Origin of the sequence: Streptomyces sp. NPDC079141, from assembly GCF_040686775.1 — a bacterium.
Taxonomy (GTDB): Bacteria; Actinomycetota; Actinomycetes; order Streptomycetales; family Streptomycetaceae; genus Streptomyces.
Window position 1 is genome coordinate 113,510 of sequence record NZ_JBFBLP010000020.1, and the last position, 45,123, is coordinate 158,632.

Sequence of the window (45,123 nt, forward strand, 5' to 3'; positions counted from 1 at the left end):
TGGCCTCCATGAGGTTCGCGGTGCCCTTCGCGGCCTCCTTCAGCTTCTCCAGCGCCTTGCAGGGGCGCGGGTGGTTGAAGGGCGGCTGGTAGCGCGTGTCGCGCCAGTCCTGCATGGCCGCGATCACCCGGGCCTCGACCGCCGGGTCGACCGTCTGGATGGCCGTGTCGAGATCGGCCGTCAGGGGGTTGGGCTCGGTCGTCTCGAAGATGTTGACGCCGACGATCTTCTCCTGGCCGGACTCGATACGAGCACGGCGCTCGGCGTGGGACGCCACGAGCTGAGACTTCAGGTAGCCGGACTCCACGGCGGCCATCGCGCCGCCCATCTCCTGGATCCGCTCGATCTCCGCGAGCGACTCCTCGATGAGCGCCTCGACCTTGGACTCGATCACCTTCGAGCCCTCGAAGATGTCCTCGTACTCCAGCAGGTCGCTCTCATGGGCGAGCACCTGCTGGATGCGCAGCGACCACTGCTGGTCCCAGGGGCGGGGCAGGCCCAGCGCCTCGTTCCAGGCGGGGAGCTGGACGGCACGCGCGCGTGCGTCCTTGGAGAGGGTGACGGCCAGCATCTCCAGCACGATCCGCTGGACGTTGTTCTCCGGCTGCGCCTCGGTCAGGCCGAGCGAGTTGACCTGGACGCCGTAGCGGAAGCGGCGCTGCTTGGGGTCCTGGATGCCGTAGCGCTCACGGGTGACCTTGTCCCAGATGCGGCCGAAGGCGCGCATCTTGCACATCTCCTCGACGAAGCGGACGCCCGCGTTCACGAAGAAGGAGATCCGGGCGACGACGTCACCCATGCGCTCCTCGGGCACCTGGCCGCTGTCGCGCACGGCGTCGAGGACCGCGATCGCGGTGGACATCGCGTACGCGATCTCCTGGACCGGCGTGGCGCCCGCCTCCTGCAGGTGGTAGCTGCAGATGTTGATCGGGTTCCACTTCGGGATGTGGGAGACCGTGTACGCGATCATGTCCGTCGTCAGACGGAGCGAGGGCCCGGGCGGGAACACGTGCGTGCCCCGGGACAGGTACTCCTTGACGATGTCGTTCTGGGTCGTGCCCTGGAGCTTGGTGATGTCCGCACCCTGCTCCTCCGCGACGACCTGGTAGAGCGCCAGCAGCCACATGGCGGTGGCGTTGATGGTCATCGAGGTGTTCATCTGCTCCAGGGGGATGTCCTGGAACAGCCGGCGCATGTCACCGAGGTGCGAGACGGGCACCCCGACCCGGCCGACCTCGCCGCGGGCGAGGACGTGGTCGGGGTCGTAGCCGGTCTGCGTCGGCAGGTCGAAGGCGACGGACAGACCCGTCTGACCCTTGGCCAGGTTGCGCCGGTACAGCTCGTTGGACGCCTCGGCGGTGGAGTGACCGGCGTAGGTCCGCATGAGCCACGGCCGGTCCTTCTGACGCTCAGTCATCTAGGGGACCTCAGATGTTCCGGAAGCGGTTGATGGCGTCGATGTGCTGGGCGCGCAGCTCCTCGTTGCGCACACCCAGGCCCTCCTCGGGGGCCAGGCACAGCACGCCGACCTTGCCCTGGTGGAGGTTGCGGTGCACGTCGTAGGCGGCCTGGCCGGTCTCCTCCAGGGAGTACACCTTCGACAGCGTCGGGTGGATCTTGCCCTTCGCGACCAGCCGGTTGGCCTCCCAGGCCTCGCGGTAGTTGGCGAAGTGCGAGCCGATGATCCGCTTCAGGGACATCCACAGGTAGCGGTTGTCGTACTCGTGGTTGTAGCCCGACGTCGAGGCGCAGGTGACGATGGTGCCGCCCTTGCGCGTGACGTAGACCGAGGCGCCGAAGGTCTCGCGGCCGGGGTGCTCGAAGACGATGTCGACGTCCTCGCCGCCGGTGAGCTCGCGGATGCGCTTGCCGAAGCGCTTCCACTCGCGCGGGTCCTGCTCGTGCTCGTTCTTCCAGAACTTGTAGTCCTCGGCGGTGCGGTCGATGATCGCCTCGGCGCCCATCGAACGGCAGATGTCCGCCTTCTGGTCGCTGGAGACGACACAGATCGGGTTGGCGCCGCCGGCCAGCGCGAACTGCGTGGCGTAGGAGCCGAGTCCGCCGCTGGCGCCCCAGATCAGGACGTTGTCGCCCTGCTTCATGCCGGCGCCGTTGCGGGAGACCAGCTGCCGGTACGCGGTGGAGTTGACCAGGCCCGGGGCGGCGGCCTCCTCCCAGCTGAGGTGGTCCGGCTTGGGCATCAGCTGGTTGGACTTGACCAGCGCGACCTCCGCGAGGCCGCCGAAGTTGGTCTCGAAGCCCCAGATGCGCTGCTCGGGGTCGAGCATGGTGTCGTTGTGGCCGTCGCTGGACTCCAGCTCGACCGACAGACAGTGCGCGACGACCTCGTCGCCGGGCCGCCAGGCGTTGACGCCCGGGCCGGTGCGCAGGACGACGCCCGCGAGGTCGGAGCCGATGATGTGGTACGGCAGGTCGTGGCGCCTGGTGAGCTCGCTGAGCTTGCCGTAGCGCTCCAGGAACCCGAAGGTCGGCAGCGGCTCGAAGATCGAGGTCCACACCGAGTTGTAGTTGACCGAGGAGGCCATGACGGCCACCAGAGCCTCGCCCGGGCCCAGTTCGGGCAGCGGCACCTCGTCCAGGTGCAGCGACTTGCGGGGGTCCTTGTCGCGGGTGGTGAGACCCGCGAACATCTCGGTCTCGTCCTTGTGCACGGTCATCGCGCGGTACGACTCGGGGAGCGGCAGGGCTGCGAAGTCGTCCGGCGTCGAGTCCGGCGACTGGATCGCGTCCAGGATGTCCTTCACGGTCACGGTGTTGCCTCCGGCGAATGGCGTCCTGAGGGAGGGACGCTGAGGGTTACGTCGGTGCTGCTGAGGGTTTTGTGGGTGCCGTCGGTTCGGCGGGTGATGCTTTCGGCAGCGCTTTGTGGCGCGGGAGGTTGCCTGTGACGCAGGCGCCCGGGCGCGCAGTCCGGAGAGGTCTGCGGGGACAGCCGGCGTACGAAAGGTCTCTGCACGCCGGCCGCCCGGACAACATCAACGTATGACACCGCGTGTCACCTGACAAGGCACTGAGTGCCAGAGATTGCTCTCAGGTGAAATCTTTACGTAACAAATGAGCGATGATCGATCGAACGGGGACTGAAAGGTGCCTGAAAACCTGCCCTGACATGCCAAAACGGCCACCCCGAGGGGTGGCCGTGCTCACAGTGGCGAAGGCGGCTCAGCGGTCCTTGAGTGCCTCCTCGATGGTCCGCATCACCTCGTCCAGCGGAGCATCGGTGCGGGCGACCGTCACCAGCACCTCGCCCTGCGTGGACACCGTCGCGGCGGCCGGCTTGGGCGTGCTGGTGCGGCCCGCGCCTATGCCCGTGCCGAACGTCTTGCGCACGATGGCGAAGGCGTGGTCCAGCTGGGACTCCACATCGCCCTGGCCGCCCGCCCGCAGCCAGCGACGCAGCACATGGTTGTGGGCGGTGACCACGGCGGACGCGGCGACCTCCGCCAGCAGCGGGTCGTCGTTGGCGTCGTCGTCGTGCGCGTGTTCGTCGAAGTGACCGAGGAGATAACGGGTGAAGAGGCGTTCGTAGCGGGCCACCGACGCGATCTCGGCCTCGCGGAGGGTGGGCACCTCGCGCGTGAGCTTGTAGCGGGCGACCGAGATCTCCGGGCGGGCCGCGTACATCCGCATGACTTCCTTGATGCCGCGGCACACCGTGTCGAGCGGGTGCTCGTGGGCGGGGGCGGCGTTGAGCACCGCCTCGGCGCGGATCAGGGTGTCGTCGTGGTCGGGGAAGATCGCCTCTTCCTTGGACCGGAAGTGGCGGAAGAAGGTGCGGCGGGCGACCCCGGCCTGGGCCGCGATCTCGTCGACGGTGGTCGCCTCGTACCCCTTGGTCGCGAACAGCTCCATCGCAGCGGCCGCCAGTTCTCGGCGCATCTTGAGCCGCTGGGCCGCCGCGCGACTGCCTGCGGCACTTTCCGGCGCGTCGGGCGTGGCTGGTGTACGTGAGGACTTGGCGGGCTGGGACATGACCCGAACGTACTGCATGTGCCCAGGTTGGCGCTCATGCCCGGGGTACCCCCCGCCCCGTGCGGGCAGGGGGCCTGCGGGTCCGGCGGGTGGGGGAGAGCCGGCGGGGTCGAGCAGTCCGCCCCAGTCCTCGCCGGCTCTGAACCAGTCGCCGGGCCGGTCAGCGGCGGGCATATTCGCGGAAGCCGCGGCCCGTCTTGCGGCCGAGGCAGCCCGCGGCCACCAGGTGCTCCAGGAGCGGGGCCGGCGCCAGGCCCGGGTCGCGGAACTCGCGGTGCAGGACCTTCTCGATGGCCAGCGAGACATCCAGGCCGACGACGTCCAGGAGCTCGAACGGGCCCATCGGGTAGCCGCCGCCCAGCTTCATCGCCGCGTCGATGTCGTCGAGCGAGGCGTAGTGCTCCTGCACCATCTTGATCGCGTTGTTGAGGTACGGGAACAGCAGCGCGTTCACGATGAACCCGGCCCGGTCACCGCAGTCGACCGCGTGCTTGCGGATCTTCCCGCAGACCTCGCGGACGGTCGCGTGGACGTCCTCGGCCGTCAGCACCGTACGGACGACCTCGACCAGCTTCATGGCCGGGGCCGGGTTGAAGAAGTGCATGCCGATCACGTCCTGCGGACGCGAGGTGGCGCGGGCACAGGCGACGACGGGCAGCGAGGAGGTCGTGGTGGCCAGCACCGCGCCCGGCTTGCAGACCTTGTCCAGCGCCGCGAACAGCTGCTGCTTGATCTCCAGGTCCTCGGCGACGGCCTCGACCGCCAGGTCGACCTCGGCGAAGGCGTCGTAGGAGCCCGCCGGAGTGATGAGGTCCAGGGTCTGCGCGGCGGCCTCGGCGGTCATCCGGCCCTTGTCGACGGAGCGCGCGAGCGACTTGCCGATCCTGGCCTTCGCCGCCTGCGCCTTCTCCTCGCTGCGGGCGGCGAGGACGACCTCGTAGCCCGCCTTGGCGAAGACCTCGGCGATGCCGGAGGCCATGGTGCCCGAGCCCGCGACACCGACGGAGCGGACGGGACGCCCGGGGACCGCCGGGCCACCGGAGAGCGGCGTCAGGGCGTCCGGCACGACCGTCGCGCTGCCCGGGGCCTCGTACGAGTAGAAGCCGCGCCCCGACTTACGGCCCGTCAGGCCCGCCTCGCTGAGCTGCTTGAGGATCGGGGCCGGGGCGTGCAGCCGGTCGCGGGACTCGGCGTACATGGCGTCCAGGACCGTGCGCGCGGTGTCGATGCCGATGAGGTCGAGCAGGGCGAGGGGGCCCATGGGCAGCCCGCAGCCGAGCCGCATGGCGGCGTCGATGTCCTCGCGGGAGGCGTACTTGGCCTCGTACATCGCGGCGGCCTGGTTGAGGTAGCCGAACAGCAGGCCGTCGGCGACGAATCCGGGCCGGTCGCCGACCGCGACGGGCTCCTTGCCGAGGTCGAGGGCGAGGTTGGTGACGGCGGTGACGGCCGCGGGCGCGGTCAGCACGGAGGAGACGACCTCGACCAGCCGCATCGCCGGGGCCGGGTTGAAGAAGTGCAGTCCGAGCACGCGCTCGGGGCGGGCCGAGTCGGCCGCGAGCCGGGTGACGGAGAGCGCGTTGGTGCCGGTGGCCAGGACGGTCTCCGGCCGCACGATCCCGTCCAGCTCACGGAAGATCTGGTGCTTGATCTCGTACGACTCCGGCGCCACCTCGATCACCAGGTCGGCGTCGGCCGCGGCGTGCAGGTCGGTGGAGATGCTCACGCGGGCGAGGAGGTCCGCGCGCTGCTCCTCGGTCAGCCGGCCGCGCTCCACGGCGCGGGCGGTCGAGGTCTCCAGGGCGGCGACGGCCTGGGCGGCCGCGGCCTCGCTGATGTCGATGCCGATGACCTCACGGCCGGCCTTGGCGAGGACTTCGGCGATGCCGGTGCCCATGGTGCCGAGGCCGACGACGGCGATCGTCTTGAGCGGGGACAGAGGGGTGTCGGACAGGGGAGTGGCCATCGCGGGACTCCTGGAATGAGGGTGACGACTGGGAATGCGCCCGGGTGCGCCGAAGGGCGCACCGGGTGCCTGAGAGATGCGGGTGTTGCCGGGCTGCGAGCGCACACGCCCGGTGCCGTGGTCACGGGCGTGCACACGCCCGCGAGCGGCGGTATCCGACCGGCCCTGTCCCAAGCCGGGTCGTACTGCGGTACCTGACGTACCGAACCGACTGCGCTTGCGGCGGCTGCGTCACCAGGCCTCCGCAAGGAGTTCCGCGAGTGGGTAACTCGCTCGAATGAGCTTAACCGGTGGGTAACGAGCGCGCCAGCCCTCGTGTTTGTGATGTACGTCCCGGGACGCCGACGGGCCGCCTAGGCTGCGTGTCATGGACGAAGAGTTGCGATCGCTCACGGAGCGCTTACGGCAGGAGTCGGGGGCGCCGAAGGCCTGCGACCGTCTGGCGGCGAGCGAGGACCTCGACGAGCTGGCCGGAGTGCTCACCGCCCCCGGACAGCCGCTGTGGGCCCGGGAGCTGGCCGCGTTCCGGCTCGGCCTCGCGGGCGACAACCGGGCCTTCGAATCCCTGGTCCTGCTGCTCAACCACCGTGACCCGCAGCGCTGCGCCTCCGCCGCGTACGCCCTGGCCCGGCTGGACGACCCGCGCACGGCCCGCGCTGCGGCGGCCCTCGCCACCAACGAACTGCGCGTCGCCTACGCCCTGCACCCCGTCCGGCTCCTGGTGGAACTGCGCGCGCCCGAGGCCGTACCCGCCCTGATCACCACCCTGGAACGGCGACTGCGCCCGCACGACCCCTACCGCCGGGTGGCGCTCGCCTGCGTCGAGGGGCTCGGCGCTCTCGGCGACACCCGCGCCCGCACCGTCCTGCGCGAGGCCCTCGCCCACCCGGCGCTGGCCGAGGCCGCGGTCCACGCGCTGGCGCGGATCCCGGGGCAGCGGTGAGCCGTCACCGGGCGGGCAGCTCCCGCGCGTACCGCACCTCGGGAACCGGAACCCCGTCCACCTCGAACGGCTCCTCGGCGCCGTCCGGACGGAAACCCGCCCGCTCGTAGAAGCGGCGGGCGCGGACGTTGCCCTTCAGGACCCACAGCAGCATGCGCCGGTGCCCGGCGGCCGTGCAGCGGCGTACCGACTCCTCCAGCAGGGCGCGGCCGGCGCCGTCGCCGTAGTGCCCGGGGTCGACGTAGATCGCGTAGAGCTCGGCGTCCTCGGTGCGGGTGTCGCCGTCGCGGTACGGCCCGTGGCAGGCCCAGCCGACGGTGGTGCCGGACCGCTCGGCGATCAGGTTCACCAATGTGCCGTCGCCCTGAGAGAAGCGGGTGCGGCGCCGCTCGGCGTCGTCGGCGACGCTGAGGGCGTCGAGGTACGGCTGCGGCATCAGCCCCCGGTACGCGGTCCGCCAGCCGCCGATGCGGATCTCGGCGACGCGGTCGCAGTCGGCGTACACCATGTCCCGTACGCGGATGTCCGTCACTCGGCCACCACCGCGAACGCCTCGATCTCCATCAGGAACTCGGGCCGGACCAGGGCCGCCACCTGCACCGCCGAAGCGGCCGGCAGGCGGTCGTCCGGTATGTGCTCGGCGCGGGCCGCGCGGATCGCGGGCAGGTGTGCCATGTCCGTGACGAAGAAGGTGAGTTTGACGACCTCGTCGAAGGTCGCTCCCGCGGCGGCCAGACAGCGCCGGAGGTTCTCGAAGACCTGGCGGGCCTGCGCCGCCGGATCGCCCTCGCCCACGAGCCTGCCGTCCTCGTCCAGGGCGAGCTGGCCGGAGACGGCGACGAAACGGCCGCTGCCCAGCACGACGTGGGAGTACTGGGCAGCGGGGGCGAGCCCGTCGGGGGCGGCGATCCTGGTCAGCTCACTCATGTGCCCATGGTGGACCATGAGTCCGACAGTCCGCCCCCGACTTTGTGCTCAGCCGCGGAAGCCGAGCAGGCCGTGCAGCGTGGAGCCCCGCGCGGCGGACGACGTCGTGGCCGGCGGCTTCGGGTCGGGCAGCGCGTCGCACACCGCGTCGACCTCGCCGCCGCTGCGCGGCACCGTGCCGTCGGTGAGATACGCCGCAAGGTGCTTGTCCAGGCAGCTGTTGCCGCTCAGTGTGACGCCGTGGTTCCCGCCGCCCTGCTCCACCACCAGGCTGGAGCCGTACAGCAGCTGATGCACCGTCACGGCGCCGTGGTACGGGGTGGCCGCGTCACCGGTCGCCTGGAACAGCAGCACCGGCGGCAGCTTGCCGTTGGCCACGTTCACCGGCTCCAGGGACTCGGTCGGCCAGAACGCGCACGGCGCGTTGTACCAGGCGTTGTTCCAGGTCATGAACGGCGCCTTCTCGTACACCGCCCAGTTGTCCTCGCGCCACTCGTCCCAGTCGCTCGGCCAGGCGGCGTCACGGCACTGCACCGACGTGTAGATGCTGTAGCCGTTGTCGCCGGCGGCGTCGACGGCGGCGAAGTTCTCGTACGCCTCGACCAGCGGGTCGGCGTCCTTGTCGTTCACGTACGCCGCGAACGCCTCGGCGAGATAGGGCCAGTAGCCGTTGTAGTAGCCGCCGGGCAGGAAGGTGTCCTCCAGCTCGGAGGCGCCCACCTTGCCGCCGGCCGGCGTCTTGGCCAGCGCGGCGCGCATCGCGTACCACTTGGCCTCGATCTTCGCCGGGTCGGTGCCCAGCTTGTAGGTGCCGTTGTACTTGGCGACCCAGGCCATGAACGCCAGATGACGGTCGTTGAAGGCGTAGTCCTGCGCGAGGTTGTCGTCGTACCAGACGCCGGTCGGGTCGACGACCGAGTCCAGGACCAGCCGCCGCACCCGCTCCGGGAAGAGCTTGGCGTAGACCGCGCCGAGATAGGTGCCGTACGAGTAACCGAAGTAATTGATCTGTTCGGCGCCGACCGCGTGACGGATCCGGTCCATGTCCTGCACGGCGCTGATCGTGTTGATGTAGGGCAGCAGATGCGCGTACTTCTCGCCGCAGGCCTTGGCGAAGGACTCGGCGCGGACCAGGTTGGCCTGCTCGATCTCCGGTGTGCTCGGCACGGAGTCGGGGCGCACCGGGTTGAAGTGGCCGGGCTTGCAGTCGAGGGCGGGCTTGCTCTTGCCGACGCCGCGCGGGTCGAAGCCGATGACGTCGTACTGCGCCGCGACCTCCTTGGGCAGCGTGGACGCGACGAATCCGGCCAGCGTCAGACCGCTGCCGCCGGGACCGCCGGGGTTGACCAGCAGCGGGCCCTGGTACTTCTTCGCGGTGTGCGGGACGCGGGAGAGGGCGAGGGTGATCTGCTGCCCGTGCGGGTTCGCATGGTCGAGCGGGACCTTGAGGGACGCGCACTGAAGCGTCGGATAGGTGGTGGTGCCGCAGCTCTTCCAGTTGAGCTTCGGAGTCGACTGCGGCGCGCTCGCCTCGGCGGGCACGGCCGTGAACGACCCGGCCACGACGACGGCGGCACCGCACAGCACGGCTGCGCGTTTTCTCATGGAGTCCTCCCAGGACGGAGGGTTTCGGACCGCGAAGGTCACGGTCCACGCCGCATCGTCCCGGAAAGTACGCCCGGAAGAACGTGTTCTGACAATACTTGACCCGATTGGGCCGTCCGATGCGCTCGAACGCTCTCAGATCAACGTGAGTTGGGTCGGTTCGGACATCACCGGCTGCGAGGGCTCGGGATTCCGGATCCGGCGCGGCATCCCCGCGCGCGTGGGGCCGATGCCGTACTCCTCGGCCAGTTCGTGGACCTGACGGGTGATCCGGCGCTGGTACCACTTCGGGGCGTAGGCGCTGTCGGCGTAGAGCCGCTCGTAGCGTCGTACCAGATACGGGTGGTGCTGTTCGAGCCAGGCCATGAACCACTCGCGGGCGCCGGGGCGCAGATGCAGTACGAGCGGGGTGACGGAGGTGGCGCCCGCGGCCGCGATCGCCCTGACGGTGGCCCGCAGTTGGGCCGGCTCGTCGCTCAGGAACGGGATCACCGGGGCCATCAGCACCCCGCACCCGATGCCGTGCTCGCCCAGCACCCGGACGACCTCCAGGCGGCGCTCGGGGGCGGGTGTGCCCGGCTCGACGGTGCGCCACAGCCCGGGGTCGAGGAAGCCGACCGAGACCGAGATGCCGACGTCCGTGACCTCGGCCGCCTGCTTCAGCAGCTCCAGGTCGCGCAGGATCAGGGTGCCCTTCGTCAGGATCGAGAAGGGGTTCGCGTGGTCGCGCAGGGCGCCGATGATGCCCGGCATGAGCCGGTAGCGGCCCTCCGCGCGCTGGTAGCAGTCGACGTTCGTGCCCATCGCGATGTGCTCGCCCAGCCAGCGGCGCGAGCCGAGCTGACGGCGCAGCAGCTCCGGGGCGTTCACCTTGACCACGATCTGGGAGTCGAAACCGAGCCCGGTGTCCAGGTCGAGATAGCTGTGCGTCTTGCGCGCGAAGCAGTACACGCACGCGTGCGAGCAGCCGCGATAGGGGTTGACCGTCCACTCGAACGGCATCCGGGAGGCGCCGGGCACCCGGTTGATGATCGAGCGGGCCCGGATCTCGTGGAAGGTGATCCCGCGGAACTCCGGCGTGTCGAAGGTGCGGGTGGTCACCGCGTCCGCGCCGAACAGTGTGGCATCGGCCCTGCTGTGGTCGGACTCCGGGGCGAGGTTCTCCCAGCGCATGACACCTCCTCGGTAGCACTGGCCCCAACAATAGAACATATGTTCCCTTGATCGTGCGACCTCGATTTGGGCGGCCGGGGAGCGGGGTGGTTGGCTTGCCCCAACCCCCGAGCAATGAGGTCCTGGAGGAAGTCAATGGCGCAGGTCGAGGCCACTACGGAGCGGGTCGTCGCGGCGGACGCGGAGAAGGTGTTCGACGCCCTCGCCGACTACAACGGCACCCGGCAGAAGCTGCTGCCCGAGCACTTCAGCGAATACGAGGTGCGCGAGGGCGGCGACGGCGAGGGCACCCTCGTCCACTGGAAGCTCCAGGCGACCAGCAAGCGGGTGCGCGACTGCCTCCTGGAGGTCAGCGAGCCCACCGACGGCGAACTCGTCGAGAAGGACCGCAACTCCTCCATGGTCACCACCTGGCGGGTCACCCCGGCCGGCGAGGGCAGCTCCCGGGTCGTGGTGACCACCACCTGGCAGGGCGCCGGCGGCATCGGAGGCTTCTTCGAGAAGACCTTCGCGCCCAAGGGGCTCGGCCGGATCTACGACGCGCTGCTCGACAAGCTCGCCGCCGAGGTCCAGAAGTAAGTCCCCGGTGTTCGAGGGGCGTTGACCCCGCTCACCGGATCGAGTGGATCTTAGTCCGCCGCGCCGGTCTGCCGTAACTCGTCGCGCTTGCTCGTAGTTGTCGCATTAAGCGGGAATTGCGTGGCAGGTGCGACGAGGGGAGCGGCACGTGGGCGGCACGACTCTGGTGAAGGACCGACCGGTCGAGGCGCCCCCCGAGGATCCCGCGCAGGAACCGGCCGCCGGCGTCGAACTCGGCCCGCGCCGGGTCCGGTTGGTCTTCTTCGGGCTGATGCTCGCGCTGCTCCTGGCGGCGCTGGAGCAGATGATCGTCGCCACCGCGCTCCCGAAGATCGTCGGCGAGCTGCACGGCCTGGACAGGATGTCCTGGGCGATCACCGCCTACCTGCTCACCTCCACCATCGGCCTGCCGGTCTACGGCAAGCTCGGCGACCTGCTCGGCCGCAAGGGCGTCTTCCAGTTCGCCATCGTCGTCTTCGTCGTCGGCTCCGCGCTCGCCGGCCGCGCCGAGACCATGGACCAGCTCATCGCCTACCGCGCCGTCCAGGGCGTCGGCGCCGGCGGACTCATGATCGGCGTGCAGGCGATCATCGCCGACATCGTGCCGCCCCGGCAGCGCGGCCGCTACATGGGCCTGATCGGCGCCGCCTTCGGCCTCGCCTCCGTCGCCGGACCCCTGCTCGGCGGCTACTTCACCGACCACCTCTCCTGGCGGTGGTGCTTCTACATCAACGTCCCCTTCGGCATCGTCACCCTCGCCGTCGTCGCCGTCGTGCTGAAACTGCCGAAGCCCACCGCCAAGCCCCGCCTCGACGTCCTCGGCGCGCTGCTGCTCGCCGCCGCCTCCACCTGCCTTGTCCTGCTGACCAGTTGGGGCGGCACCGAATACGCCTGGGACTCCCGCGTCATCCTCGGCCTCGGCGCGGGCGCGGCGCTCTCCACCGTCCTCTTCCTCCTCGCCGAGCGCTTCGCCCCCGAACCCCTCATCCCGCTGCGGCTGTTCAGGGACTCCGTCTTCAACATCACCGGCCTGGTCGGCCTGGTGGTCGGCGTCGCCCTGTTCGGCGCGGCCAGCTATCTGCCGACCTTCCTGCAGATGGTCGACGGCGCCTCCGCCACCGAGTCCGGACTGCTGATGCTGCCCATGATGGGCGGCATCGTCGGCGCCTCCGTCGTGGCCGGCCAACTCATCAGCCACACCGGGCGGTACAAGATCTACCCCGTGCTCGGCGGCGCTCTGTCCGTGGCCGGCATGTGGCTGCTGTCCCGGCTCGACGTCGACACGCCTCGGCTGCACTACAGCCTCTGGATGGCCGTCCTCGGCGCCGGTATCGGCATGGTGATGCCCGTCCTGATCCTCGCCGTGCAGAACTCCGTGCGCCCCGCCGACCTCGGCACCGCCACCAGCGCCAACAACTACTTCCGGCAGATCGGCGGCAGCGTCGGCGCCGCGATCTTCGGCACCCTCTTCGCGGACCGGCTCGCCGACGCGCTGGACGAGCGGCTTCCCCGCGCGGAAGGGCTCCCCGAACCCGAGTCCATCACCCCGCAGCTCGTCCACGCGCTGCCCCCGGCCCTGCGCGACGACTACATCCGGGCCTACGCCGACGCCATGCCGAGGATCTTCCTCTACCTCGTGCCGGTGCTCGTCCTCGGGCTGCTCATCGCCTTCTTCCTCAAGGAGAAACCACTGGTGTCCCACAACGCCGCCGAAACCGAGGCCGCCCCCGTCAACGCCCCTGTCCCACAGGCCCGTTCGCCGTACGCCCCGGGGGTCCCCGTCTGCGGCACGGTGCAGCACCCCGACGGAACCGTCGTCCCGCGCGCGGCGCTCACCCTCATCGACGCCGTGGGACAGCAGATCGGCCGGGGCGCCAGCGGCGAGGACGGGCGGTACGCACTGTCCACGCCCGGCTCGGGGGCCTACGTCCTTATCGCCGCGGCGGGCGGACACCAGCCGCAGGCGGTCTCCGTCACCGTCGGCGAACGCCCCGTCGAACTCGACGTCGTCCTCGGCGGTGCCGGCCGTCTCGCCGGCAGCGTCCGCACCGCCGACGGAACACCCGTACGGGACGCGACCGTCACCCTGACCAACGTCCACGGCGAGGTCGTCGCCAGCACCCGCAGCGGACGCGAGGGCGGCTACGTCATCACCGAGCTGGTGGCCGGCGAGTACACCCTCGCCGCCAGCGCGCCCGCGTTCCGCCCGGCCGCGCTGCCTGTCACCGTGCAGGCATCCCGGGAGACCCGTCAGGACGTCGAACTGGCCGGCGGCGCCGTGCTGCGCGGCACCGTGCGGGCCGGTGGCGGGAGGCCCGTGGAGGACGCGCGCGTGACGCTGCTCGACGCGGCCGGCAACGTCGTCGACACCCTCACCACGGGCCCGGACGGCACCTTCCGCTTCGTCGACCTGTCCTCCGGCGAGTACACCGTGATCGCCGCGGGCTATCCGCCGGTCGCCACCGTGCTCCAGGTGGCCGGCGGCGGCCGTACGGAACGCGACCTTCAGCTGGGGCACGAGGACTGAGAACGACCGCCGGCGCGCGGGGTCCGTGCGCCGGTGCGCTCCCGTCCACCAATTCCCGTATTGCCGCACATCACCGTCGGATCCCGCCGTACCGTTGGAGAGGGCGGTGCAGATCTTGCCGAGCCGTGGGGAGAAAGGGCCTTGGCCATGGACCGTGGCATCGAGAGGGACACACCTCCCAGCCGCGGAGCTGGGAGCGGCGCGACGGAGCAGGTCGCGGTCGGCCGCGTCCCTCTGGCCGTCGTCGTCGTGGACCGCGAGGGCCTGGTCTCCCACTGGAGCACCGGCGCCAGGCGGCTGTTCGGCGCCGCCAAGGAGGAGGCGCTCGGCCGGCCCGCCGTCGATCTGCTGCCCGTCAGCGGAGCACTGCCCGAGCACGAGGACCTCACCCCCTACGGGGCGTACGCCGCCTACGACGGCCTCGGGCCCGACCTGGAGTCGTCGCTCGACGGCCGGCTCAACTACCCCGCCGCGGGCCGCGCCCGTCTCACCGTGCCGGGTGCCGACCGGGCCGACGTCCTGTGGTGGGCGTACCCGCTGGTGGGCCCCGGGAAGGAGCGCCTGCTGGTGCTCGCCGCCGACGCGGGCGCGCTTCGGCACCACGAAGGCGCCGACGACCACGCCGACCTGGGCTTCGAGCGGATCGCGCCCGGCTTCGCCCTGCACACCGACTTCCCCGGCGCCGAGGAACTCGCCCGCCGGCTGCCCGAGATCCTGCCCAGCATGAGCGTCGGGGAGAGCGCCCGGATCGTCGGGCAGATCCTCGAACTGGGCTACCCCGTCCTGGAGTTCAGCCAGAACGCCCGGGTGCCCGTCACCCCCGACTGGGGCGTGCCGCGGCGCGCCGAGCGCAGGGCCCGCCAGGAGCGGGCCGCCCGCGCCGCCGCCCAGGGGCTGCCCGTGCCGCAGGACACCTCCGACGAGGGCCAGGACCTGGAGTACGCCGCAGTCCGCGAACGCCTTGAGTTCCTCAACGAGGTCAGCGGCCGCATCGGCACCTCCCTCGATCTGGCCCGCACCATCGTCGAGGTGAGCAGGGCCGTCGTACCGCGCTTCACCGACGTCGCCGGTACCTATCTGCGTGAACAGGTCGTCGCCGGCGAGGGGTTCCCCGAGGGCGTGCCGGACACGACCACCATGTGGCACCGGGTCGCCCTCGAACACACCGATGAACCCGGCCGCTGGGACGACGTCGTACCGGTCGGCGAGGCCATGCCGTTCCCCGCGCACACCCCGTTCTTCCAGTGCATGACCACCGGCGACCCCGTCCTGGTGCCGCGCATCAGCGAGGAGATGGGCCACGCCATCGCCTCGCAGTTCGAAAAGCGCGACATCCGGCCGCTGATCACCGGCCGCTCCATGCTGGTCGTACCGCTGAAGGCCCGCAATGTGGTGCTCGGCTTCATGATCCTGCTGCGCCACCCCGAGCGGACCGTCTTCAACGACATGGACCGCGTCACCGGCGCCGAACTCGCCGCCCGCGCCGGGCTCGTGCTCGACAACGCCCGGATGTACACCTTCCAGGAGAGCGTCGCCGAGACCCTCCAGGACAGCATGCTGCCGCACATCCCGCAGCGCATGGCCGGGTGCGACATCGCCACCCGCTATCTGCCCGGCACCCTGCTCGGCCGCGTCGGCGGCGACTGGTTCGACTCCGTGAAACTGCCCGGCGCCCGCACCGCCCTCGTCGTCGGCGACGTCATGGGCCACGGCCTCAACTCCGCCGCGATGATGGGCCAGTTGCGTACGGCGGTACAGACCATGGCTGCTCTGGACCTGCCGCCCGCCCAGCTGCTGCGCAACCTCGACGACCTCGCCCAGCGCCTCGGCGACACCTATCTCGCGACCTGCCTGTACGCCGTCTACGACCCGATCGCCGGCGAGCTGCAGATCGCCAACGCGGGCCATATTCCGCCGGTGTTGGTGCGGGCCGAGGACGGCCGCAGCGAGCTGCTCGATCTGCCCACGGGCGCGCCCATAGGGGTCGGCGGCGTGCCCTTCGAGGCGGTACGCGTGCGCGTGGAGCCCGGGGACCGGCTCGTGATGTGCACCGACGGACTGGTCGAGGTGCGCGGCGAGGACATCGGCGTAGGACTGGCCACGCTGTGCGAGTCGGCCGCCCATCCGGCCGCGTCCATGGACGACGCCTGCGACACGATCATCCGCGCTCTCAACACGCGCGGTGGCCGCAAGGACGACGTCGCCCTGCTGATGGCCCGCCTCAACGGCATCGAGCCCGACGACGTCGCCGAATGGCGGCTCGCCCTCGACCCGGTCGAGGTCGGCCGGGCCCGTGCGGTGGTCCGCGAGCAGCTGCACGACTGGGGTCTTGCCCGCCTGGCGGACACCGCGGAACTGCTGGTCAGTGAGCTCGTCACCAACGCCGTACGGCATGCGCACAGCCGTCCCGTCGAGCTGCGGCTGGTCCGTGGCGAGACGCTGTTGTGCGAGGTGGACGACGACGACCACGAGCTGCCGACGCTGCTGAGCGCAGGTCCCGGGGACGAGTTCGGGCGGGGGCTGCGCGTGGTGAGCACACTGGCGCGCGAGTGGGGTACCAGCCGGACGAACGCCGGGAAGACCGTCTGGTTCGAACTGACGCTGCCACGGCGCTGACCGCCTGCCGGTGCGCCGGGGCGGGCGACGGCGTACGCGGGATCGAATACGGCGTGAAGGTATGTGCGACCTGCTTGTAGCCCTGCGCCGGGCGCGATAGACCGTACTCGCCCGTCACTTCGCGACGGGCTGCCGTCGCATCCTGGGGAGTTGGGCATGAGCGTGACGAGTCGGTACCGGGAGGCCTGGGAGGCCTTCTGGCGGGAGGCACCCGAGGAACCGGGGGCGGTGTTCTGGGACGCGGAGCCGGTGCTGACCGTCGGTCCTCATCTCGCCCTGTTCGAACCGTACTTGGCGAGCTCGGCCCTGCCGCTGGTGGATCTCGGCTGCGGCAACGGCACCCAGACCCGTTTCCTGGCCGACCGGTTCCCGCATGTCGTCGGGGTGGACCTGGCCGCCGCGGCGATCGACCACGCCCGGCACTTGGACCCCGCGGGCACGGCGACCTACCGGGTGTTCGACGGCACGGAGAAGGACGAGGCGCAGACGCTGCACGCGGAGCTCGGTGACGCCAACGTGTATGTGCGGGGCGTGCTGCACCAGGTGGAGCCCGAGTCCCGGCAGGCCCTGGTGGACGGCATCGCCACCCTCGTCGGCACCCGCGGCCGGGTCTTCCTGGTGGAACTGGCCGAGGCCGCCAAGCCCGTTCTGATGGGTCTGGCCCAGGGCCCGGCGGGGCCGCCGCCCAAGCTCGCCTCCGTCTTCCGGCACGGCATCGCGCCCGGCGAGGTCGCCGACGACGCGGTGCCGGAGTATCTGGCGGCGGCCGGGCTGAGCGTGGTCGCGCGGGGTGAACTGCCGCTGGTCACCACGGAGTACGGGCCGGACGGCACCCGGATCGAACTGCCGTCGAAGTGGGTGGTGGCGGGCCGGTCGGCGTGACCGCCCGCCACCGTGGCGGTCAGACGGTACGTCCGCGCCGGTAGGCGACCCAGCCCGCGGCCGTGAGGGCCGCGGCGAGCGCGGCGACGGAGCCGACCGTGACGCCGGTGGAGGCGAGACTGCCGCCCGCCGTGGACGTGTTCGTGGTGCCGGTGCCGCCAGTGGTGGAACCGGCGCCCGTGCCGCCGGTGGTGCCGGTGCCGCCGTCGGTTCCGGTGCCGCCGGTGCCTGACCCGCCCGCGCCGCCGGTGCCGTCATCGGTGTCCACCGGGTCCTGTCCGACGAAGCTCACGGGCACCTTGACGTCCTGCGAGCGGTCGCCGGAGAGGGTGTGGTCGGCGCGGGTGGCCAGGACGCACTTGGCCTTGAAGCAGTCGGTGAACTCGTCCTTGGCGTCGACGGTCAGCTCGACCTCGAAGCTGCCGTCCTTGCCGTACGGGATCGCCAGGTCCTCGCCGTAGTCCGGCGGGTTGGAGGAGATCCAGGCGGAGGAGTGCGACTCGCCGCTCATGTCGACGCCGCCGATGCAGGGCGTGGGCAGTTCGCCCTCGCCGTTGTCGACGCACAGGGCGACGTAGATGCCCTTGTCGGTGTCGTAGCCGGAGCCGGTGACCTTCAGGGTCTGGTTCTCGACGGCGAGGTTGTTGACCGGGGTGACGGTCAACTGCTGTCCTTCGGGGCCGGTGACGGTGTTGGAGCCGGAGGGCTCGGTGTCCTCACCGTCGGCGGGCGGCTCGGTGCCGCCGTCGTCGGGGGCTTCCTGCACCGTCAGCGTGATCGGCGACGTGCGGGTGGTGCCGACCGGGTTGGTGAACTCGGCGCGGTACCGGTAGCCGTCCTGGGCCGCCTTCGCGGTGAACTTGTACGCGTTCTCCGTCGCGCCCTCGATCTTCGACCAGGTCTGGCCGCCGTCGGGGCTGACGCTCCAGCTCACCGTGGGCTCCGGGGTGCCCTCGGCGGCGGCGACGAAGGCGACCTCGTCACCGGGGGCGACGGTCTGGTCGGTGGGGGCCTGGGTGACCTTGGGGGACATGCGGAGGTCGAACTTGGCGACCTTGCTCTCCGTGTAGTTGGTGACGTACACGGACGTGGCGCCGGGAGCGACGGCGACACCCGAGTAGGTGGGGGCCTCGCTGTTCGTCAGGGCGACCGGCGCGGCCGCCTGCTGGAACGTCGCGCTGTCCAGGACCTCCAGGACACCGTTGCCGTCGCCGGTGTTGCCGGCGGGGTCCGGACGCAGGACGAAGGCCCGCCCGGTGGTCTTGTCGAAGGCCATCGCCGTGGGCCGGTCCTCGCCGGTCAGCGTGGTGAGCTGCTTGCCGTCCTTGTCGAAGACGAGCACCGATGTGTCCGCGCCCACCCAGACGTTGCCGGTCGCCGGGTCCGTCTCGACGAAGTACGCGAGGCCGGTTTCGGTGGGGAGCTCGGTCGTGGCGGTGACCTGGAAGGTCGTGGTGTCCACGCGGCGCAGCACCTTCTTGCCCTCGGCGGCGCCGATGGACCAGGCCGCGTTGCGGACCGCGTCCACGCCGAGCTCCTTGCCGCCCTCAAGGGAGACCGTGCTCTTCACGGTGCCGGTGGCGAGGTCGATGCGGCGCAGCTCGGGGCCCGCCGCGACCAGCACACTGGAGGTGTCGGCATCCTGTCCGACGCCGGTGAATCCCGTGCCGGTGTACCAGTAGCCCTGCGCGGCCGTGTCGCCGTCCTTGGCCATGCCTATGCCGCGCAGCGGGTAGTGGAAGAGCACGCCGTCGCCGGCGAGCGGGGCGATGATCCTGCGGCCCACGGGGACCGACGTAGCGGGCAGACCGGGGGCCTGCGCGACCTTGCTCAGGAGCGTGCCGTCCTTGGGGTCCAGGGCGTAGAGGCCCGCCTCGTTGACGTCAGCGGTGTCGGGGATGTTCTCCGAACCGACGTACAGCTTCCCGGAGTCGGGGTGCAGCAGCAGGTCCAGGGGGCGCCCGGCGGTGGTGAACTCGGCGGACCGGACGTAGCTGACCGTGCCCGCGGGGACGTCCACGCCGTCGCCGCCGCCGTCTCCCTCACCGGGGTCCTGGCCCTGGAAGGTGATCGGGATGCGCACGTCCTGGGAGCGGTCGCCGGCGGCGTTGTGGTCGACGCGGGTGACGACCGAGCAGGCGACTTCGAGACAGTCGAGGCCGCCGTCCTTCGCCTTGACGTTCAGGTCGACGTCGAAGGTGCCGCCCTCGCCCCACCGCTCGGCGACGGTGCCCGCGCCCTCGTCCGAGGCGTCCCGCGGGATGATCCACTTCGAGGCGCCGCTGTCGCCGCTCTGGTCGGCGCCGCCCAGGCAGGGGGTGGGGATGCGGTTGTCGCCGTTGTCCTTGCAGACGGCGACGTAGATGCCCTTGGTGTCGTCGTAGCCGGAGCCGGTGACCTGGAGCGTCTCGCCGTCGGGGTCCAGGTTCGCGGAGGCGGAGACGGTGAGCTGCTGGCCGTCCTTGCCGAGGGCCGTCTTCGGGGTGTCGGCGGCCTGCGCGGACGAGCCGACGGCGGCGGTCGCGGCGACCAGCGCGGCGGCGCCGGCGAGCGCCGCCGTGCGTCTGAGATGCATCGGAGTTCCTCACTTGTCGGGTGCGCCCGGCACCCCGGTCGGACCAGGAGGCCGGGCCCTCGGGTGGGGAGGGCCCGGCCTGCCGGGTGCTTACTGGAAGGTGATCGGGACGTGGACGTCGTACTTGCGGTCGCCCGAGTCGAAGTGGTCGGCACGCGTGACGATCGCGCAGTCGACGGTCGCGCCGCAGACGTTGCCGTTACCGAGGTCGGGGTTGACGTAGATGTTCACGTTGAAGGTGCCGCCGGTGCCGAACTTGGAGCTGTTGGCGAACAGCCCGCCGAAGGTGTTGTTGACCCAGTGCGAGGCGCCGGTCGAGCCGTCCTCGTCCTGGCCGCCCAGGCACGGGGTGGGCTTCTCGGCGCCCTGCTCGCCGCTGACGACGCACAGGCCGACGTAGATGCCCTGGCTCGTGTTGAAGCCGGAGCCGGTGACGTTGATGACCTGGCCGGCCGCGGAGGCCGTGTCCGGGGCGGTCACCGACAGGTTGTAGGTGGTGCTGCCGTCCACGATCGTGCGGGTCGAGGTGGCGGCGGAGGCCGAGGTGGCCAGGCCCAGGGTGAGGGCGGCGGAGGCGACGACGGCGAGGCCGGTGCGGGCGGCGGTGCGGGCGGACGGAACGACTCTCATCGGGAGAGACCTCTCTGGGGAAGCCGATGCAGAACCCATCGGACTTAGGTAAGGCAAACCTAAATGCGAATCCCGGTCGATTGTCAACACTGGGCTGGAAGTCCCAACAGCCCTTTGTTTTCAAGGGATTTGGGCATGCCAAGGGGCGGGCTGTGCGGCCCGCTCCTTGGCTGAGGTTCACTACGGTTTGCCCGTGCGTACGCTGAACTGTGCGGCGGTGCTGCGCTCGCCGGACACGGTGTACAGCTCCACCGTGTGCTCGCCCTCGGTGGCCGTGGCGTACACCGGGAACGCCTGGGCCACCCGGCCCTGTTGGTCGGCCGTCATCTGGTACCGGGTGTCCTCGTCGATCGCGACGAGCACGACCTCGCCCGGCTCGAACCCCGCGCCGGTGACTTCCTGTTGGCCGCCGGCGGTCGTCTCGGCGGCGGCCACGGCGGCGGAGGGGGTGGCCGGTGCGGGCGCCGGCTCCGCTTCGGGGGCCGGGCTCGGGGCCGGCGGCCGAGGTGTTGTGCCGGGTTTCGGTGCCGCTTCGGTCCCCGTGCCCACGGTCACGTCGAACCGGCCCAGTGCGTCACCGGGGGTGAACTCCCGCCCGCTCCACTGCGACAGCAGCTGCGCGCCCTCATCCGTGAGGGAGGCCCGAAGGCCGCTCCAGGTCACCCCGCCCGTGCGCACGACGGGGGCAGCGTCGCCCGATTTCACCACGGCCAGGGCCAGTTCGCGCGCCTGTCCGTCCACGGCCGTCCGTACGTGCAGCGCGCCGGTGCCGCCGTCGAGCCGCAGCCGCAGTCCGGCGAGCGCCAGCGGCTCCCCGGTCGCGTCCGAGGGCGGGGCGAGTCGCGCCGTACCGCCCAACTCGATGTCCGCGTCGCCGGTTTCGGGATTCGTGCCGCCGCCCGTGGCCGGGAACCAGGCCGGCTGCCCCGACCCTTCGAGGGCGGCCCGTGCCCCGTCCGTCGTCCAGCTCGCGTAGCCGCCGGTCACCTCGCGCGGGAACGTCTCCCCGTCCTGCGCGGCGGCGATGCCCTGGGTCAGCAGTGCGAGCAGCGCGCCGCCCGCCACGGCGGCCGCGCCGGGTCTCTTCGCCATCTTCAAGTCTCCTTGGGAATACGGGATTGAGCGGGCGTCAGTTCGTGGCCGAGCGGCGCCTGCGTGCCCAGATCCACGTCCAGGTGCCGGCCGCGACCAGTGCCGCGGCGGTCAGCCCGACGGGGAGCGCCACGGAACCGGTGCTGGCCAGCGGGCCGCTGGGGTCGTCGTCGTTCGTGCCGGAGCCGCCGGTCGTGCTCGCGGGGGCAGAGGCGGACGGCGTTGCCGTGGACCCGGTGCCGGACGTGCCGCCGGTGCCGCCCGGGCTCCCGCCGGTGCTCCCGAAGGAGACCGGGATCCGCACCGTCTGGCTCTGGTCGCCGCCGCGCGTGTGGTCGTTGCGGGTGATGACCGAGCAGGTCACGCCGGACTTGGTGCAGTCGGTGTTCGCGTCCTTGGCGCGCACCTTGAGCCGCACGCTGAACGAGCCCTTGTGGCCGCTGCCCTCGTACGGCTCGGCCAGACCCTCGCCGTACGACGGCGGGTTGGAGGAGACCCAGACGGACGCGCCGGACTCGCCGGACATGTCGACGCCGCCCACGCAGGGCGTCGGGGTTTTCCCCGCGCCGTTGTCCACGCAGAAGGCGACGTAGATGCCCTTCTCGGTGTTGTAGCCGGAGCCGGTCACGGTCACCGTCTCGCCCGCCGCGTCCAGCCCGGAGGCCTTCGACACGGTGAGTTTCTGGCCCTCGGGGCCCGTCGCGGAGCCGCCCGCGGCGGCCGCCGGAGAGGCCGCCGGAAGGACGAGGACGGCCGCGGCGACCGAGGCCGCCAGTGCGGTCGTACGGGCAACTCTCAAGGCGCGCAGGCCACTTGGTGAATTCACGTCACACCCCCACCACGAGTTAATAAGGTAAACCTAACCTAAGCTATTGATCAACTACGGGTACAACGGGAGACTGGATGGCCGCGCGATGAGAATGTCCGGAAGACTTGCCCCCCTTGCTCTTGTCCTGGCGCTCCTGACGGGCGCCTGCGCCACAGGTGCCACGGATTCCGGCGGGGCGGCGGACGCTTCGCCGGCCTCCGCGAGCGAGCGTGCCGCGGCGGCCGAGAAGCAGTTGGCGAAGAACACCCTCGTGCCGCTGCAGGGCGAACCGCCGACGCCGAAGCTGCCGGTCACCGTCGACTCCTCCGACGGGCGGAAGGTGACCGTCGAGGACGCCTCCCGCATCCTGCCGCTGCACGGCGGGGTCGCGGAGATCGTGTTCACCCTCGGCCTCGGCGACCGCGTCGTGGGCCGCGACATCACCGCCACCTTCGCGGAGGCCGAGGATCTCCCGCAGGTCACCAAGGCGCACGACGTCAGTGCCGAGAGCGTGCTGTCGCTGAAGCCGACCGTGGTGCTCGCCGACACCGACACCGGCCCCAGTGAGGTCATCGACCAGATCCGGGACGCCGGCGTGCCCGTCGTCGTCCTCGACCCGGCCACCGAACTCGCCGATGTCACCACCCGCATCACCCGTGTTGCCGAGGCCCTCGGCGTCCCCGCGGCCGGAAAGGCGCTCAACGAGCGCATGGAGAGCGAACTCACCGCCGCCCGCGCCGCCGTGCCCAAGGGCAGCAAGCCCAAGGTCGCCTTCCTCTACATGCGCGGCAGCGCGGCCGTCTACCTGATCGGCGGCAAGGGCTCGGGCGCCGACTCGCTGATCGAGGCCGCCGGCGCGATCGACGCGGGCAAGGACGCCGGGTTCGACAAGCCGTTCACCCCCATCACCAGCGAGGCCCTGGTCAAGGCCCAGCCCGAGGTGATCCTCATGATGACCAAGGGCCTTGAGTCCGTGGGCGGCATCGACGGCCTGGTCCAGATCCCCGGAACAAGTCAGACCCCGGCGGGCATGAACCGGCGCGTCGTCGACCTGGAGGACGGCGTCCTGCTCGGCTACGGCCCACGCACCCCGCTGGTCATCGACATCCTGGTGGACCGCCTGCACAAGACCTGACGGCGCTTCCTGGCCGGGCCCGCCCGTGGCGCGTAACGTGACACGGCATGAAGATCCTCATCAGCGCCGACATGGAGGGCGCCACGGGGGTGACCTGGCCGGCCGACGTGCTGCCCGGAACCCCGCAGTGGGAGCGCTGCCGTTCGATGTTCACCTCGGACGTCAACGCCGCCGTACTGGGCTTCTACGACGGCGGCGCCGACGAGGTGCTCGTCAACGAGGCCCACTGGACCATGCGCAACCTCCTCCTCGAACGCCTCGACGAGCGGGCGGAGATGCTCACCGGACGGCACAAGTCCCTGTCCATGGTGGAGGGCGTGCAGCACGGCGACGTCGACGGCATCGCCTTCGTCGGCTACCACGCGGGCGCCGGCATGGAGGGCGTCCTCGCCCACACCTACCTCGCCAACTCCATCACCGGCGTGTGGCTGAACGACGTACGCGCCAGCGAGGGGCTGCTCAACGCGCATGTCGTCGCCGAGTACGGGGTGCCGGTCGTGCTGGTCACCGGCGACGACGTGGCCTGCGAGGACGCGCTCGGCTACGCCCCCGAGGCGCCCAAGGTCGCCGTCAAGGACCACGTCTCGCGCTACGCCGCCGTCTGCCGCACCCCGAACCGGACCTTCTCCGACATCCGGGCCGCCGCCAAGGAGGCCGCCGCCCTGGCGGTCCGTCATGAACCGGTGCACGGCGGCCCGTTCACCGTCGCCGTCGAGTTCGACGCCGAGCACCTCTCGATGGCCGCGACCGTCGTCCCCGGCGTGGACCGCGTCGGGGAGCGCAAGGTGGTGTACACCAGCGAGACCATGTACGAGGCAATCCGCACCTTCAAGGCGGTCACCACGATCGTCTCGGCCGCGGTGGAGGAGCAGTATGGCTGAGCGCCTGGACGAGCAGGCCCTGGACGAGGTCGTCACGTTCACCTCGGACCTCATCCGCATCGACACCACCAACCGCGGCGGCGGCGACTGCCAGGAGCGGCCCGCCGCCGAGTACGCCGCCGCCCGGCTGGCCGAGGCGGGCCTCACCCCCACCCTCCTGGAACGCACCCCGGGACGGACCAACGTCGTCGCGCGCTTCGAGGGCAGCGACCCCTCGGCCGACGCGCTGCTTCTGCACGGTCATCTCGACGTGGTGCCCGCCGAGGCCGCCGACTGGAGCGTGCACCCGTTCTCCGGCGAGATCCGCGACGGGGTCGTCTGGGGGCGCGGGGCCGTCGACATGAAGAACATGGACGCGATGATTCTCGCCGTCGTCCGCGCCTGGGCCCGCCTGGGCGTGCGGCCCCGGCGCGACATCGTGATCGCGTTCACGGCCGACGAGGAGGCGAGCGCCGAGGACGGCTCCGGGTTCCTGGCCGCCCGGCACGCCGGGCTGTTCGAGGGCTGCACCGAGGGCGTCAGCGAGTCCGGGGCGTTCACCTTCCACGACGGCGCCGGCCGGCAGATCTACCCCGTCGCGGCCGGGGAGCGGGGCACCGGCTGGCTGAAGCTCACCGCGCGCGGGCGGGCCGGACACGGCTCCAAGGTCAACCGGGAGAACGCGGTGACCCGGCTCGCCGCCGCCGTCGCCCGGATCGGCGACCACGAGTGGCCGCTGCGGCTGACCCCGACCGTCCGCGCGGCCCTGACCGAACTCGCCGCCCTGTACGGCATCGAGGCCGACCTGGACGACGTGGACACCCTTCTGAAGAGACTCGGGCCGGCGGCCAAGCTGGTGGAAGCCACCGTCCGCAACAGCGCCAACCCGACCATGCTGGACGCCGGTTACAAGGTGAACGTGATCCCCGGGGAGGCCGTGGCGTACGTCGACGGACGGTATCTGCCCGGCGGCGAGGACGAGTTCCGCACGACCCTTGACCGGCTCACCGGACCTGACGTGGAGTGGGAGTTCCAGCACCGCGAGGTGGCTCTCCAGGCGCCGGTGCACTCGCCGACGTTCGCGAGGATGCGGGCCGCCGTGGAGGAGTTCGCGCCGGAGGGACATGTCGTGCCGTACTGCATGTCCGGCGGCACGGACGCCAAGCAGTTCTCGCGCCTCGGCATCACCGGATACGGATTCACGCCGCTGAAACTGCCGGAGGGCTTCGACTACCAGGCCCTCTTCCACGGCGTCGACGAACGCGTCCCCGTCGAGGCGCTCCGCTTCGGCGTCCGTGTTCTGGACCGGTTCCTGCGGACGGCCTAGGCCAGTTGGGGGAGAACGTGCAGACACTGCCGTACGGTTCCTGGCCCTCGCCCATCGACGCGGCGCTCGCCGCCGCGCACGACGGGCACCCCGAGTATCTGGGGTTCGTCGGCGCCGAGGTGTGGTGGACCGAGCCCCGGCCCACCGAGGGCGGCCGGCGCACCCTGGTCCGGCGCCGCGCCGACGGCACCGAGGAGTCGGTGCTGACCGCCCCCTGGAACGTGCGCAGCCGGGTCATCGAGTACGGCGGTCAGCCCTGGGCGGGCGCCGTCGTGGACGGCGAACCCCTCGTCGTCTTCGTGAACTTCGCCGACCAGCGGCTGTACCGGTACACGCCCGGGAGCGAACCGCACGCCCTCACCCCCGTCTCCCTGGTCGGCGGCGGACTGCGCTGGGCCGACCCGCAGTTGGTCCTGGACCGGGGTGAAGTGTGGTGCGTGCTGGAGGAGTTCACCGGCGACGGGCCCACCGACGTGCGGCGCGTCCTGGCCGCCGTACCGCTGGACGGGGCGGCCGCGCAGGACCGGGACGCCGTGCGCGAACTCACCGACGACTCCCGGCGGTTCCTCACCGGGCCGCGGCTGTCGCCCGACGGGCGGCGCGCGGCCTGGCTCGCCTGGGACCATCCGCGCATGCCGTGGGACGGGACCGAGCTGGTCGTCGCGGACGTGGGGGACGGTCTGTCCGGCGCGCGGACCGTGGCCGGCGGGCCCGAGGAGTCGATCGCCCAGGCCGACTGGGCACCCGACGGCTCCCTGCTGTACGCGAGCGACCGCACCGGCTGGTGGAACCTCTACCGCGACGGCGAGCCCCTGTGCCCGCGCGAGGAGGAGTTCGGCGGGCCGCTGTGGAAGCTCGGCCACCGCTGGTTCGCGCCGCTGGACAGCGGTCTCGTGGCCGTCGTGCACGGCCGCGGCGCCACCGCGCTCGGGATACTGGACCCCGAGACGGGCGAGCTCGTCGACGCGGCCGGACCCTGGACCGAGTTCGCGCCCACGCTCGCGGTGCACGGCGGGCGCGTGGTCGCCGTCGGGGCCAGTCCGCGCAGCGCCTACGAGGTGGTCGAGCTGGACACCCGGACCGGCCGGGCCCGCGCGATCGGCGTCGGGCACGACGACCCGGTGGACCCCACCTACTACCCCGAGCCGCAGATCCGCACCTTCACCGGACCGGACGGACGCGAGATCCACGCGCACGTCTACCCGCCGCACCACCCCCGGTGCGTCGCCCCAGGCGACCGGCCGGCACCGTACGTCGTGTGGGCGCACGGCGGACCCACGGGGCGCGCACCCCTCGTCCTGGACCTGGCGATCGCCTACTTCACCTCACGGGGCATCGGCGTCGCCGAGGTCAACTACGGCGGCTCCACCGGGTACGGCCGCGCGTACCGCAACCGGCTGCGCGAACAGTGGGGCGTGGTCGACGTCGAGGACTGCGCGACCGTCGCGCTCGCCCTCGCCGAGGAGGGCACCGCCGACCGCGACCGGCTCGCCGTGCGCGGCGGCAGCGCGGGCGGTTGGACCGCGGCGGCCTCACTCGCCGCCACCGATGTCTACGCCTGCGGCACCATCATCTATCCGATCCTCGACCTGGCCGCCTGGGCGGACGGGGAGACCCACGACTTCGAGTCGCAGTATCTGGAGACCCTGGTCGGGCCGCAGGCCGAGGTGCCCGCGCGGTACGCGGAGCGGTCGCCCAGCGAGCACGCCGACCAGGTCACCGCGCCGTTCCTGCTGCTCCAGGGCCTGGACGACGTGATCTGTCCACCCGCCCAGTGCGAGCGGTTCCTGGCCCGTATGGCGGGGCGCCGGGTGCCGCACGCGTACATCGCCTTCGAGGGGGAGGGGCACGGCTTCCGGCGGGCCGAGACCATGGTGCGCGCCCTGGAGTCCGAGCTGTCTCTCTATGCTCAGGTGTTCGGACTGAACCCGCCCGGCATCCCGACCCTGGAGCTCGCCAAGTGAAGCAACTCGCCCGTCCGTCCCGACTCGCCCCCGGCGCCCGCGTGGCCGTCGTCGCGCCCAGCGGGCCCGTGCCCGAGGAGCGGCTCCAGGCCGGGCTCGACGTGCTGCGCGGGTGGGACCTCGACCCGGTCGTGGCACCCCATGTGCTGGACCGGCACGGCGAGTTCGGCTATCTCGCCGGGGCGGACGCCGACCGGGCCGCGGACCTCCAGAACACCTGGTGCGACCCGTCCGTCGACGCCGTGATCTGCGCCCGGGGCGGGTACGGCGTGCAGCGGATGATCGACCTTCTCGACTGGGACGCGATGCGCGCGGCCGGCCCGAAGGTGTTCGTCGGCTTCAGTGACATCACCGTGCTGCACGAGGCGTTCGCGCGGCAGCTGGGCCTGGCCACGCTCTACGGGCCGATGGCCGCGGGCATCGACTTCATCAAGAACACGCGGGCCCAGGAGCATCTGAAGGCCACCCTGTTCGCCCCCGAGAGCGTCCGCACGATCGCCTCCGGCGGCCGGGCCCTGGTACCCGGCCGGGCCCGCGGTGTCGTCCTCGGCGGCTGTCTGTGCCTGCTCGCCGCCGAGGTGGGCACTCCGCACGCCCGGGCGTCGGCGGCCGGCGGGCTGCTGTGCCTGGAGGACGTGGGGGAGGAGACGTACCGCCTCGACCGCTACCTCACCCAACTCCTGCGTTCGGGCTGGCTCGACGGGATACGCGGGGTGCTGCTCGGCTCGTGGCAGGAGTGCGATCCCTACGAACGGGTGCGGCCGCTGCTCGTCGACCGGCTCGGCGGCCTCGGGGTACCGGTGCTGGAGGAGTTCGGGTTCGGGCACTGCGAAGGGGCGTTGACGGTCCCCTTCGGGGTGGCGGCCGAACTGGACGCGGAGGCGGGCACGTTGACGCTGGACGAGCCCGCGCTGCGCTGAACGGGTTGAGTTGAATTTTCGTCAAGAAACCTCCGTCACGCTGATTGACCCTGGCATGACACGTGTCACACCATGACTACCGGCCAGTACCTACTGGTCGGTAGGCAGGGCTGTCCCCCCGTGTGAGTCCTCAGTGTGGAGGTCTTCGTGTCCCGACGTGTGCCCAGATCCCGAGCCCCGCTCGCTCTCCTCCTCGGCGCCACGCTCACCGCCCCCCTCGCGCTCGCCGCTCCGGCCGCCACCGCGACCGGCCAGTACACCGTCAGCGCCCTGAAGTTCACCGTCCGGGCCGGCGACCGTACCTGCACCGTCGACGCCGACCTCTACCGGCCGGCCGGCGTCGACCGCGAGCGCCCCGCACCCGCCGTGCTCGCCACCAACGGCTTCGGCGGCAGCAAGTCCGACGGCTCCACGGACGCCATCGGCAAGGCCTTCGCCCAGCGCGGATACGTCTCGCTCGTCTACTCCGGGCTCGGCTTCGGCCGCTCCGGATGTCTGATCTCGCTGGACGACCCGGCGATCGACGGGACCGCGGCCTCGCAGCTCATCGACTTCCTCGGCGGCAAGCGCTCCGCCGACGACGGCACGACCGCCGACTTCGTCACCCTCGACTCCGTGGGCGACCCGCGCGTCGGGATGATCGGCGGCTCCTACGGCGGTGCCGTCCAGCTGGCCACGGCCGCCGGCGACCGGCGTGTCGACGCCGTCGTGCCGATGATCACCTGGCACGACCTGGCGTACTCCCTCGACCCCAACAACGCGGTCGGCGCCGCCACCGTGCCCGGCGCCTTCAAATGGCAGTGGACCAACGGGTTCTATCTCATCGGCGAGGGCCAGACGCTGCTGGAGCCCAGCCTCGACCCGTCCCGGATCAACTCCCTCGGCTGTCTGCACTTCGTGTCCACGGCCTGCGACACCATCCGCACGCTCAACTCCGGCCGCTACCCGGCGAAGGAGACCGCGGAGCTGCTCGCCTATGCGCGCAGCGTCTCGCCGGTGTCGTACCTGAGCCGCGTCAAGGCGCCCACCCTCCTCGTCCAGGGGCAGGCCGACAGCCTGTTCAACCTCAACGAGGCGACGGCCACGTACAAGACGCTCAAGGCCCAGGGAACCACCGCCAAGATGATCTGGCAGTCCTGGGGACACAGCGGCGGCCAGGCCGCCGGTGAACTCGACCTCGGCCAGGGCAACCTGGAGACCAGCTACGTCGGCAGGCGCATCCTCGCCTGGTTCGACCGCTACCTGGGCCGGAAGGCCGTCGACACCGGCCCGGCCTTCGCCTACTACCGCGACTGGATCACCGACCCCACGTCGACCTACGCCACCGCCGACCGCGTGCCCTCCCTCGGCCAGAGCCTCTACCTCTCCGGCGACGGCAAACTCGTCGACAACCGCAGCAAGGTCGCGCGCGGCAGCCGTACGTACGCCAACTGGCTGATCCCGACCAGCCACTCGGAGAGCTCCCTGGCCGGCCTGATCGGGCTGCCCGACCCGGCGCCGTACGACACCAAGGGCACCTACCTCGGCTGGACCAGCGAGCCCCTCGCCCGCGCCACCGACGTCGTGGGCGCGCCCCGGGCCACCCTGAAGGTCGTCTCGCCGAAAGCGGAGCGGACCCAGAACTCGGGCGACGCCGCCGACAAGCTGGTCCTGTTCGCCAAGCTCTACGACGTCGCCCCCGACGGCAGCAGGACGCTCGTGCACCGGCTGGTCGCGCCGGTCCGGGTGCCCGACGTGACCAAGAGCTTCACGGTGACCCTGCCGGGCATCGTGCACCGCTTCGAGAAAGGGCACCGGCTGCGGTTCGTGGTCGCCGCGAGCGACGACGCCTACTTCGGCAACCGGGGGATCAAGCCGGTGACCGTGGTCAGCGCCCCCGAGGACACCGGGGTGCTCCGGCTGCCGGTCGCGTGATCGCTGGATCGGGCGCACCCTGGTGATATGAGCCCGAAGACCTCCGAGCGCGGTGGCAAGGCCGGCGGGCGGGCAGCGGCGTTCACGCCCGCCCGGATCGGCGTGCTGCTGCTGGCTGTCCTCGCCCTGATCTTCATCTTCGAGAACACCCGCGACACAAAGATCCGGCTGCTGATTCCGGAGGTGACCCTGCCGCTGTGGATGGCGTTGCTGGCCACGGGGCTCATCGGGGCGCTGTGCGGGGCGTACTTCATGAAGCGGCGCGGTTAGCCGGCCCTAGGCTGGCCGGATGCCGCACATACCGTCCCGCTATCTCGCCGAAGGGCCCCGGGTGGGCATCCGCCCCTTCGCCTACGACGACGCCGCCGAGTTCACCGCCCGCGCCCGGGAGAGCAAGGAGCTGCACCGGCCCTGGCTGTTCCCGCCGGACACCGCCTCGGCCTACGCCGCCTACGCGGGGCGGCTGATCGAGGATCCGGCCAAGGCCGGTTTCCTGGTGTGCGAGAAGGCCGACGGCGGCTCCCTCGCCGGGTTCGTCAACATCAACAACATCGTCGAGGGCGGATTCCAGTGCGGCGCCGTCGGCTACGGCGCCTTCGCGCACGCGGCCGGGCGGGGGATCATGCGCGAGGCGCTGGACCTGGTCGTGGGGCATGCCTTCGGGGCGATGCGGCTGCACCGGCTGGAGATCAACGTGCAGCCGGCCAACACCGCCTCGATCGCCCTCGCCCGCTCCTGCGGCTTCCGCCTGGAGGGCTTCTCGCCGAACATGCTCTACATCGACGGCGCCTGGCGCGACCACGAACGCTGGGCGCTCACCGCCGAGATGCGGGCTTCCGGTTGATCTTCATGGTGTCCAGGTCGGTGACGGTCGACCGCAGGTCACGGAAGCCGTAGCCCAGGCTCTTCAGCGCGGTCTCGGCGCGGTCCTCGGCGATCGCGCCCGCCATCTCCTCGCCGTCCGCCGCGTCCGACACCACCACGTACCGCATCGAGAAGTGCTTCAGCGGCGACGGCTCGTACGACAGCGAGCCCTCCTCGGTGAACCGCATGCTCGTCATGCCGTGCTCAGCGGCCTCGGCGAGCAGCCGCCCGCGCGCCTCGTCGGTCAGCGCGTCCCACGTGCCCCGGACGATCACCCGGTACGTGTGCTGCTCGCTCATGAACACTCCTCTATCCGTGGACGGTCGACTGTACGTCGGCGAGGATGCCTCGCATGCGGAATATCGTCGTGCTCGACGCCCCCTCCAACCTGGGCCTGCGCCCGCCCGCCCCCGGTACCGTGCCCGGCTGCTACAAGCTCGCCGGGGCGCTGCGCGAGCAGCGGATCGTGCAGCGGTTGCGGGCGCTGGAGGGCGGGGTGGTGGTGCCGCCCCGGTACGACCGAGGGGACTGGGCGGAGGGCGACGGGGTCTTCAACGCGGCCGCCCTCGCCTCGTACACCCGCAAGCTCGCCGACCGGATCGAACGGCATGTCCGCGCCGGGGAGTTCCCGGTCGTTCTCGGCGGTGACTGCTCCATCAACCTCGGTGCCGCGCTCGCGCTGCGCCGGATCGGGCGGTACGGGCTGGTCGTCGCGGACGCCTCGCCCGATTTTCGGCACCCGGGGAACTCCGACCACGTCGGAGCGGCGGGCGGTGAGGAGGTCGCGCTGGCCACCGGGCGGGGGCAGGCCGACCTGACCGACCTGGAGGGGCTGCGGCCCTATCTGCGGGACGAGGACGTGCGGTACTTCGGGATCCGGGACGCCTTCGCGGACCTGAGCGCGGAACTCGTCGCGCTGAAGATCCCTGTCGTCACCGTCGGCGAGCTGCGCGAATGGGGCGCGGACGCCCTCGCTCGCGTCACCGCGGACTCCTTCGCGACACCGGAAGTGGCCGGTTTCTGGGTGCACCTGGACGCGGACGTACTCGACCCGAGCGTCATGCCGGCCGTGGACAGCCCCGACCCGGACGGCCTGCTGCCTGAGGAACTCTTCGCGCTGCTCGGGCCGTTGCTCGCCTCACCGCACTGCGTCGGCCTCAACGTCACCATCTACGACCCCGACCTCGACCCGGAGGGCACTGCCGGGGCGCTGCTCACCGACCTCGTGGTGCGGGGGCTGGGTCACGCCTGACGGTCGACGTACTCGTACACCGCGCCGTCCGGGTGCATCGCGATCAGATTGCGGCCCGCCGGAGTGGGAACCGGCCCCGCGATCACCCGCGCGCCCAGCTCGGTGAGGACCGCGTGGGCCTCGTCGACATCCTTGACGGCGATCGTCGCGGCGACCTTGCGCAGCACCTCCAGCTCGGCCTCCGGCCCGCTCATCAGCAGGAAGCAGCCGACGGCGGCCACCTGTACACCGCCGCGCTCGAAGCGCAGGGCCTTGCCGCCCGCCAGCCGTTCGTAGAACGGGACCGCGGCATCCAGGTCGTCGACGCAGACACGCAGCGTGGCTCCCAGAATCTCCATAGGACGAGCGTAGTTGGGGCCGAGGGGGCGAGGAGATCGTTTCGCTCGATCTCCTCGCCGCTCCCACACCGTGCCGCGTTATGCGTACACGTGTACGGGTACCCGGCCGCCATGGACCGCTTGGATCACCTTGAGCATCTGGACAAGCAGCTGGTCGACGAACTGGCGCAGGTGGCACGCGAGACCGTGCGCGACGAGCTGCGCCGGCAGTCCCGTGAGCAGCGCCGCACCGCGATCCTGTACGCCGCGTCCGGCACTGTCGCCCTGTACGCGGGCGCGGCCCTCGCGCTCACCCTCGGCCTGGCGCTGGCCGCCGCCCTGCCCGACTGGGCGGCCGCGCTGATCACCGCGGTGATCCTCGCAGTCGTGGCCTATGCGCTGCGCGGCGCCGCCCGGCCCTCCGCGTCCCGGCCCACCCCCGAGCGGGAGGCCGAACTCGCGGCGTCGCCCGGCCGCCCCATCGCCGCCGCCCCGCCGGCCGCCCCGCCGAGTGGCCTCGGGATGCCGTACCCGCCGATGCCGCCCGCCGCGCCCGGAACGCCGGCGGACGTGCCGCCGGGGCCCGACGACATCGACCCCGAGCAGCCGCACCACCGGGCGTGACGCGCGGTCGCGGCTCACCCGGGGTCACGCCACCGGGTATTCCGCGCCCCGGCCGGAAACCGGCCGACGTTTGGGGGGCCCGGCCAGGGGGACGCGGAAGGCTGCCGAGGTACGGACGACAGCGCCGGAGGCGAACCGTGAGTCGACCCCGCATCGTGATCGTCGGTGCCGGATTCGCCGGGTACCGGACGGCCCGCACGCTGTCCCGGCTGACCCGCCACCGGGCCGACATCACCCTGCTGAACCCGACCGACTACTTCCTGTATCTGCCCCTGCTGCCCCAGGTCGCCGCCGGCATCCTGGAACCCCGCCGGGTGACCGTCTCCCTGTCCGGCACGCTGCCCCACGTACGGCTGGTGCTCGGCGAGGCGGACGCCGTCGACCTCGACGGGCACACCGTGCACTTCACCGGGCCCGAGGGCGAGTCCGGCACGCTCGGTTTCGACCGGCTGGTCCTGGCCGCCGGCAGCGTCAACAAGCTGCTGCCCGTCCCCGGCGTCGCCGAGCACGCGCACGGCTTCCGCGGCCTGCCCGAGGCGCTGTACCTGCGCGACCACGTGACCCGGCAGGTGGAGCTGGCGGCGGCCGCCGACGCCCCCGAGAAATGCGCAGCGCGCTGTACGTTCGTGGTGGTCGGCGCCGGATACACCGGCACCGAGGTCGCCGCGCAGGGGCAGCTCTTCACCGACGCGCAGGTGCGCAAGCACCCCCTGCGGACGGGCATGCGGCCGCGCTGGCTGCTGCTCGACATCGCCGAGCGCGTCCTGCCCGAACTGGACGAGAAACTCTCCCGCACCGCCGACCGGGTGCTGCGCCAAAGGGGTGTGGAGGTGCGGACGGGCACCTCCGTGAAGGAGGCCACGCACGGCGGAGTCCTGCTCACCGACGGCGAGTTCGTGGAGACCCGCACACTGGTCTGGTGCGTCGGCGTACGGCCCGACCCGCTCGCCGAGTCCCTCGGGCTGCCCATGGAACGCGGCCGGCTCCTGGTCGACCCGCACCTTCGAGTGCCGGGCCGCCCCGAGCTGTTCGCCTGCGGTGACGCCGCCGCCGTACCGGATCTGGAGCGGCCCGGCCGGTTCACGCCGATGACCGCCCAACACGCCTGGCGGCAGGGCAAGGTGGCCGCCCGCAATGTGGCCGCCTCGCTCGGGATCGGCGAACGCCGCTCCTACCGCCACCGGGACTTGGGCTTCGTCGTCGACCTCGGCGGGGTGAAGGCCGCCGCCAACCCGCTCGGCGTCCCCCTGTCCGGCATCGCCGCAGGCGCGGTCACCCGCGGTTACCACCTTGCGGCGCTGCCCGGCAATCGCGTCCGGGTCGCCGCGGACTGGCTCCTGGACGCCGTACTCCCGCGCCAGGCCGTCCAGTTGGGGCTCGTACGGGAGTGGTCGGTGCCGTTGGACACGGCGTCGCCGGAGCTGGCGCGGGTGCCAGGGGGGTCGGAGAGGAGTGTGGCGGACATGTCGAATGCTGAGCCTGCGAAGAACCAGCCGGGTGGGGAGCCCGCGAAGAACCGGCCCGGCGGTGAGCCCGCCAGGAGCCGGCCCGGCCGCGAGCACACCGAGCCCCCCGGCCCCGTCAAGGCGGCCGACATCCCTCCCGACCCTCCCGACGACCCCGCGGAAGGAGCCTCATGAAGTCCGGTGAACTCGTCGAGCTGGGCCAGCAGTTGCGGGTGGACAGCGTGCGTTCCGCCGCCGCCGCGGGGTCGGGGCATCCGACGTCCTCCATGTCCGCCGCCGACCTGATGGCCGTACTCCTCGCGCACCACTTCCGCTACGACTTCGACCGTCCCGCCCACCCCGGCAACGACCGTTTCGTCCTGTCCAAGGGCCATGCCACACCACTGCTGTACTCCGCCTTCAAGGCGGCCGGTGTCGTCGACGACGCCGAGCTGCTCACCTTCCGCAAGCTGGGCAGCGCACTGGAAGGGCATCCGACGCCACGGCGCCTGCCGTGGGTCGAGACCGCCACCGGCTCCCTCGGGCAGGGACTGCCGGTCGGCGTCGGCATCGCCCTGGCCGGCAAGCGGCTGGACCGCACCGGGTACCGGGTGTGGGTGCTGTGCGGGGACAGCGAACTGGCCGAGGGCTCCGTGTGGGAGGCCGCCGAGCACGCGGCGTACGAGCATCTCGACAACCTGACCGCCGTCGTCGACGTCAACCGGCTCGGCCAGCGCGGCCCGACCCGGCACGGGCACCGTCTCGACGCCTACGCCCGCCGCTTCCAGGCCTTCGGCTGGCACGCCGTCGAGATCGACGGGCACGACGTCGACGCCATCGACCGCGCCTACGGGGAGGCCCGCTCCACCTCCGGACAGCCCACCGTGATCCTCGCCCGCACCCTCAAGGGCAAGGGCGTCGAGGCCGTCGAGGACCGCGAGGGACTGCACGGAAAGCCGCTGAAGGACCCCGACGGGGCCGTCGCCGAACTCGGCGGCCCGCGCGACGCCCGTATCCGGGTGCACGAGCCGCCCGCCGCCCGCCTGCTGCACGCCGTACGCGCCGGGCACACCCAACTGCCCCGGTTCGACAGGGGCGAGGAGATCCCCACCCGGGACGCCTACGGCAAGGCCCTCGCCGCCCTCGGCTCCGGACGCGGTGACGTCGTCGCGCTCGACGGCGAGGTCGGCGACTCCACCCGCGCCGAGTTCTTCGCCAAGGAACACCCCGACCGGTACTTCGAGTGCTACATCGCCGAGCAGCAGATGGTCGCCGCGGCCGTGGGACTCGCCACGCGCGGCTGGGTGCCGTACGCCTCGACCTTCGCGGCCTTCCTCACCCGTGCCCACGATTTCGTGCGGATGGCCTCGATCGGCGGCGCGGGCATCAACCTCGTCGGCTCGCACGCCGGTGTCGCCATCGGCCAGGACGGGCCCTCGCAGATGGGCCTGGAGGACCTGGCGATGATGCGGGCGGTGTACGGCTCGACCGTGCTGTACCCGTGCGACGCCAACCAGACCGCCCGGCTCGTCGCCACCATGGCCGACCTGGACGGCATCCGCTATCTGCGCACCTCGCGCGGAGCGAGCCCGGTGATCTACGGCCCCGACGAGGAGTTCCCCGTCGGCGGCAGCAAGGTGCTGCGCTCCTCCGAGCGGGACCGGATGACGATCGTCGCCGCCGGTGTCACCGTGCACGAGGCGCTCGCCGCCGCCGACGCGCTGGACCGGGAGGGCATCCGGGTCCGGGTGATCGACCTCTACTCGGTCAAGCCCGTCGACCGGCTCACCCTGCGCCGGGCCGCCGAGGAGACCGGCTGTCTGCTCAGTGTCGAGGACCACCACGAGGAGGGCGGGCTCGGTGACGCCGTCCTCGACGCCTTCCTCGACGGGCGCCCGGTGCCGCGCCTGGTGCGGCTCGCGGTCCGTACGATGCCCGGCTCGGCCTCACCCGAGGAGCAGCTGCACGGCGCGGGCATCGACGCCGAGTCGATCGCGGCCGCCGGCCGGCTGCTGGTGGAGGAGGCGGTCGTACGATGACCGGCGACGACGACGTACGGACCGTGCGGGCCGGCCGGCGGACGGTGGAGGTCCACCGGCCGCAGAAGGTGCTCTTCCCCGGCGACGGCGGGGCCAAGGAGTACACCAAGAGCGACCTGGTCGACTACTACCGGTCCGTGGCCCCGTTCATGCTGCCGCACCTGCGGGGCCGCCCGCTGATGCTGGAGCGGTATCCCGACGGCCTCGAAGGCCCCCGGTTCATGCAGAAGAACACACCCGAGAACTATCCGGACTGGGTCACCCGCGTCGAGGTGCCCAAGGAGGGCGGCACCGTCTGTCACACCGTCTGCGAGGACTCCGCCACGCTCGTCCTCCTCGCCGACCAGGCCTGCGTCACCCTGCACCGTTGGCTCTCCCGGGTCGGACGGCCGGACCGGCCCGACCGCATGGTCTTCGACCTCGACCCGGCCGAGGACGACTTCGGACCGGTGCGGGAGGCGGCCTGGCTGCTGGGGGAGCTGCTGGACGAGGTGAACCTGCCCTCGGCGCTGATGACGACCGGCTCCCGCGGACTGCATGTGATCGTCCCCCTGAACGGGCATCACGACTTCGACGAAGTAAGGGAGTTCGCCCGGGACCTCGCCGACACCCTTGCCGCCGCCCACCCCGACCGGCTCACCACCGAGGCCCGCAGGAAGGACCGCGGCGACCACCTCTACCTCGACGTCCAGCGCAACGCCTACGCGCAGACCGCCGTCGTCCCGTTCACCGTCCGGGCCCGGCCGGGCGCCCCCGTGGCCGTCCCGCTCGCCTGGACCGACCTGGACGACCCGGGCCTCAACGCCCAGCAGTGGACCCTCGCCGACGCCGTCGACCAGGCCCGCACCAACCCCTGGTCCGGAGTGACCACCCGGGGCCGGGCCCTGGGACCGGCCCGGCGCAAGCTCGACGCGCTGCGGGGGTGACGCACCCGGTTCCCCAGGTTTGGCCAACTCCCCTTGGGCCACTCGGCGTTCGAGGGGAGCATTTGACCGACTCACGCAAGACACCCACATCGTCCGAACAGCAGCGGAGCGGGGCGGAGAGCAGGCCCGGCCCGGTGGAGATCGAGGTCCTGGAACTGGCCCGCGTCCCCGACACCGCCGTCACCGGTGCTCGCCGAGCGCGTCGAGCACTACCAGGAGCGCCTGCGCACACTGGACGGCAAGGTCGAGTACAACGTCAAGGTCTCCCACGCCGAGGAGGCCGTACTGCACCATGTGATGGCCGAGAACCCGGAGATCCTCTCCCTGACGGAGGTCAACCGGCAGGCGGGCGGCGGGAGTTACGAGCAGAAGCTGCGGCACGGCGAGATGGTCGTGGCGGTCGTCAAGGCCCGGGAGGCCGAGGACGCGGCCGAGGTCCGGCGGGCGCTGGAGCCGAGCGCGGCGGCGGTGAGCGTGGGCCCCGAGTCCACCGGCCGGCTCTCGAACGTGTCGTTCCTGCTGGACCGGGACTCCGCCGCGGTGTTCCCGGCCGCCGCCGAGGACCTCCGCAGGAGCCGGCCGCACCTGGAGGTGCGCGTCAATGGACCGCTGCCGCCGTACAGCTTCGCCGAGCCCGGCCCGGCGGCGCCCGCGGGTACGGGCACCGCATGGGAGTGAGGACATGGGACTGCTCTCGGAAGTGCTGCCGCTGCCGTTCGCCCCGGTGCGCGGCGGCGCGTGGGCGATCGGGCTCGCCGTCGGCGCATACGAGGCGGAGGACGCCCACGAGGACGAGAATGAGGAAGAAGACGAAGAACACGACAGCGAGGCCGAGGACGCGCACGCCGGCATCGGGGGCCGCCGATGACGACCCCCGGCCGGCTCCCCGAGCCCTACGGCCAGGGCGGCGGCGCCAACCTCGCCGACGTCCTGGAGCGCGTCCTCGACAAGGGCGTGATCATCGCGGGCGACATCCGGATCAACCTGCTCGACATCGAACTGCTCACCGTCGGACTCCGCCTCGTCGTCGCCTCCGTCGACAGGGCGCGGGAGATGGGCATCGACTGGCGGGAGGACGATCCGGCCCTGTCCTCGCGGGCCCGGCGCGACGAACTCGCCCGTGAGAACGCCGAGTTGCGCGAGCGGCTGGCCCGACTGGAGCCCGGCCGCCCGCAGGAGGAGGCCTGATGTCCGGACTGCGCTACGTGTACGCGGTGTGCCGCCCCTTCCGGTCGGCGCTCCAGTCCCAGCTGACCGGGGTCGCCGGACTGCCGCCCCGCCAGCTGACGCACCACGGGCTGGTGGCCGTCTACAGCTCGGTGCCGGAAGGGGACTTCGCCGAGGAACCGCTGCGCGCCCATCTGGAGGACCTGGACTGGCTCACCCGGACGGCCAGGGCCCACCAGGGCGTGATCGACGCGCTCACCGTCGTCACCACGCCGCTGCCGCTGCGGCTCGCCACCGTCTTCCGGGACGACAGCGCCGTACGCACGATGATGGAGGCCCGGGAGGCGTACTTCCTGCGCACGCTCGACCGGCTGGAGGGCCGGGTGGAGTGGGGTGTAAAGGTGTACGTCGAGCAGGAGGCCGAGGACGCCGGAACCGGCCCGGCCACGGAAAGGCCGGTGTCGGGCCGGGAGTATCTGCGGCAGCGTCGCATACGGGCCCGGACGCACGAGACCGTCTGGCAGACGGCCGTGGAATTCGCCGGTCGGCTGCACGCGACGCTTTCCTCCTACGCCGAGGATTCCCGGCTGCACAATCCGCAGAGCACCGCGCTGTCCGGCGCCTCCGGCCGGAACGTGCTCAATGCCGCGTATCTGGTGCCCAGGGGCGACTCCGAGGAATTCGTGGAGCTGGTGGACCGGACGAAGGACGATTCCCCCGGCATGCGCGTGGAACTCACCGGCCCCTGGGCGGCCTACTCCTTCACCGGAGAGGAGACGGGGGAGGAGACGGGGGAGGAGACGGGTGGCGAGACGGGTGACGAGACCGAGGAGCGGGAAGGCCGATGACCGTCATAGAGCGCCGTGAGATCGCCCTCGTGGACCTGCTCGACCGGCTGCTGGCCGGCGGGGTCGTCATCACCGGGGACATCACCCTGGGCATCGCGGACGTCGATTTCGTCCGTATCGATCTCAACGCGTTGATCAGCTCGGTCAACGCGAACGTGCCCTCGCCCTTCGGAGACCTGCCGTGACCTCGCACAACCGCCTCGACCTCGATCCCGACACCGTCGAGCGCGACCTCGCAAGGCTCGTCCTGACCGTCGTGGAGCTGCTGCGCCGGCTCATGGACCCGGAACTGAGGCTCAGCCTTCCTTGCGGCACAGGATTTCGCCGTGCAGCACCGAGAACCAGGCGTCCTCCTGCTGTCCCCATTCCCGCCAGGCGTCCGACACGGCGCGCAGCTGCTCCTCGGTCGCATGGCCGCCCTCGGTGGCCCGCTGGGCGTAGGCCGAGGCCAGGGTGCGGTCCGCCCACAGTCCGCTCCACCAGGCCCGCTCCTCGGCGGTGGCGAAGGTCCAGGTGCCGGAGGTGGCCGTGATGTCGGTCAGGCCCGCGCGCAGCGCCCAGGACTTCAGCCGCCGTCCGGCGTCCGGTTCGCCGCCGTTGGCGCGGGCCACCCGGTGGTACAGGTCCAGCCAGTCGTCCATGCCCCGGGATGCCGGGTACCAGGTCATGGCCGCGTAGTCCGAGTCGCGGACGGCGATGAACCCGCCCGGCTTCGTCACCCGCCGCATCTCGCGCAGCGCCCGCACCGGGTCGCCGACGTGCTGGAGCACCTGGTGGGCGTGGACCACGCAGAAGGTGTCGTCCGGGAAGTCCAGCGCGTGCACGTCGGCCACCGCGAAGTCGACGTTCGTCAGGCCCCGTTCGGCGGCCGTGGCCCGGGCCTGCTCCAGGATGCCCGGCGCGTGGTCGACGCCGGTGACGTGCCCGTCGGGCACCAGCGCGGCCAGGTCGGCGGTGATGGTGCCCGGGCCGCAGCCGATGTCCAGGATCCGCATGTGCGGCTTGAGTGAATCCAGCAGGTATGCCGCGGAGTTGGCGGCGGTGCGCCAGGTGTGCGAGCGCAGCACCGACTCGTGGTGCCCATGGGTGTATACGGCGGTCTCCTGCGGCTTCGACATGGCGTTCCCCTCGTCTCGTCGTCGTGGTGACACCGTAAGCCCAACATGTCGAATGATGAGACCTGCGTTTTGAATAGTGGACTGACGGTGTGTCAGTCACCGGGCAGGGGCCGGTACACCGTCAGCGCCTCCGGCAGCTTCTCCAGCGTCACCTCGCCCTGTACGTCGGTGACTTCGCCGTCGTAGGCGAGGAGCGCGCCCGGGGCGACGCCGGTCAGGTGCAGCCGGCTCACCTGGACCGCCGCGTGGGCGGGGGAGCGGGTGAGCGGGCCCGCGAGGGCCGCGGCGAGCAGCCGTACGGCGGGCCTGCGGCCGCCGTGCACGACCCGCACGTCGAGCACGCCGTCGGCGAGGTCGAGCCGGCGGCCGGGGGTCAGGCCCATCCGGTGGTAGGTGCCGTTCCCGGCGAACAGCAGCCACAACGGGCGTGCGTCGCCGCCCAGTCGGGCCTCCAGCGGATGCCGGTCGGTGCGCAGCACGCGCAGGGCGGCCACCACCCCGGCCGGCCAGCTGCCGATCCGGTGCGACCAGCGGTCCCGTTCGCGCACCAGCTCCGGATACACGCCCAGGCTGCACGTGTTGAGGAACACGCCCCGCTGCTCCGCGCAGCGGAACCGGCCCACGTCCACGCGTACGCCGTGGCCGCGCACCAGGGCCCGGGTCAGGTCGCGTACGTCCTCCACGCCCAGGTCGTAGGCGAAGTGGTTGAGCGTGCCGCCGGGCAGCACCGCCAGTGGCAGGCCGTGCCGCAGGGCGATCTCCGCCGCGGCGTTCACCGTGCCGTCGCCGCCGCACACGCCGAGGACCCGGGCGCGGGCCGCCGCTTTCTCCAGCTCCGGCCCCACCTGGTCGGGCGCGCACTCGACGACCTCGGCCAGCGGCAGCACGTCGAGCAGCGTGCGCACCCGGTCGGAGGTGCCCGACGCGGTGTTCGCCACCATCACCAGACCCTCGCCCTCCGGCAGCGCCGGGACCTCGGCGCGCGGCCGGGCCGGTGGCGTGAGCTGGGCGCGGGTGGGCACCATGCCCCGCACCGCGAACGCGGCGCACGCGCCGAGCGCCGCGCCCGCCAGCACGTCGCTCGGGAAGTGCACGCCGGTGTAGACCCGGGACAGCGCCACCGACCAGGCGACCGGCGCGACGACCGCCCCCCAAGCGGGCGACTCCAGGGCGACCCCAGTCACGAACGCGGCCGCCGACGCGGAGTGACCGGACGGGAACGAGGTGGTGATCGGCTGCCGCTTCAGCTGCCGCACCAACGGCACCGGGTCCAGCAGCGGCCGCGGGCGGCGCACCGACCGCTTGCCGAGGGTGTTGATCGTCAACGAGGCCAGGCTCAGCGAGGCCAGCCCGCGCACGGCGGCCCGCCGGGCCCGGGGCGTGCGGCTCGCCGCCATGACGGCACCCGCGGCGAACCACAGCAGCCCGTGGTTGGCGCTGCGGCTCAGCCGGGGCAGGACGGGCGCGGCCGCGGGCCAGTGCCGCTCGGCGGCGAACTCGAACAGCTTGGAGTCGAGGGCGAGCAGTCGGTCGCGCAGGACGTGGTGGCCAGGTTTCGGGACGGTGAGATCGACATCTGGGCTCATGAGGTCACAGGTACCCTGAAGCGGCCGGTCCTCGACCGGCAATGACCCAGGAGGGCCCTGAATGCGTCTGCTCCTCGTCCGCCACGGCCAGACCCCGACGAACGTCGACTACCTGCTGGACACCGCCGTCCCGGGGCCGGGTCTGACCGAGCTCGGCGAGCGGCAGGCGGACGCGCTGCCCGAGGCCCTCGCCGACGAGGACATCGAGGCCCTGTACGCCTCCACGCTCGTGCGCACCCAGCTCACCGCCGCCCCGCTGGCCGCCGCGCGCGGACTCGACGTGATCGTGCGCGACGGCATCCGGGAGATCTCCGCGGGAGACCTGGAGCTGCTGCCCGGGGACGGGGAGCGGGGCGAGCTCTACATGCGGACGGCGTTCGCCTGGTCGGCCGGGGACAGCGCGCTGCGGATGCCCGGCGGGGAGAGCGGCGCCGAGGTCCTCGCCCGGTACGACGCCGTCGTCGCCGAGGCCGCGGCGAGCGGGGCCGGCACGGTGGCCATGGTCAGCCACGGCGCGGTCATCCGCATGTGGGCCGCGGCCCGCGCCCACAACGTCGATGTCGCCTTCGCCGCCGGGCACCGGCTGGCGAACACCGGTGTGGTGATCCTGGAGGGCTCGCCGGCCGACGGCTGGAAGGCGTTGTCGTGGGCGGGCGCGAGCGTCGCCCCGGCCGGTGAGAGCGGTCCCGCGGGGCAGCCGCTGGAGGACGCCGGTTAACGGTTTGCCGGGCCCGTACGGCGACCCGCACAATTCCTCTTCATGGGACATCTGGAAGCCGCGCATCTTGAGTACTACCTCCCCGACGGGAGGGCGCTGCTCGGCGACGTGTCCTTCCGGGTCGGCGAAGGGGCCGTCGTGGCCCTGGTCGGACCCAACGGCGCGGGCAAGACGACCCTGCTGCGGCTGATCTCGGGCGAGCTGAAGCCGCACGGCGGGTCCGTCACCGTCGGCGGTGGCCTCGGCGTGATGCGCCAGTTCGTGGGGTCCGTACGGGACGAGACGACCGTACGCGACCTGCTGGTGTCGGTCGCGCCGCCCCGCATCCGTGAGGTCGCGCGGGCCGTCGACAAGGCGGAGCACGCCCTGATGACCGTCGACGACGAGGCGGCGCAGCTGGCGTACGCGCAGGCGCTCTCCGACTGGGCCGAGGTGCGCGGCTACGAGGCCGAGACGCTGTGGGACATGTGCACCACGGCCGCGCTCGGAGTGCCGTACGAGAAGGCGCAGTGGCGCCAGGTGCGCACCCTGTCCGGCGGTGAGCAGAAGCGGCTGGTGCTGGAGGCGCTGCTGCGCGGCACCGATGAGGTGCTGCTGCTGGACGAGCCCGACAACTACCTCGACGTGCCCGGCAAGCGGTGGCTGGAGGAGCGGCTGAAGGAGACCCGCAAGACGGTCCTGTTCGTCTCCCACGACCGTGAACTCCTCGCCCGCGCCGCCGAGAAGATCATCTCCGTCGAGCCCTCGCCGACCGGTGCCGACGCGTGGGTGCACGGCGCCGGCTTCGCCACCTACCACGAGGCCCGGCAGCAGCGCTTCGCCCGCTTCGAGGAGCTGCGCAGGCGCTGGGACGAGAAGCACGCGCAGCTGAAGAAGCTGGTGCTCACGCTCCGTCAGGCCGCCGCCGTCAGCCACGAGATGGCCTCCCGTTACGCCGCCGCCCAGACGCGGCTGCGCAAGTTCGAGGAGGCGGGGCCGCCGCCGGAGCCGCCGCGCGAGCAGGACATCCGGATGCGGCTGAAGGGCGGGCGCACCGGGGTGCGCGCCGTCACCTGCGAGGGTCTTGAGCTGACGGGTCTGATGAAGCCGTTCTCCCTGGAGGTCTTCTACGGCGAGCGGGTCGCCGTACTCGGCTCCAACGGCTCCGGCAAGTCGCACTTCCTGCGGCTGCTGGCCGGGGAGGACGTGGCGCACACGGGTGCGTGGAAGCTCGGTGCGCGGGTCGTGCCCGGGCACTTCGCGCAGACGCACGCGCATCCCGAGCTGATGGGGCGCACGCTCCTCGACATCCTGTGGCAGGAGCACGCCCAGGACCGGGGTGCGGCGATGTCCCGGCTGCGGCGGTACGAGCTGACGGCGCAGGCCGAGCAGGCCTTCGACCGGCTCTCCGGGGGGCAGCAGGCCCGTTTCCAGATCCTGCTGCTGGAGCTGGAGGGTGTCACCGCGCTGCTTCTGGACGAGCCGACGGACAACCTGGACCTGGAGTCCGCCGAAGCCCTCCAGGACGGGCTGGAAGCCTTCGACGGAACGGTCCTCGCGGTCACCCACGACCGCTGGTTCGCCCGCTCGTTCGACCGGTATCTCGTGTTCGGCAGCGACGGGAAGGTCCGGGAGACCGCGGAGCCGGTGTGGGACGAGCGGAGGGTGGAGCGGGCGCGATAGGTTTTCGCCCCCGCCGCCCCTACCCGTCCCACCTCCAGGGGCTGCCGCCCCTTCGACCCCGCCCAGGGGGCGCTGCCCCCTGGACCCCCGCTCCTCAAACGCCGGAGGGGCTGGATTTTCT

At 71.8% G+C, this 45,123-nt stretch carries 40 protein-coding genes and 2 pseudogenes (1 of these 42 running past the window's edge); 26 read left to right on the forward strand and 16 right to left on the reverse strand.

Translation table 11 applies throughout. The features are described 5' to 3' along the window. The 4 genes from AB0Q90_RS36470 to AB0Q90_RS36485 all read right to left on the reverse strand — a co-directional run. Positions 1-1,417: the 5' portion of a protein meaA gene (locus tag AB0Q90_RS36470; protein ID WP_363158382.1), read on the reverse strand. Its footprint begins 611 nt before the window's first position; 1,417 of the gene's 2,028 nt are visible here — the first part of the coding sequence; the start codon lies at positions 1,415-1,417; the stop codon falls past the left edge of the window. Positions 1,418-1,427: 10 nt separating this feature from the next. Then, positions 1,428-2,765 carry a crotonyl-CoA carboxylase/reductase gene (gene ccrA, locus AB0Q90_RS36475; protein ID WP_363158686.1) on the reverse strand — a complete coding sequence of 446 codons (1,338 nt, stop codon included), beginning with the start codon at positions 2,763-2,765 and terminating at the stop codon, positions 1,428-1,430. A 418-nt stretch (positions 2,766-3,183) separates the two neighbouring features. Further along, positions 3,184-3,993 carry a TetR family transcriptional regulator gene (locus AB0Q90_RS36480; protein WP_363158381.1) on the reverse strand — a complete coding sequence of 270 codons (810 nt, stop codon included), beginning with the start codon at positions 3,991-3,993 and terminating at the stop codon, positions 3,184-3,186. 160 nt (positions 3,994-4,153) lie between these two features. Continuing rightward, on the reverse strand, positions 4,154-5,959 hold the full coding sequence (locus AB0Q90_RS36485) for a 3-hydroxyacyl-CoA dehydrogenase family protein (RefSeq protein ID WP_363158380.1): 1,806 nt from the start codon (positions 5,957-5,959) through the stop codon (positions 4,154-4,156). Between the two features lie 367 nt (positions 5,960-6,326). Here AB0Q90_RS36485 and AB0Q90_RS36490 point away from each other — a divergent pair, with 367 nt between their 5' ends. Beyond that, positions 6,327-6,902, forward strand: coding sequence for an adenylosuccinate lyase (locus tag AB0Q90_RS36490; protein ID WP_363158379.1), 576 nt, complete (start codon positions 6,327-6,329; stop codon positions 6,900-6,902). Positions 6,903-6,906: 4 nt separating this feature from the next. Here the strand turns inward: AB0Q90_RS36490 and AB0Q90_RS36495 are convergent, their stop codons facing one another. The 4 genes from AB0Q90_RS36495 to AB0Q90_RS36510 all read right to left on the reverse strand — a co-directional run bounded on the left by AB0Q90_RS36495 (position 6,907) and on the right by AB0Q90_RS36510 (position 10,607). Next, entirely contained in the window at positions 6,907-7,410 is a 504-nt protein-coding gene (locus AB0Q90_RS36495) for a GNAT family N-acetyltransferase (RefSeq protein WP_363158685.1), read from the reverse strand. A 20-nt stretch (positions 7,411-7,430) separates the two neighbouring features. Further along, positions 7,431-7,829 carry a RidA family protein gene (locus tag AB0Q90_RS36500; protein ID WP_363158378.1) on the reverse strand — a complete coding sequence of 133 codons (399 nt, stop codon included), beginning with the start codon at positions 7,827-7,829 and terminating at the stop codon, positions 7,431-7,433. A 48-nt stretch (positions 7,830-7,877) separates the two neighbouring features. Then, positions 7,878-9,434, reverse strand: a complete 1,557-nt coding sequence (locus tag AB0Q90_RS36505) for an alpha/beta hydrolase (protein ID WP_363158377.1) — start codon at positions 9,432-9,434, stop codon at positions 7,878-7,880. 135 nt (positions 9,435-9,569) lie between these two features. Then, on the reverse strand, positions 9,570-10,607 hold the full coding sequence (locus AB0Q90_RS36510; protein ID WP_363158376.1) for an Rv2578c family radical SAM protein: 1,038 nt from the start codon (positions 10,605-10,607) through the stop codon (positions 9,570-9,572). Positions 10,608-10,742: 135 nt separating this feature from the next. On the opposite strand from AB0Q90_RS36510, the gene AB0Q90_RS36515 reads away from it, so the two are divergent. From AB0Q90_RS36515 to AB0Q90_RS36530, 4 genes are all read left to right on the forward strand, one after another. Continuing rightward, a complete protein-coding gene (locus AB0Q90_RS36515) occupies positions 10,743-11,186 on the forward strand; it encodes an SRPBCC family protein (RefSeq protein ID WP_363158375.1) in 444 nt (147 codons plus the stop codon). A 148-nt stretch (positions 11,187-11,334) separates the two neighbouring features. After that, positions 11,335-13,713, forward strand: coding sequence for an MFS transporter (locus tag AB0Q90_RS36520; RefSeq protein ID WP_363158374.1), 2,379 nt, complete (start codon positions 11,335-11,337; stop codon positions 13,711-13,713). 147 nt (positions 13,714-13,860) lie between these two features. Continuing rightward, on the forward strand, positions 13,861-16,329 hold the full coding sequence (locus tag AB0Q90_RS36525) for a SpoIIE family protein phosphatase (RefSeq protein WP_363158373.1): 2,469 nt from the start codon (positions 13,861-13,863) through the stop codon (positions 16,327-16,329). Positions 16,330-16,485: 156 nt separating this feature from the next. Beyond that, positions 16,486-17,211: a methyltransferase domain-containing protein gene (locus AB0Q90_RS36530; RefSeq protein WP_363158372.1), complete on the forward strand. Its 726-nt coding sequence runs from the start codon at positions 16,486-16,488 to the stop codon at positions 17,209-17,211. A gap of 19 nt (positions 17,212-17,230) precedes the next feature. On the opposite strand, the gene AB0Q90_RS36535 is transcribed toward AB0Q90_RS36530, so the two are convergent. The 4 genes from AB0Q90_RS36535 to AB0Q90_RS36550 form a co-directional block, all read right to left on the reverse strand. After that, positions 17,231-19,786, reverse strand: a complete 2,556-nt coding sequence (locus AB0Q90_RS36535) for an immunoglobulin I-set domain protein (RefSeq protein WP_363158371.1) — start codon at positions 19,784-19,786, stop codon at positions 17,231-17,233. 90 nt (positions 19,787-19,876) lie between these two features. Beyond that, positions 19,877-20,416 carry a hypothetical protein gene (locus AB0Q90_RS36540; protein WP_363158370.1) on the reverse strand — a complete coding sequence of 180 codons (540 nt, stop codon included), beginning with the start codon at positions 20,414-20,416 and terminating at the stop codon, positions 19,877-19,879. Between the two features lie 180 nt (positions 20,417-20,596). After that, positions 20,597-21,508: an HtaA domain-containing protein gene (locus AB0Q90_RS36545; RefSeq protein WP_363158369.1), complete on the reverse strand. Its 912-nt coding sequence runs from the start codon at positions 21,506-21,508 to the stop codon at positions 20,597-20,599. A 37-nt stretch (positions 21,509-21,545) separates the two neighbouring features. After that, the gene (locus AB0Q90_RS36550; RefSeq protein ID WP_365734191.1) at positions 21,546-22,334 is read right to left on the reverse strand and encodes a hypothetical protein; all 789 of its coding nucleotides are present in this window, start codon (positions 22,332-22,334) and stop codon (positions 21,546-21,548) included. A gap of 94 nt (positions 22,335-22,428) precedes the next feature. Here AB0Q90_RS36550 and AB0Q90_RS36555 point away from each other — a divergent pair, with 94 nt between their 5' ends. The 8 genes from AB0Q90_RS36555 (at position 22,429) to AB0Q90_RS36590 (ending at position 31,280) form a co-directional block, all read left to right on the forward strand. Further along, the gene (locus tag AB0Q90_RS36555) at positions 22,429-23,451 is read left to right on the forward strand and encodes an ABC transporter substrate-binding protein (RefSeq protein WP_363158367.1); all 1,023 of its coding nucleotides are present in this window, start codon (positions 22,429-22,431) and stop codon (positions 23,449-23,451) included. A 47-nt stretch (positions 23,452-23,498) separates the two neighbouring features. Next, positions 23,499-24,332 carry a M55 family metallopeptidase gene (locus AB0Q90_RS36560; RefSeq protein ID WP_363158366.1) on the forward strand — a complete coding sequence of 278 codons (834 nt, stop codon included), beginning with the start codon at positions 23,499-23,501 and terminating at the stop codon, positions 24,330-24,332. Beyond that, positions 24,325-25,638 carry a M20/M25/M40 family metallo-hydrolase gene (locus tag AB0Q90_RS36565; protein ID WP_363158365.1) on the forward strand — a complete coding sequence of 438 codons (1,314 nt, stop codon included), beginning with the start codon at positions 24,325-24,327 and terminating at the stop codon, positions 25,636-25,638. Before AB0Q90_RS36560 ends, AB0Q90_RS36565 begins: the two co-directional genes overlap by 8 nt. Positions 25,639-25,655: 17 nt before the next feature. Beyond that, positions 25,656-27,602 carry a prolyl oligopeptidase family serine peptidase gene (locus tag AB0Q90_RS36570; RefSeq protein ID WP_363158364.1) on the forward strand — a complete coding sequence of 649 codons (1,947 nt, stop codon included), beginning with the start codon at positions 25,656-25,658 and terminating at the stop codon, positions 27,600-27,602. Further along, a complete protein-coding gene (locus AB0Q90_RS36575) occupies positions 27,599-28,522 on the forward strand; it encodes an LD-carboxypeptidase (RefSeq protein WP_363158363.1) in 924 nt (307 codons plus the stop codon). The genes AB0Q90_RS36570 and AB0Q90_RS36575 overlap by 4 nt, the downstream gene beginning before the upstream one ends. A 147-nt stretch (positions 28,523-28,669) precedes the next feature. Then, a complete protein-coding gene (locus tag AB0Q90_RS36580; RefSeq protein ID WP_363158362.1) occupies positions 28,670-30,436 on the forward strand; it encodes a CocE/NonD family hydrolase in 1,767 nt (588 codons plus the stop codon). A 27-nt stretch (positions 30,437-30,463) separates the two neighbouring features. Continuing rightward, positions 30,464-30,706 (forward strand): DUF1049 domain-containing protein, encoded by a 243-nt coding sequence (locus AB0Q90_RS36585; protein WP_363158361.1) that lies wholly within the window; start codon positions 30,464-30,466, stop codon positions 30,704-30,706. Positions 30,707-30,725: 19 nt separating this feature from the next. Beyond that, positions 30,726-31,280, forward strand: coding sequence for a GNAT family protein (locus AB0Q90_RS36590; RefSeq protein WP_363158360.1), 555 nt, complete (start codon positions 30,726-30,728; stop codon positions 31,278-31,280). Here the strand turns inward: AB0Q90_RS36590 and AB0Q90_RS36595 are convergent. Beyond that, on the reverse strand, positions 31,252-31,599 hold the full coding sequence (locus tag AB0Q90_RS36595; RefSeq protein WP_363158359.1) for a DUF6204 family protein: 348 nt from the start codon (positions 31,597-31,599) through the stop codon (positions 31,252-31,254). The genes AB0Q90_RS36590 and AB0Q90_RS36595 overlap by 29 nt on opposite strands. 53 nt (positions 31,600-31,652) lie before the next feature. On the opposite strand from AB0Q90_RS36595, the gene AB0Q90_RS36600 reads away from it, so the two are divergent. Then, complete coding sequence (locus tag AB0Q90_RS36600; RefSeq protein ID WP_363158358.1) at positions 31,653-32,552, forward strand: arginase family protein; 900 nt, start codon at positions 31,653-31,655, stop codon at positions 32,550-32,552. Here AB0Q90_RS36600 and AB0Q90_RS36605 read toward each other — a convergent pair. After that, the gene (locus AB0Q90_RS36605; RefSeq protein WP_363158357.1) at positions 32,543-32,890 is read right to left on the reverse strand and encodes a VOC family protein; all 348 of its coding nucleotides are present in this window, start codon (positions 32,888-32,890) and stop codon (positions 32,543-32,545) included. The two genes, AB0Q90_RS36600 and AB0Q90_RS36605, sit on opposite strands and share 10 nt — an antisense overlap. A 111-nt stretch (positions 32,891-33,001) precedes the next feature. Between AB0Q90_RS36605 and AB0Q90_RS36610 the strand changes: the two genes are divergently transcribed. The 10 genes and pseudogenes from AB0Q90_RS36610 to gvpK form a co-directional block, all read left to right on the forward strand. Then, positions 33,002-33,493, forward strand: a complete 492-nt coding sequence (locus AB0Q90_RS36610; protein ID WP_363158356.1) for a phage holin family protein — start codon at positions 33,002-33,004, stop codon at positions 33,491-33,493. Positions 33,494-33,630: 137 nt separating this feature from the next. After that, entirely contained in the window at positions 33,631-35,133 is a 1,503-nt protein-coding gene (locus tag AB0Q90_RS36615) for an NAD(P)/FAD-dependent oxidoreductase (RefSeq protein WP_363158355.1), read from the forward strand. Beyond that, a complete protein-coding gene (locus tag AB0Q90_RS36620) occupies positions 35,130-36,977 on the forward strand; it encodes a transketolase (protein ID WP_363158354.1) in 1,848 nt (615 codons plus the stop codon). The genes AB0Q90_RS36615 and AB0Q90_RS36620 overlap by 4 nt, the downstream gene beginning before the upstream one ends. Further along, complete coding sequence (ligD, locus tag AB0Q90_RS36625) at positions 36,974-37,903, forward strand: non-homologous end-joining DNA ligase (RefSeq protein ID WP_363158353.1); 930 nt, start codon at positions 36,974-36,976, stop codon at positions 37,901-37,903. The genes AB0Q90_RS36620 and ligD overlap by 4 nt, the downstream gene beginning before the upstream one ends. Before the next feature lie 180 nt (positions 37,904-38,083). Next, positions 38,084-38,581: pseudogene (locus AB0Q90_RS36630) on the forward strand (GvpL/GvpF family gas vesicle protein); the annotation flags it as partial. 4 nt (positions 38,582-38,585) lie between these two features. Then, positions 38,586-38,771, forward strand: coding sequence for a hypothetical protein (locus tag AB0Q90_RS36635; RefSeq protein ID WP_363158352.1), 186 nt, complete (start codon positions 38,586-38,588; stop codon positions 38,769-38,771). Further along, complete coding sequence (locus tag AB0Q90_RS36640) at positions 38,768-39,091, forward strand: gas vesicle protein (RefSeq protein WP_363158351.1); 324 nt, start codon at positions 38,768-38,770, stop codon at positions 39,089-39,091. Before AB0Q90_RS36635 ends, AB0Q90_RS36640 begins: the two co-directional genes overlap by 4 nt. Beyond that, positions 39,091-39,918, forward strand: a complete 828-nt coding sequence (locus tag AB0Q90_RS36645) for a GvpL/GvpF family gas vesicle protein (protein WP_363158350.1) — start codon at positions 39,091-39,093, stop codon at positions 39,916-39,918. The genes AB0Q90_RS36640 and AB0Q90_RS36645 overlap by 1 nt, the downstream gene beginning before the upstream one ends. Next, the gene (locus AB0Q90_RS36650) at positions 39,915-40,103 is read left to right on the forward strand and encodes a gas vesicle protein (RefSeq protein WP_363158349.1); all 189 of its coding nucleotides are present in this window, start codon (positions 39,915-39,917) and stop codon (positions 40,101-40,103) included. The genes AB0Q90_RS36645 and AB0Q90_RS36650 overlap by 4 nt, the downstream gene beginning before the upstream one ends. Further along, positions 40,100-40,201 (forward strand): annotated as a pseudogene (gvpK, locus tag AB0Q90_RS36655) (gas vesicle protein GvpK); the annotation flags it as partial. The gene AB0Q90_RS36650 and the pseudogene gvpK, both read left to right, overlap by 4 nt. Before the next feature lie 13 nt (positions 40,202-40,214). Here the strand turns inward: gvpK and AB0Q90_RS36660 are convergent. Both AB0Q90_RS36660 and AB0Q90_RS36665 read right to left on the reverse strand, forming a co-directional pair. Continuing rightward, complete coding sequence (locus tag AB0Q90_RS36660) at positions 40,215-41,036, reverse strand: class I SAM-dependent methyltransferase (RefSeq protein ID WP_363158348.1); 822 nt, start codon at positions 41,034-41,036, stop codon at positions 40,215-40,217. A 92-nt stretch (positions 41,037-41,128) separates the two neighbouring features. Beyond that, complete coding sequence (locus AB0Q90_RS36665) at positions 41,129-42,622, reverse strand: phosphatase PAP2 family protein (RefSeq protein ID WP_363158347.1); 1,494 nt, start codon at positions 42,620-42,622, stop codon at positions 41,129-41,131. A 61-nt stretch (positions 42,623-42,683) separates the two neighbouring features. Between AB0Q90_RS36665 and AB0Q90_RS36670 the strand changes: the two genes are divergently transcribed. After that, positions 42,684-43,340, forward strand: a complete 657-nt coding sequence (locus AB0Q90_RS36670) for a histidine phosphatase family protein (protein ID WP_363158346.1) — start codon at positions 42,684-42,686, stop codon at positions 43,338-43,340. Positions 43,341-43,382: 42 nt separating this feature from the next. After that, complete coding sequence (locus tag AB0Q90_RS36675; RefSeq protein ID WP_363158345.1) at positions 43,383-45,002, forward strand: ATP-binding cassette domain-containing protein; 1,620 nt, start codon at positions 43,383-43,385, stop codon at positions 45,000-45,002. The last annotated feature ends 121 nt before the right edge of the window (positions 45,003-45,123 follow it).

What these genes read in the sequence shown, in the direction of transcription:
- AB0Q90_RS36480 (WP_363158381.1), bottom strand. Translation starts at nt 3,993, where the DNA reads ATGTCCCAGCCCGCCAAGTCCTCACGTACACCAGCCACGCCCGACGCG.
- AB0Q90_RS36485 (WP_363158380.1), bottom strand. Translation starts at nt 5,959, where the DNA reads ATGGCCACTCCCCTGTCCGACACCCCTCTGTCCCCGCTCAAGACGATC.
- AB0Q90_RS36490 (WP_363158379.1), top strand. Translation starts at nt 6,327, where the DNA reads ATGGACGAAGAGTTGCGATCGCTCACGGAGCGCTTACGGCAGGAGTCG.
- AB0Q90_RS36495 (WP_363158685.1), bottom strand. Translation starts at nt 7,410, where the DNA reads ATGGTGTACGCCGACTGCGACCGCGTCGCCGAGATCCGCATCGGCGGC.
- AB0Q90_RS36500 (WP_363158378.1), bottom strand. Translation starts at nt 7,829, where the DNA reads ATGAGTGAGCTGACCAGGATCGCCGCCCCCGACGGGCTCGCCCCCGCT.
- AB0Q90_RS36505 (WP_363158377.1), bottom strand. Translation starts at nt 9,434, where the DNA reads ATGAGAAAACGCGCAGCCGTGCTGTGCGGTGCCGCCGTCGTCGTGGCC.
- AB0Q90_RS36510 (WP_363158376.1), bottom strand. Translation starts at nt 10,607, where the DNA reads ATGCGCTGGGAGAACCTCGCCCCGGAGTCCGACCACAGCAGGGCCGAT.
- AB0Q90_RS36515 (WP_363158375.1), top strand. Translation starts at nt 10,743, where the DNA reads ATGGCGCAGGTCGAGGCCACTACGGAGCGGGTCGTCGCGGCGGACGCG.
- AB0Q90_RS36525 (WP_363158373.1), top strand. Translation starts at nt 13,861, where the DNA reads ATGGACCGTGGCATCGAGAGGGACACACCTCCCAGCCGCGGAGCTGGG.
- AB0Q90_RS36530 (WP_363158372.1), top strand. Translation starts at nt 16,486, where the DNA reads ATGAGCGTGACGAGTCGGTACCGGGAGGCCTGGGAGGCCTTCTGGCGG.
- AB0Q90_RS36535 (WP_363158371.1), bottom strand. Translation starts at nt 19,786, where the DNA reads ATGCATCTCAGACGCACGGCGGCGCTCGCCGGCGCCGCCGCGCTGGTC.
- AB0Q90_RS36540 (WP_363158370.1), bottom strand. Translation starts at nt 20,416, where the DNA reads ATGAGAGTCGTTCCGTCCGCCCGCACCGCCGCCCGCACCGGCCTCGCC.
- AB0Q90_RS36545 (WP_363158369.1), bottom strand. Translation starts at nt 21,508, where the DNA reads ATGGCGAAGAGACCCGGCGCGGCCGCCGTGGCGGGCGGCGCGCTGCTC.
- AB0Q90_RS36555 (WP_363158367.1), top strand. Translation starts at nt 22,429, where the DNA reads ATGTCCGGAAGACTTGCCCCCCTTGCTCTTGTCCTGGCGCTCCTGACG.
- AB0Q90_RS36560 (WP_363158366.1), top strand. Translation starts at nt 23,499, where the DNA reads ATGAAGATCCTCATCAGCGCCGACATGGAGGGCGCCACGGGGGTGACC.
- AB0Q90_RS36565 (WP_363158365.1), top strand. Translation starts at nt 24,325, where the DNA reads ATGGCTGAGCGCCTGGACGAGCAGGCCCTGGACGAGGTCGTCACGTTC.
- AB0Q90_RS36585 (WP_363158361.1), top strand. Translation starts at nt 30,464, where the DNA reads ATGAGCCCGAAGACCTCCGAGCGCGGTGGCAAGGCCGGCGGGCGGGCA.
- AB0Q90_RS36590 (WP_363158360.1), top strand. Translation starts at nt 30,726, where the DNA reads ATGCCGCACATACCGTCCCGCTATCTCGCCGAAGGGCCCCGGGTGGGC.
- AB0Q90_RS36595 (WP_363158359.1), bottom strand. Translation starts at nt 31,599, where the DNA reads ATGAGCGAGCAGCACACGTACCGGGTGATCGTCCGGGGCACGTGGGAC.
- AB0Q90_RS36600 (WP_363158358.1), top strand. Translation starts at nt 31,653, where the DNA reads ATGCGGAATATCGTCGTGCTCGACGCCCCCTCCAACCTGGGCCTGCGC.
- AB0Q90_RS36605 (WP_363158357.1), bottom strand. Translation starts at nt 32,890, where the DNA reads ATGGAGATTCTGGGAGCCACGCTGCGTGTCTGCGTCGACGACCTGGAT.
- AB0Q90_RS36610 (WP_363158356.1), top strand. Translation starts at nt 33,002, where the DNA reads ATGGACCGCTTGGATCACCTTGAGCATCTGGACAAGCAGCTGGTCGAC.
- AB0Q90_RS36620 (WP_363158354.1), top strand. Translation starts at nt 35,130, where the DNA reads ATGAAGTCCGGTGAACTCGTCGAGCTGGGCCAGCAGTTGCGGGTGGAC.
- ligD (WP_363158353.1), top strand. Translation starts at nt 36,974, where the DNA reads ATGACCGGCGACGACGACGTACGGACCGTGCGGGCCGGCCGGCGGACG.
- AB0Q90_RS36635 (WP_363158352.1), top strand. Translation starts at nt 38,586, where the DNA reads ATGGGACTGCTCTCGGAAGTGCTGCCGCTGCCGTTCGCCCCGGTGCGC.
- AB0Q90_RS36640 (WP_363158351.1), top strand. Translation starts at nt 38,768, where the DNA reads ATGACGACCCCCGGCCGGCTCCCCGAGCCCTACGGCCAGGGCGGCGGC.
- AB0Q90_RS36645 (WP_363158350.1), top strand. Translation starts at nt 39,091, where the DNA reads ATGTCCGGACTGCGCTACGTGTACGCGGTGTGCCGCCCCTTCCGGTCG.
- AB0Q90_RS36650 (WP_363158349.1), top strand. Translation starts at nt 39,915, where the DNA reads ATGACCGTCATAGAGCGCCGTGAGATCGCCCTCGTGGACCTGCTCGAC.
- AB0Q90_RS36660 (WP_363158348.1), bottom strand. Translation starts at nt 41,036, where the DNA reads ATGTCGAAGCCGCAGGAGACCGCCGTATACACCCATGGGCACCACGAG.
- AB0Q90_RS36665 (WP_363158347.1), bottom strand. Translation starts at nt 42,622, where the DNA reads ATGAGCCCAGATGTCGATCTCACCGTCCCGAAACCTGGCCACCACGTC.
- AB0Q90_RS36670 (WP_363158346.1), top strand. Translation starts at nt 42,684, where the DNA reads ATGCGTCTGCTCCTCGTCCGCCACGGCCAGACCCCGACGAACGTCGAC.
- AB0Q90_RS36675 (WP_363158345.1), top strand. Translation starts at nt 43,383, where the DNA reads ATGGGACATCTGGAAGCCGCGCATCTTGAGTACTACCTCCCCGACGGG.